Origin of the sequence: Lentzea flaviverrucosa (genome assembly GCF_003350445.1) — a bacterium.
GTDB lineage: Bacteria > Actinomycetota > Actinomycetes > Mycobacteriales > Pseudonocardiaceae > Lentzea > Lentzea californiensis.
Window position 1 is genome coordinate 1 of sequence record NZ_QQAU01000020.1, and the last position, 57671, is coordinate 57671.

Consider the following 57671-nt stretch of genomic DNA (forward strand, 5'->3'; position numbering starts at 1 on the left):
GTTCGCCTGGCCTGCAACTCGGTGCGCACGCGGGCGTGCCAGCGCCGGTAGCGGCCCAGCCTGCGGCCCTGGAAGTCGTCCGCGTCGCTGGTGGTGGCGAGGTTCACGATGCCCCCGGTCCACGCCGAGCCAGTCGACCGGCTCGAACAGTGGCTCCTCGGGCACCTCACAGGTCGCGATCAGCAACCACATGCCGTCGCGGTGCACCAGATCACTCTCGCCCTCGCGGTACTCACGCAAGGTCTTGAGCTGATCCGGAGAACCCGCGAACCGCACGTCCTTCATCCGGCCCCCGTGGTCCAGATCGACACCGTGCCCGCGTCGTGGTTCCACGACACCTCAATGGGCCCGAAACCAGACATTCGCAGGGTCGTAGCGCAATCCAAGCCCACACGCGCAGCGTGTGTCGGCTTCGGCGGAGAGCTGCGCGAGTTCAACCGCGAAACCGACCACGTTCATCGCTAATCGCAGGCAACACTGCTGATCACCCTTCTATTTCGCGCCTCCTGCGGCGGAGCCCCAGCAGAGATCATCAAGCAGTACATCGAGAACCAGCAACGCACAACATGATCTCCCGGCGCCAATACGCCGCAGAACCACAGAGCTCAGGGACCCCAGTTCTGAAAGGCCTGGGTACCTGAGGTTGGATTGCTGAATGTCCTGGCAGGAAAAAGCCGTGATCGGTACCGATCGCCTGCTGTACAAGCTGACCGGCGGCAAGTTCACCCTCGTCTCGCTGTCGAGGCAGACAGGCCTGACGCTGATCACCGTCGGCGCCAAGTCCGGTGAGCGGCGCGAGAACCAGGTCCAGTACGTGGCCGACGGCGACTCGATGCTGGTCGTGGGTTCCAACTGGGGCAAGCCCCACCACCCCGCGTGGACCACGAACCTGCTGAAGAACCCGGACATCCAAGTGAACGTGCGCGGTGACGTCCGCGACGTGCGCGGCACGATGCTCGAAGGGGCCGAGCGCGAGGCCGCCTGGACCCGCATGGTGGCGGCCTGGCCCGCGTTCCAGGACTACGTGGAGCGCTCAGGCGGCCGCGAACTGCGGGTCTTCCGCCTCACTGCGCGCTGAGTCCCACGCCAGCCACACGCAGCCCACGATCATCAGCACGCCGTGGGCGATTCGTGCCACCGGCGGCGTGAAGAACTGCGGCAGGAACAACGCGAACCCTGCGGCGAACACGATCGCCGCCGTGGTGCGGAGCTTCAGCGCGACCATGACCGCCGCGACCCCCGTGGTGATGAGGCCGAGCCCGAACATCGTGACGGCGAAGGGGTTGTAGCGCACGGACTCGGCCAGTTCGAGGATGTTCGGCTGCTGTGCGACGGCGTGCAGGCCGAAGTCCTCGGCGCCGTAGTACGGCAGTGTGAGGCCCGCGCCGACCCAGAACGTGATCGCGGCCGTGCGGTGGATCCGCAGCAACGCGATCGGCACGAGGATGAAGCCGATCATGGCGAACAGGTGCGACAGCACCCACGCGGTCGACCCCATCGAGGCCGCGGCGCCCGTCGCCGTCGTCTCGTCGTGCCACGGTCTCACCGCGGGATACAGCAGGAAGAGCAGGCCTGCGGCCGAAAGCGTCCACTTCACGATTGCCCCCTGAGATCGTCGAGGTACATCCGGACGAGCTGGTCGTAGGTGTCGTCGAGGCCTTCCGGCAGGCCGAACCCGCCGCTGGACTCGATCGACGCGAAGCCGTGCACGATCACCCGCAGCCTCCGTGCGGCGTGGATGGCGTCCGAGCCCTCCAGGCCGTAGCTCCGCAGCGTGGCGAGGATGAGTTCCATGAACTTCAGGCCGGCCGCCCGCTGCAGTTCGTCGTGCAGCGGGTCCATCGGCGCGGCCGCATAGCGCTTCGGGTGCTCCTGGACGTACGCGCGGTACGCGTGCATCAGCGCCCTGACCGCCTCATCGCCCGACCGGCCCACCACCGTCTCGGTGAACCGCCGGGTCATGTCCTCCATGACCCTCAGGCCGATGAGGCCCCGGAGGTCACCGAGGCTCCCGATGTGCTTGTACAGCGAGGGCGTCGCGACCCCGGTCCGCGCGGCGACGGCAGCGAGCGTCAGCGCCTCGACGCCCTGCTCGTCGACCAGTTCCAGTGCGGCGTCCACGACCTTGGCGGTGGTGAGACCTGCTCGAACAGCCATAGCCATAAAGCTAATGCCATTAGCCACCTACGTCAAGCGGGGAGATTTCGTGAAGATCTTGCGGATCCCCGGCGGGGAAGGCCGCCACGCCGATATGAATGGCGGGTCACCGCATCGACAAGGAGAAACCATTGCGATTAGCCAAGATCCTGGGGGCGGTCACCGCGAGCCTGCTTCTCGCGTCGACCGTCACGGCTACCACGGCCACGGCCGGACCGACCACGATCGACCCGAGCTCCGTGAAGGAGTCGATCGACTACCTGGTGCAGACGTACCGCGTCAGCGAACGCGAAGCGCTGCGGAGACTCGAGCTCCAGAACGACGCGGCGAAGCTCGAAGCGACGCTGCGGAAAGAGGCCGCCGGTGAGTACGGCGGCATGTGGCTCGACCAGCAGGCAGGCGAGCTCGTCGTCGCGATGACGAAGCCCGCCGCCGCCCAGCGGCAGATCGCCGCGATGCCCGACCGCGCCAAGGTCGAGGTCCGCACGGTCAAGCACTCCCTGGCCTCGCTGCAGTCGGCGCACGACCGCATCAGCAGGCAGGTCGGCGCCGGCGCCGAGTCGGTGTACCTGCCCGCCGTCAGCACGACCGAGAACCGCGTCGTCGTCTGGGAACGCGCGTGGCTGCGGGAGAACAAGGTCGGAGCGGCCGCGCAGGCGGAGATCCGCACCTTCGACGCCGACCCCGCCATGGTCTCGGCCCGTGTCCTTCAAAAGCCGACCCCGTACTCGGCCGACCCGGTCGACTGGGGCTTCTGCCACCCGCTCTACTGCACGAACTACGGCCCCATGCGCGGCGGCCTGCGCCTGGACATGAGGCGTGACAACGGCACCACCGGCGGCTGCACGAGCGCCTTCAACCTGCGCACGTCCGGCGGCGCGTTCCCCGGTGTGCCGTGGGTGCTGACGGCGGGCCACTGCATGGCCACCAAGACGAACCAGGTGCCGACCGAGCACAACCGCCAGGTGGTCCTGAACCAGCACGGCATCGAGAAGAACTCCTACCCGTACGACTACGCCGCCGTGCGGTACGTCGACGCGGCCGCCGCCACCAAGTGGCTGGAGGGCCAGACCAACCGCAACACGGTGCTCAAGTACTGCCGCAACGGCGGTCTGGACAGCAACGGCGACACCCCGTGCGGTCCGCAGGTGACGTCGCAGAACCAGGAGATCACCTCGGTCACCCCGCTGTCGGGGATCCTGACCGGCGCGGTCGTCTGCGCCAGCGGGTCCGGGTCGAGCGCGGTGAACTACCCGGACTCCTACGACAGCGGCGCCGGTGAGGGCTACCTCGTCGGCACGCGCTGCGGCCGGGTCCTCTCCACCGACGTCGGCATCAACACCGACCTGTGCGCCCGCAACGGCGACAGCGGCAGCCCGTTGTTCAGCCAGGTCACCAAGGCGGGACTGGGCATCCTCAACGGCAGCCAGCAGGCCCGCAGCGGCGCCTGCCAGCTGGGCGAGCTGAACAACTACTCGCCGCTCTCGACGATCCTCGAGGACCTCAGCGCCCGCCAGGCGAGCGGCGGGTCGGTCTTCAACGTCATCACCACTCCGCAGGGCTGATCCCGTTCGCCTGGAAGACCGGTTTTCCGGTCTTCCAGGCGGCTGCGCCGCTGGCAGAGAGCCCGCTTCCCTGAGAGCGCTCTCATCTGACAAATTCGTGAAAACCTTTACACGTTGACCGAGGGTCACGGCGCGACAACACTTCCGAACCACTGGGCGCACAACTCAACACCCGGAAAGGTCGGTTCGATGCAGCGACGCATCGGGACGGCCCTCGCCGCCGCCTTGATGGTGGCCGCAGGGATCACCGTCGCCACCACCAGCCAAGCTCCCCCTGCCAACGCGGCGGTGACCTGGGCCGACGAGTTCAACGCTCCCGCCGGCACAGGTGTCGACGGTGGCAAGTGGAACATGGAAGTGGGCAACAACAACGGCAACAACAGGGAACACCAGTGGTACCAGTCGGGTACCTCGAACGCGGCGCACGACGGCCAGGGCAACCTGGTCATCACGGCCAAGCGCGAGAACCCCGGCAACTACAACTGCTGGTACGGACGGTGTCAGTACACGTCCGCGCGCATCAACTCCGCGAACAAGTTCACCCAGACCTACGGCCGGTTCGAAGCGCGCATGAAGATGCCGCGCGGCCAGGGAATCTGGCCCGCGTTCTGGATGCTGGGCGCGGACATCAACACCGGTAACCCGTGGCCCGGCTCGGGCGAGATCGACATCATGGAGTTCCTGGGACATCAGACGAGCACCGTGTACGGCACGATCCACGGCCCCGGTTACTCCGGCGCGGGTGGCAAGTCCCACGCCTACAACGGCCCGAACTTCTCCGACGGCTTCCACAACTTCGCGGTTGACTGGAAGCCCGGCGAGATCACGTGGTCGGTGGACGGCAACGTCTACGCCCGCAACACGCCGACCGACGTCAACGGCAACCCGTGGGTGTTCAACAAGCCCTTCTTCCTCATCTTCAACCTCGCGGTCGGCGGTGAGTGGCCGGGCTACCCGGACGCCAGCACGACGTTCCCGCAGCAGCTCGTGATCGACTGGGTCCGCGTCTCCAACGACAACCCGCCCACCAGCGGTGGCTCGGAGATCCGCGGCATCGGCGGCAAGTGCCTCGACGTGCCCTGGGCGAACACCGCCAACGGCACGCCCATCCAGATCGTCGGCTGCAACGGCAACGCCGCCCAGAAGTGGAGCCGTCCCGGTGACGGCACGATCCGCGCGCTGGGCAAGTGCCTCGACGTCAGCGGTGGCGGTACCGCGAACGGCACAGTGGTCCAGCTCTGGGACTGCAACGGCTCGGCTGCCCAGAAATGGGCCGTCAGCGGGGCACAGGACATCGTGAACCCGCAGGCCAACAAGTGCCTGGATGCCATCGGCGGTTCCTCGGCCGACGGCACGAGAACCCACATCTGGGACTGCCTCGGCGTCGCCAGCCAGAAGTGGGCGGTCTGAGATCTCTCCCTGACAGGGCGCGCATGGCCTGACAGGGAGAACAACGGCGCTGGACGTGAACCCCCGCGGCGGATGGGTTCACGTCCAGCGCTTTTCTACGCCAGAAGCCTTGCCACAGCCCAGTCCTGCACCGCGACGCCGACCGACTTGAACACGGTCCGGCCCTCGCGCAGCGGCGGGTTCCCCAGCGCCGCACCGAGTTCGACCAGCGACTCCAGCCTGAGCACACCGCTCCGCACCGCGCGGATGATCTCGCCGGCCTCGCTCAGCGCCGCCTCGGCCTGGTCCACCACCACGACCCCGGCGGTCGCCAGCAGTTCTTCAGGCAGCTCGCGCATCACCGGCCGGTACGAGCCGATGGCGTTGACGTGCACGCGTTCCTTGAGCGAGTCGCAACGGAACAGCGGCACGGTCGACGCCGTCGCGCAGCACACGACGTCCGCGTCCCGCACGGCTTCGTCCGCGTCGGCCGCCACGTCCATGACCGTGTCCGGCAGCTCGTCCTTCAAGCTTTCCAGCAACGCCTCGGCTTTCTCGGCGTTCCGGTTGAACACGACGAGCTTCTTCAACGGCCGCACCGCGTGCACGGCCCTGATCTGGTCCGCGGCCTGCGCCCCGGCCCCCAGCAACGCCAGGTGCGACGCGTCCTCGTCGGCCAGCAGATCCGTTGCCACACCGACGACAGCGCCCGTGCGCAGGGTCGTGAGCGACACCGCGTCCGTGACGAACTGACCGTCCGGATGCGAGTACACGACCGTGCCCGTGATCATCGGATCCCGTTCGACCTCGATGCTGATCACCTTGACCGCCGTCGACCCCGTGGGCCGGTGGTGCACGGCCATGACGAGCGACCTGCTGTCGCCGAACGCCTGCCGGGGCGGCAGGTCGAACTCCTCCGCCGCGAGCCCGACGAACGCTTCTCGCACGGCCTCGATCGCTGCGGGCATCGTCATGGTTCGGATGGTAACGACCTGCCGGTCAGCGATCCCGCGTGACGCCCGCGAGGAACGCGGTCCACGCGGCGGCGCCCACCTCGACGTGGGCGGCGGGCGCCTTGCTGTCCCGGATGCCGATGCCGATGGCGACCTCGACGCAGGCACTTGCGTTCGCACTGCGGGTGCTCTTGCGCCACTCAGCCATCGGAGTCTCCTCATGTCAGCAACTTCTTGATCAGCTCCCTCGATTGTTCCGCATCCAAGGCGGCGGCTTCGAGCCCTTCGACGATCCGCCCGTAGGCCTTGACGGCCTCCGGTGCCTCGATGATCAGGCTGGAGTTCTCGCTCTCCAGGAAGACGGCGTCCTCGTACTTGTCGAACGTGAGCAGGTCGAACGACCCGGCCATGCCCGCGTGCGCACCGGCACCGAGCGGCACGACCCGGAACACGACGCTCGGCCGCGCGGCCAGCTCGTCCAGGTGGCGCAACTGCTCCTGCATGACCTCAGGCCCGCCGACCTGGGTCAGCAACACCGGTTCGGGAACGAAGAAGACCGCTTTCAGCCCGCGCAACGACTCCTGCCGCAGCACCCGCGCCTCGACCCGGACCTCGATCTCGTCGTCGGGCACGTTCGCGCAGGCGGTGATCACGGCACGCGTGTAGTCCGGAACCTGCAGGGTGCCGTGCAGCAGCATCGTCTGCCAGCTGAACAACTTCTTCGCCAGGCGCTCGTGTTCGACCAGCGTGCGCGGACTGATCGGCGCGCAGGCGCCGTGCTCCTGCCACCACCCCTTCACGCCCGTGCCGGTGAACAGCGAGAGCAGGTGGTCCCGCTCCTGCGCCGGCGTCCGGCACACGCCCAGCAGCAGCGCCAGCTCCAGTTCGGTGGCACCTCCTTTGCCGTTGACCAGGTCGGAGATCTTGGCTTCCTGCCAGCCGATGAGTTCGGCGATCTGACGCGACGTCATTCCCGTGGCGGCGATGGCCGCACGAAGGCCCTCCCCGAACTCACGGCCTCTCACAGTGGAGAATCTTTTCGGCATGAAGAGGACCGTATCCCCATTCTTGGGGCCTCCAGAACATTCGAAGCCAACACAACCCAAAAGGGCGTTAGCTTGGAGCTCATCCAAGCTGCAGAATAATCCTGTGAGATTTCGATGGACGCCCCACGAAGGGCGGCGACATGCCATACACGACGAGCCGGCCAGGGGGCGGCTCGTCGAGACGTTGTGCGGTAGTCCCTTCGCATCACAGGAGCTTGACCTGTGGTCGAACAAGAACGTCTGGCCGACGTGCTGGGACTGCGACGGCATCTGGCGAGAGAGCGAGGGGATCCTGCCATGGCCGCGGAAATCCTGACCGAAGACCTGCTGCGCATATCTCTTCAGCGCCTCTCGCGTGAGGTGGTGAAGACTTATCCACAGTTCGGCGAGTTGCTCGCGCAGAACATGTTGCGCACGTGCGGCCTGATTCCCGATCTGGAACGCGCGGAGCACTATCGTGAGCTCGGCACGTTGCTCACCGACCTCGGCCGCCTTTATCTGGCCGAGGCCGACCTGCTCTCCACCGTGGAATCTCCGCCCAGCTGATCGCGACGGCGCGGCCGCTGGTGTCGAACTCGTGCGCCAGCGTCCTGAGCGGCTGCCCGCCCGCGGCCCACGCGGCGGTCCACGTCAGGCACTCGGCGGCGCCGTTGCCACCGCGCTCGACCAGGTCGGCGCCGATCGAGTCCAGCCACTCCCACGCCGTCCCGCCGACTCCGGTGAGGAAGGCCTCGTCCCAGGTGCGCACGAGTTCCCGGATCGTGCCTTCGGACCGGGCCTTCTCGTTGACCGACCGGATCCACGCCTGCCGCTCCTCCTCCGTCAGCACCGCGCCCGTCTCGGGCTCGCGGAACCCCGGCAGGTCGTGCGCCAGCCCGCCCGAGCCGACGTACAGGACGCGCCGGCCGGCGAAGAACTCCCCCACGCGACGGCCCAGCGAGGCGGCGCGGCGGAAGGTCGCGTGCGGCGGGGAGGCGCAGTTGATGAAGACCGGCAGCACCGGTGTGGCGTCGACCGCCCCCAGCAGGTCGCGGGCCGTGTGGCCGAACGCGTGGTCCAGCGCGGCCTCGTAAGCCGTGGCGACGTCGAACTCACCGGCCACGAGGTCGGCCACGAGCGAGCGGCCCAGAGCCGAGGGGACGTCGTAGGAGCCGACCGGGCCGGCGACGTCGCCCAGGGCGGTGGCCTCCAGGACGACGGCGAAGGTCGGCACCACCGAGCGGAAGGCGCGGCGGTGGTCGGTGCCGAAGAAGACGACGAGCTCCGGGTCGGACGCCGCGACGGCGTCCCTCGCCGTCGCGATCGCCTCGCGGACCGGGCCGAAAGGCGCGCTGGGCAGGGTGATCAGGTGCGAGGAGCAGACCGTTAGGCGGTTCTTCACCGGGCCAGTCTAGGTTCCAGGGCGTGACGAGACGTGCACTTGCGGTGATCATCGCCGCCGCGCTCCTTGCGCCCGTTCCTCCCGCTCAGGCCGACTCCCCCGGACGCATCGAGACCGAGCGGGTCGAGAGACCCGTGGCTCCCGGGGTCACGCTCAGCTCGTTCGACTGGTACCGGCCCGACGGCTGGGTTCGCGGGGACGCGCTGGCCGTCGACCTCACGAAGGCGCAGGTCGGGTACGTCGATCCCGGCACCGTCTCCCAGGCGGTCCCCCTGTCGCAGCAGACCGGACGCGCGGTCGCGGCGGTCAACGGCGACTTCTTCGACATCGACAACAGCAACGCGCCGGAGGGCGTCGGCGTCCAGGACGGGCAGCTGCGGAAGTCGGGCGGCGGCAGAGCGGCCGGCATCGACGCGGCCGGCGTCGGGAGCGTCATGGAGACGTTCTTCGAGGGCACGCTCAACGGCACGCACGAGCTGACGCAGCTCAACAGCGCGCGGATCGACGTCGACGGCATCGGTGTCTTCAACTCGTTGTGGGGCACGTACAGCAGAGCGCGCGCCACACAAGGTGCGGCCAACACGGCCGAAGTGATCGTCAAGGACGACGTCGTGCAGTCCGTCGGCACCCCGAGCGACCGGCCGGTCCAGGGGTACGCGCTGGTCGGGCGAGACAAGGGCGCCGACGTCCTCAAGGCGCTGAAGCCAGGTGACAGGGCGGAGATCAGCTACCAGAGCCGCACCAGCGACGGCAGCAAGCCGAAGACGGCCATCGGCGGGCGTCAGCTGCTGGTCGAGAACGGCAGGAACGTCGCCCCGGCGGACCCTCTGCACCCGCGCACCGCGGTCGGGTTCTCGCAGGACGGCAGGAAGATGTACATGCTCACCGTCGACGGACGGCAGAGCGCCTACCTGCAGGGCCTGGAGCTGGACGACCTCGCCGACGCGATGATCGAGCTCGGCGCCCACAACGCGCTCAACCTCGACGGCGGCGGGTCGTCGACCATGCTCGCCCGCGAACCCGGCACCACCGAGCTGAAAGTCGTCAACACGCCCTCCGACGGCGGCGAGAGGCCGGTCGCGAACGGCCTCGCGCTCTACGCCCCCACCGGCACCGGCAAGCTCACCGGCTTCGACGTCCAGACCGCGAGCGCCCGCGTCTTCCCCGGCATGACCCGCCGGCTGACGGTGCGCGGCCACGACGAGACGTACGGACCGGCGAGCGACGGACACCGGTCCCGCGCGACAGGCGGATGGGCCGTCGGCGACACCTTCCACGCCGCGCCGCGCTCAGGGCCCGCGAGCTTCACCGCCTTCCAGGGCCTCACGACCAGGACCACGCCGCTCACAGTGCTGGGCAGGCTCGCGAGGACCGCCCCGGCCGAACCCCGGATCAGCCTGGCCGAGCACGAGCGCAAGCCGTTGCGGATCAACGGTTTCGACGCCAAGGGCTTCAGCGCGCCGATCGAACGCGCCGACCTCGACCTCAGCTACGACCGCAGGATCATCGAGGTCACTCCTGACCTCCAGATCAAGGCCCTGAGCGCCGGCGCGACCACGATCAGGGCACGCGCCCAGGGAAAGGAGACGCACGTGGCGGTCACGGTCGGGGCGACCGACCAGCCGCTCGCCACGTTCGACGACGCTCCACAGTGGACGTTCGGTTCCGCCCGCGCGACCGGGAGGGCGGAAGCGGAACCGGACGGCCACACCGGTGCGGGCCTGAGGCTCAGCTACGACTTCACCCAGTCGACCGGTACCCGCACCGCCTACGCCGTGCCGCCGCGGCCGATCCAGGTGGGCGGGCGACCCCTGTCGCTCACCGCCTGGGTCGACGGCCACGGCCAGGGCGAGTGGACGGCGTTCACCGTCACCGACTCGGCGGGACAGTCGCGGTCGCTCTACGGTCCCCACGTCACCTGGCACGGCTGGCAGCGGATCGAGGTCGCGGTGCCGCCGGAGCTGCAGTTCCCGGTCCAGGTCACCAGGTTCACCGCGATCGAGACCAGGGCCGACCGCTCCTACCGGGGCGAGGTGGTCGTGGACGACGTCGTCGCGAGGGTGCCGCCGGCGGTCGCCCTGCCGCCCGCACCGGACCTGCGCGAGGACGTCATCGGCCCGGCGCGGGGCTGGACGTTCGCGGTCATGTCCGACGCCCAGTTCGTGGCCCGCGCCCCGGACAGCGAACTGGTGAGGTCCGCCCGCCGCACCCTGCGGGAGATCAGGGCGTCCGGCGCCGAGTTCGTCGTGGTCAACGGGGACTTCGTGGACGAGGCCTCTCCGGAGGACCTGGCGCTCGCCCGCAGGGTCCTGACCGACGAGCTCGGCGACTTCCCCTGGTACTACGTGCCGGGCAACCACGAGATCATGGGTCCGGGCACGATCGACGCCTTCCGCCGCGAGTTCGGCGCCACGCACCGCACGTTCGACCACAGGGGCACCAGGTTCGTGCTGCTCGACTCGTCGACCGGCACGCTCCGGGGCGGCGGCTTCGAGCAGATGGAGATGCTCCGCACCGCGTTGCGCACCGCCGAAGGCCAAGCCATCGTGCTGATGCACCACCCACCGCGCGATCCGACGCCCGCGCGCACGAGCCAGCTCGCCGACCGCTTGGAGGCGTCCTACTTCGAGCGGCTCCTGTCCGAACGGGACGAACCGACGGCGTTCATCGGCGGGCACGTCGGCGGGTTCTTCGCGTCCACTGTGGACGGGGTCCCGCACGTGATCAACGGCAACTCCGGCAAGGCACCCGCGGAGCCCGGCGGGTTCACCGGCTGGACGCTGGTCGGGGTCGGCGAGAAGGGCGTCGAAGCCGAGATCCGGCCGCACGTGGACGCGCTCCGGATCCAGGTTCCGGCGACGCTGGAAGCCGGCAAGGCGGAAACGGTTGCGGCGACGGTGAAACAGGGCTCCCGGTCCGTGCCGGTCCGTTATCCGATGGCCGCGGTGTGGGAAGGGTCACGTGGTCTGCACGTCGGCGGCCCGAGTGGAGTCCGGCCGTGGCACGTCGCCCGGCTCGATCCGGACACCGGCGTCCTCACGGGCATAAGGCCTGGTCAGGTCGAGATCACGGTCACCGTGAACGGCGTCACGAGCAGCGCGGTCGTGCGCGTGAGCCGGTGAAAGGCGTCTTGACCTGGTCTGAGTGAGTGCGGTGTGAGGCGGTGGGGGAAGATACTCGTCATGACCACCGCCGACAACGGTTCCGCCGACAACGGTTTCGCCGACCTGGGCCTGCGCCCCGACCTCCTCAACGCCCTCAACGCTCTGGGCTACGAGGAGCCGACGCCGATCCAGAGCGAAGCGATCCCGCCGTTGCTCGCGGGCAACGACCTGCTGGGCCAGGCGGCCACGGGCACGGGCAAGACGGCGGCGTTCGCGCTGCCGCTGCTCGAGCGCATCGCCGACAGGATCGGCAAGGGCGAGAAGCCGCTGGCTCTCGTGCTCGCGCCGACCCGTGAGCTGGCCGTGCAGGTGTCGGAGGCGGTCCACCGCTACGGCCGCCACATGGGCGCCCGCGTCCTCCCCATCTACGGCGGCCAGCCCATCGGCCGCCAGCTCCGCGAGCTGTCCCGCGGCGTCGACGTGGTCGTCGCCACCCCGGGCCGCGCGATCGACCACCTCCAGCGCGGCACGTTGCAGCTGGGCGACCTGCAGGTCGTCGTGCTCGACGAGGCCGACGAGATGCTCGACATGGGCTTCGCGGAGGACATCGACGCGATCCTCAGCGAGACGCCCGCCGAGCGGCAGACCGTGCTGTTCTCGGCCACGATGCCGCCGCGCATCGACCGCATGGCCAAGAGCCACCTGCGCGAGCCGGTGCTGATCCAGATCGAGCGCGAGAAGACCGAGCCGGGCGAGGCCCCGCGCGTCCGGCAGACCGCGTACCTGGTGCGCCGCGAGCACAAGCCCGCCGCACTCGGCCGCGTGCTCGACGTCGAGTCGCCGACCGCGGCCGTCGTCTTCTGCCGCACCCGCGACGAGGTCGACCAGCTCACCGAGACGCTCAACGGCCGCGGCTACCGCGCCGAGTCGCTGCACGGCGGCATCAGCCAGGAGCAGCGCGACCGCGTCATGGCGCGCCTGCGTTCCGGCACTGCCGACCTGCTGGTGGCCACCGACGTCGCCGCCCGCGGCCTCGACATCGAGCAGCTCACGCACGTCGTGAACTACAACGTGCCGTCCGCCCCCGAGGCGTACACGCACCGCATCGGCCGCGTGGGCCGCGCCGGCCGTGAGGGCGTCGCGATCACCCTGGTCGAGCCGCGCGAGAACTCGATGCTCAAGACGATCGAACGCGTCTCCAAGACCAAGATCCCGGTCGAGAAGGTGCCGACGGTCGCCGACCTGCGCGCCCGCCAGCTGGAGCTGACCCGCTCGTCGCTGCACGAGTCGCTGCTCGAGGACGACCTGTCGAGGTTCCGCGTCGTGGTCGAGACGCTGGCCGACGAGTTCGACGTCATGGAGATCGCGCTCGCCGCGGTCAAGCTCGCGCACGAGGCCTCCGGTGCCGCCGCCGACGAGGAGGAGATCCCGGAGGTGCGCCCGCGTGAGGACCGCCCGCGCCGCGACGGTGTCCCCGCCGGTCCGCGCCGCGAGCGTCGTGGCCCGTCCGAGGGCATGACCAGGCTGTTCCTGGGTGCCGGCCGTTCCTCGGGCATCCGCCCGCAGGACATCGTCGGCGCGATCACCGGCGAGACGGGCCTGAAGGGCCGCGACATCGGCGCGATCGAGATCGCCGACAGGTTCTCGCTGGTCGAGGTGCCCGGCACGTCCGCGAACGACGTGATCGAGCAGCTGCGCGACGCCACGATCAAGGGCAAGCGCGTGACGATCCGCCGCGAGCGCCAGCCCCGCTAGTCCACCGGCTCCGAACACGACGAGGCCCCCTCCGGAAGTTCCGGAGGGGGCCTCGTCGTTTCTCAGACCGCCTGTGGATCAGGCCGGCTGGGGAACCAGCGTCCACCGCTGGTTCGCGAAGCCGGTGTAGTCCCACGTCTGGACCAGGGCGCCGTTGCCGCTGGCACTTCCGACCGCGTCCGCGTACCCGAAGGTCAGCGCGCTCTGCAGGCCGTAGGTGCTGTCACCCTCCTGCGTGAAGACGAACTGCTGGGTACCGCCGTGGTGGCAGGTGAACTGGACGAGCGAGGTACCGCGCTGCCAGTCGCCGTACCTGACGTCGAGGCACTTCCCGGACTGCGCGTTCTGCAGCGCGTACTTGTTCTCGCCGAGCGCGATGATGTTCCACTTCATCTTGCCGCCACCGACGCAGTCCCACAGCTCCTGGCCGGCCAGGTCGCCGTTGGCGCCCTGGTTGGGCACGTCCCAGAAGCCGGCGGTCTGCATGCAACGGCCGGAGTGGACGCCCTTGACGTGGGTCCAGCCGGTCTGCACGGGCACCACGGCCTCGCGGTGCGTCGGGTCGATGACGCGCCAGAGCTGGTCGGCCGCCTTGGTGTTGGTGTGCTGGACGATCAGGGCCGCGTTCGCGGTGCCGCCCTCCTTCACCGTGGCGAACCGGCCGGTGGCGACGTTCTGGATCTGGAACGAACCGTCGGCGGGGTTCTCGATGAACTTCCAGCGCAGAGTCGCCTGCCCGCTTTCACAGGAGTTCTGCAGGACGAGGTCGCCGACGGCATCCAAGCACATCTTGGAGTGCAGGTTCCGGATCATGTACTGGTCGTCGTCGTACTTGTAGAGCTCGTACACCTGCTTGGGTGCGACGAGGCAGTCCCACAGTTCCTGGTACATGCCGGGGTCGTCCGCCTGGTCGTACGCGCCGACGACCTGGATGCAGCGCTTGGAGGCCTTGCCCTGCAGCTCGATCACGCGACCGTTCGACGGCTTGATCTGGTCGCGCTTGAGAGCCGCGTCCCGGCCGACGTTGAGGAACGCGTGGCGGGCGGCCAGGTCCGAGGTGAGCGCCGTGCGGGCCGCGACGACGACGTTCGGCATGAAGCCGTCGCGCACGGCGGCGTCGAGGATCTCCTTGATGCGCGCCTCGGTCTCGATCGCGTCCACGCGGTTCTGCTCTTCGAGGTCCTTCTGGTACGCGGCGTGCACGCCGGTGAAGATGAAGGCCTTCCACACAGCGGGGTCGGTGCTGTCGGCCGCGGCCTGGGCGTCGGCCTTCCGCCACTTGCTGTTGGGCATGGTGGTGGCCTTGCTGGCGAGCCCGTAGACGAACTCGCGGTCGGTGACGAGCTTCAGGTCGTCGGTCATCACCGTCCTCGCGACGATGTTCCACGCGCTGGCCCTGGCCTGCTCGTTGGCGAGCCGCTCCTGCCGCTCGCGCTCGATGCGCTGTGCCTCTTCCAACGCCCGCTGCTGGTCGATGTCCGCTGCGGCGCGGACGCCCGTGGCGATGTAGGTGGTGCGCTCGGCGTCCGTCGACGTCGGGGTCAGGACGGCCGCGGCCTTCGCCTTCACCTCGCTGCCGGTCGCGGCACGCGACCAGATGCGGAACACGAAGTCCTTGAGCGAGCAGTTGAGGTCGTCCTGGGTGAGGTTGCTCCAGCTGATCACCGCGGCGGCGGCGACGCGCTGCCTGTCACGCTCCGCCTTCCTGAGTCGCTCGACCACGTCGGCCTCGTGCGCGGTGAAGACGGTGTCGGTGATGAACCGGTAGCACGACTCCGGGTCGGTGTCGTTGGTGCTGAAGGCCGTCGCGGCCGCTTCGGCCACCTTGCTGTTGGCGTCGATCCTGGACTGGTCGGAAGCCCAGTTCCACACGTAGATGGTGAAGGAGCAGTCCCTCATCGACCACTGGGTGGGGCCGACGGGGACGCCGAGTTCCTGACCCACCGCGAGCTTGTGGTCGGTGGTCGACACGCGCGTCTCGGCCTGAGAGGCGTTGGCGGACAAGGGTTCTGCCGTGGCGACGGTCGCGAGTGGACCGGCTGCGAACGTGGAGGCGACCGCGAGCACGCCGATTGCGCGCATGCAGCGACCGCCCAGACTGGATCTGGACAAAGTGCGAATCCCCCAGGACTCATGGCATCAACAACGGTTTGTGGCCAGACCCCCCAGCCTGCCGGATGCCGAGCGGAACTTTCGCACGGCGAGCGCATCAACCGCAACGGATGTGACCTGCGTCACCTTTGATGGCGGAGCGGGGCCGTGCTAGAAAACCCCTGGGCAACTCTGCCCATCGCCTTGACCTTTTTCTGGGGGGAAATGTATGGGGCGTCATACTTTGCTGCGCTCAATTCTGGTGGCAGCACTGGCTTTCGGTGCGGTGGTGGCCACTTCGGCCACGCCGGCGACGGCCGAGACGACGATCACGAACAGCAGCACCGCCCTGGCCGCGCTGGCGCCGTGGAGACGTGATGCCGTCAGGCGGACGGCCACGTCCACCGACGTGTCGGCCGAGCTACGCGCCGAGGCGTTGCACGCGTTGCTCAACCCTCGCGGCGACGAGGCCATCGACGAGTACTTCGCGACCGGCAGGGACAAGGCCATGGCCCGGGCCCTGGAGCGGGAGGGGAACAACCTCCGGTACATCCAGGAGATCAACAGGTACGCGCCGACCGCGAGCGCGGTCAAGTTCACCTCCGGCAAGGCGCTCACCGGTTCGGCGAACGCCCAGGACGAGTACGTCCAAAGTGGATACCAGCTCGCCCTGGAAGCCGACGAGGCGACGAACAACCAGCACCAGGAACACCTCGCGCGCCTGGCGGGTGAAGACCGCGCCTACGTGACCTACCTCGCCACCAACGACCCCGGCGTGCAGGTCCGCGCCGCGGCCAAGCGCGCACTCGAGAGCGGCGACGACGTCCAGATCGGCCTGTTCTTCAAGTACTACTGGGGCATGGGGGCCGACGTCGACAGGGAGACGTTCCGCCGCACCACGCTGCACCAGAACGAGATCTGGCACAGCAAGATCTACGCCCTCACCCAGGCCGCCCTGGCCGCGGAGAAGGCCGAACGCGAGTCGAGCGGCGAACTCGCCCGCAAGGCCCGCCTCGACGCGATCGCCTACTGGGACCAGATCGACCAGCAGTCCGGACAGTCCTCTGTGGACTGGAACGCCGAGAAGGGCAAGGCCGACGCGCAGGCGGCGATGTGGGCGCTGGTCGCGCAGCACGCCCGCGCGGCGCAGGGCGAACAGGACTGGGCCGCCATCCTCGAGCGTGCCAACAGCTCCAACGCGTCCTGGGCGGACGAAGCGGCCTGGGCCGTCGCCCAGGCGAAGTTCTGGCAGGACACCGCCGCCGCCGCGAAGAAGAACGCGGACGACGCACGCGGCCGGGGTGACCGCTAAAGATGAACACGACACCTACCAGCGCCGCCTCGCTGCGGCGCCGCTCCGTCGCGGCCTTGATCCTCTCGCTGGTGCTGGCGCTGCTGAGCAGCACCACTCCGGCCATCGCCGCACCGACCCCGGTTCCCGTTCTGCAACAACGATCAGCGACCAGCGACGACCCGGTGGACGAGGAGCTCGAGTACTACAAGCTCCTCGTCGGCGACATCGCCGAGCACGCCGAGGACGTGGAGGTGAGAGACGCCGCCGCGGCCGCTCTCACCGTCGGCACCAAGGAGAAGCTGCTCTGGTTCCTGGACCACGGTCAGGCCGAGGCCCAGGCTCGCGCCGACCAGCGCAAGGCAGCCGAGAACGCGGAGAACCGCAGGAAGGTCACGGAATGGGCCAGTACGGGCGGCCCGAACGTCAAGGCGGGGGCGCAGGCCGCACTGGCCGCCGGTGACCGCGCCATCGCGGACTTCGTGGCGTACGGCTACGAGATCGCGCTGAAGCGCGACGAGCAGCAGGCCGAGGACGACAAGGCCGAGCAGGACCGGATCACCGCCCGTGTCCGCGACATGGTCGCGCACGGCGGCCCGCAGGTGCAGCTCGAAGGCGGGGCGATCCTCGACTCCAGGGACTACGCGAAGATCCGCGAGTTCTACCTGACCGGCTACCACGAGGCGAACAAGCGCGACCACGACCTCCAGCTGGTCATCGAGAAGGCCCTGGAGGACCGCAACCGCGCGATCACCGAGCTCGACAGGATCGCCCGCGTCAGCACCGAGGCCGCGAAGGCGCGGGCCGAGATCGTGCGGGCGAACATGGAGGCGGTCAAGCACCTGGACGACGTCCTGTTCGCCATGCAGATGGCGGTCAAGGCGGCGCACAGGTCCGACAAGATCTTCCAGGAGGACAAGGCGGGCCGCCCCAACGGCGGCAGGGGGCGGGACGGCGAACTCGCCGCCCTGCTCGCCGAGGCCGCCGAATACGCCGCACGCGCCGGCCGGGTGCTGGACCGGTCCGCGGTGACCACCCAGGCCGCCCGCAACGCCGCGGAGCGCCTGGTCGACCTCGAGGTGAGCAACGGCCTGGACTGGGCGAAGGTCACCATCGGCATCGGTGAGGCCGTGAAGGCGGCGGCAGCCGCGGCGACGACGTCGCAGCACGCGGCCGAGGCCACGCTGGCCGACAGCCGGGCGCTCGACGCGGACCGCAACGCCCAGGAGCACGCCAAGAACGCGGCCAAGTACCGCGCGGAGGCGGAACGTCAGGCGCAGCGGGCGGCCGAGCTCGCCGAGGCAGCGAAGAAGCAGCAGGAGATCGCGATCGCGGCGCGGGACCGTGCCGCGCAGCAGAAGCAGATCGCCCAGCAGAAGGCGGAGCAGGCTCGCGGCCACGCCGCGAACGCCCGCAACGCCAGGGCGAGCGCTCAGAACGCCGCCGCGAACGCCGCCGCCAGGGCGAAGGCCGCGTTCGCGGCACGGGCCACGGCCGGCGAGCTGGGCGCGAACCACGACGCGGCCATGGCGAAGGTGCGGCAGACCTCGAAGGAGGTCGAGCTCTCCAACACGCTGTTCTCGATGCGCCTCATCGGCGCGAACACCCTGCAGCTCCAGTTGGAGGCCGCCGAGCAGCGTGCCAGGGAGCAGGGCCAGAACGTCGAAGAGGCCACCCGCGGCATCCGTGCGCAGGCCACCGCAGCTCGTGCGGAGGCGAACGCGGCCGAGGCGTGGGCAGGGCGGGCGAGAGCGGCCGCGGCGACGGCGCAGTCCGAGGCCGGTCTGGCCGAACGGGCCGCCAGGGACGCACGCGCCGCGGCCGACCGGGCGACCGGTGAGGCGGTGACCGCCCGCCGGGCTGCCGACGAGGCGTACCGGCTCACGCTGGAGGCGACGAACGCGGCACTGGCGTCCAAGGCGTCGGCCGAGATGACCCAGGCGGAGGCCGAGGGTGCCGTCCGTGAGGCGAACCAGTCGGTCTTCCAGTCCGTGATCGCGGACAGGGCGGCCGAGGCGGCGAGCGCGTCCGCATCGGTGGTCGTCGACTCGGTCCGCGTGGCCGAGGCGATCCTGCGGCAGTTCGCGGGGATCAACGCCGACGCGCGCAAGGCGCTGGAGATCACCTCGCAGTCGCTGGTCGTCAGCGAGGAGCAGTCCAGGTCCGCCCGCGAGAAGGCGGACGAGGCCGGCCAGGCGGCCGTCAGTGCGCGCAAGGCGGCCGACGACGCCATCCTGGAGGTGAAGCCGGCCTACGAGGCAGCCGCCCGTGCGGCCGACTCGGCGAACGAGGCGGCGCAACACGCACTGACCGCCAACACCGCGGCGAACGATGCCGCGAAGCACGCGGCGGATGCTCACGGCGCGGCCACCACCGCGACCCAATGGGCGACCACGGCACGTCAGGACGCGATGCTCGCGAAGAGCGCCGCGGCGAACGCCGGCGCGTCGGCCGCGAGCGCGAACCAGGCCGCTGCCTCGACCGAACGCATCGCGGACATGGCCGAGGAGAGCTACGCCGGGGTCCAGGCGTTCCTGGAGAGCGTCGCGGAGCAGATCCAGGACGTCCACCAGTACCGGCAGCGCCTCGACATGGCCGAGCAGATCGCCCGCGAGGAGGCGGAACGCAAGCGGGTCGAGATCAACAACAAGTTCGCCATCGGCGTGGCGTGGCTGGCGATCTGCTCTGAGGGGTGGCCCACCGGCAACGAGCTGACCGACAAGTTCTGCCGCGAAGGCATGAACAGGATCAAGGACTACGCGAACCGCGCGATCGACGAGCTGGAGCAGGGCACCCGCGAGCTGCTCATGCAGGCCGGGCGGTGCGCGGGTGGCGACGAACACGCGTGCCAGGTCCTCCGGGACGGCCAGACCAAACTGCAGCAGTTCTACCGCGGCATCCAGGAAGGCTTCGTGGAAGGCGCGAAGGGCACCCTGGACGGGTTCATCGCGGTGGCCGACTGCGTGACCGGCGCGTTCGGCACGTGCAAGCAGATCCTCGAGGGAATGTGGTACACGCTGCAGAACCCCCACGTGCTGATCCACCTGGAGGAGTGGCTCGACAACCCGGCCAAGGCAATCGGTCTGACCTACTTCGACCTCTCCATGTTCGCGGTCACGGTAGGTGCCGGCTCCGGCGGCAGCGCGATCACCAAGGGCGTCAGCGGCGCGCTCAAGGGCCTCGGCCGCGGCGCGGGCAGGGTCGTCAAGGACGCAGCGCACCTCGACGGCCTGCTGGCGAAGATCGCCGACAACGTCCCGACGAGACTGCCCAACTCGCTGGCCGAGATCCTCAACATCAACGTCCGCTTCGACGGCGACCTGGCCAAGATCGACGGGGCGATCGCCGACATCGACGGTCAGCTCTACCGCGTCGAGAAGATCGAGATCCGGCCGGAGGGCAACACCTCCAGCCTCGACGGGGCGATCGTCCGGCTCGAGGTCGGCAAGGTGCGGATCGAGGACGGCCTCGTCAAGGTCGACGACCCGAAGCTCAAGGTCGAGCCGCCCAAGCCCTGTGCCGCCGGCCTCATGGCCGCGGCCGCCGGCACCGGCTGCCCCGACTTCGAACAATACGACGACAAAACCGGCATCTACACCGCTCGCGAGAACGGTGTGGAAATGAGGCTGGAACCGAACGAGTACAACGGAGGGGATGCCCTGCGGAAACAGGCGCAGGGCGCCGAAAGCGACGTCACCGGCCTGATCGACGAACTCGACAGGAGCATCCCCGGTTCCGCGCGCGTCGGACAGGGCCTCGAGGTGAAGTCGAGCAAGTCGCTCCTGCGGAAGCTCTACCAGGTTCTCCACCCGGTGGACGCCAAGGGCAATGCCCTACCTCCGCCCACTCTCGACGGGGCGCTGCGCAAGATCAACGACTCGCTTCGCTACACCCTCGTGTTCGCGAAGGAGACCTACACCGAGAACGTGCTCGACGCGCTCCGCAAGCTCGACGCGAACCCCGACTACGAGGTGACCGTCGTGAAGAACTTCTGGGCCGACCGAATGGCCCAGGAAGGCAATTCCTACCGGGGCATCAACGTCACCCTGGAGACGAAGAACGGTCTGCAGTTCGAGTTGCAGTTCCACACCAGGGAAAGCTTCGACGCCAAGGAGGCCGAGCACGGCCTGTACGACCAGATCCGGCTGGCCACTGAGGATGACGTGCTCGAAAGGCTCAGGATCCAGTCCGACAAGATCTTCGGCAAGATGCAGACCCCGGTAGGCGCACCGGGAATCCCGGGTCGCAAGCCCGGCCAGTAGGGTCGTCACCGAATCGGGCCCCGGCCACCCGGCCGGGGCCCGCCTTCATTCTCGCTGAACGAGGCACCATGACCATCGGCTACAGCTACTTCGCCCACGTCACGCCGTCCCACCCCGCGCTCGACGACCCGTCCGTCGTCTGTCGCCAGTGGACGGACGAGCAGGGCGACCTGCACGAGGAGCAGTACACGGCCGCCCTGCGCTGGCAACGCGGCTACACCGTCAGCAACGTCCGCAACGGCAAGCTGGCCGGCGAGATCCACCCGATCACCGAGGAAGCCGCCCTGCGGTTCGAGGAGATCCAGGCGGCCCGCGTCCGCGACAACGACCCCGGTGCCGGCCAGTACGGCTACTCCTTGGTCGTGACGAGCCTCAACCCGGTGGACAGTCCTCGCGCGATCCTGCGGTCCTGGCACAGCTCCCAGGGGAGTGTGGGCGAGCAGGCCTGGACTCCGACGCATGGCTGGGTGACGAGCAACTACTCGTACGAACTCGCGAACGACCACCTCGACGGCGACGCCGTGGGCATCACGGAAGAGCAGGTCGAGCACTACCAGGAACTCGCCTACCGGAACTACCTCGACGCCACCCGCTTCATCGACTACCACTACTTCGCGATCATCACCGAAGGACACCCGCTGAACGACCCGCAGGCGGTCGTGCGGCAGTGGAAGGAGAACGGTGCGTTCAAGGAGGAGCAGTACGCCGTCGACCTGAAGTGGGAACCGTCGGACCTCCTGCGGCAGCAGGAGGTCCAGGCCGTTCCCATCGACGCCTACGCCGTGGACGTGTTCAAGTTCGCCCAGTTGAAGCGGTCGCAGAACGACTAGGGCCTCATGGTCTGCGTGTGGCCGAGCTCCGTGACCTCGCCACGATCGAGAACGGCGAGTAGCAGGCGGAGGCGCACCCGGTCTCGATGGAGGCCGCCGCGGCGTACGAAGCGGCGGAGTACGCGCGTGTCCACGCCGACGATCCCGCAGACGGGAAGTACTCCTACTTCGCGCAGGTGAAAAGCGGCACCTCGGTGGACAACCCGGCGTCGGTGGTCCGCACGTGGATCGCCCCCGAACGGCCATCACGAGGAGCAGCAGCACGTAGGTGGACCTGGCTACGCCTGGCAGGCCGGTCACATCCAGAGCGACGTGTTCGACGGCCGCGAACGCGGTCAACTCGTGCCGATCAGCGAGGAGACCGCCCTCCGGCTCATCGGGTGAGTCAGGGCCTCCGGGCCTCGACCAGGAACCGCGTCGAGGTGCAGACGAACTCCCCGTGCTCCTGGATGTGCGCATGCATGTCCAGGAGCCGATCCCGATACCCCTCCACGGTGAACCCGGGAACGGTCCACAGCACCTTCCGCAGAAAATGCACAACCGCGGCAACGTCGAAGAAAGCCACCCGCAACGCGACAGGCTCCAGCCGCAGCACCTCCAACCCGGCAGCCTCGGCCGCAGCACGGGCCACAGCGACTCCCCGGGCCTCGCTCACCGGCTGCGGCCCCATCATGAAGTCGGTCAGCTCCCGGTTCGTCCCGGCACCGATCTGCTGCGACAAGTAGATCCCGCCGGCCCGGAGCACCCGCGCGATCTCGCCCCACGGCGTCACGACGGGATGCCGCGAGATCACCAGGTCGAACGAGGAGTCGCGGAACGGCAGCGGCCCGGAGTCCGGAGCCCGCACCACGAACGGCAGGTTCTTCGCGGCGACCAGGGCGTTGGGCGGCCACGACTCGGTGGCTGCCATCAGGGGCGGCAACACCGGAGCCGACGCGGTGACCTCTCCCCCGCCGGTCTGCAGGTCGAGGGCCGATGAGACCGCTCCCAGCCGCGCGGCGATCAGGGAGGCGTAGCCCCACGGTGGGCGTTCCTCGGTGGCGCGGCCCTCGAACCAGGCGAAGTCCCACCCCTCCAGCGGCACGGCCGCGCCCTCGGCCACCAGTTCCTCGAATGTCCCCATGAGCAGGAATGTGACCACAGGCGCGCCGAACCGGCCACCGAGAACGGCGGCACCTGCCCCGGGCGCTGAGACGCCGCGTCCCTGGTTCGTCTCGCGCTCGGCGGGGCAGGTGCCGCAGGGGATTACAACGACCGAACGGCCGTGTGGTTACGCCCTAGGACGTAACAGAAGCACGGCCGTTCGGCCCAACACAGCAACATCACTCAGTGGGGGGAACGATCAGCGCAGGCGGTAGGCCCTCAGCACCGTCTGGTCGACCGTGTTGCCGTTCGCGTCCGCGGCCACCACGCGCAGCGACACGAACCCGCCCGCCTTGCCGCCGGGAGGGACGACCGACTTCACCGGAGCCCAGGTGACGCCGTCGTCGAACGACGCGTAGGCCTGCAGTGAGCGCACCGTCGCCTTGCCCGCCTGACGCGTCGCGGTGAACTTCACCGGCATCGGCGCCCCGGCCTTCCCGCTGTTGCGCAGGTCGACCGGCACCGAGTAGCCGACCTCCAGCAACGGCAGCTTGCCGTCGGCGGAAGCTGAGAACTCCCACGTGGTTTTCACGTTGGTGGACAGCGCGAGCGACTCGCGGGACGCGTCCAGCACCAGCTTGTACCGGCCGTCGCGGGCAGGTGCGTGGAACGAGCCCCGCCTCACGTCGGAGAAGCCCAGCGACGCCCCGTCGCGGAACAGCTCCACGTAACCGCCTCCGGTCTGCCGCCAGTTCTCCACCCATCCCGCCCCGCCGAACGGCGAGATACGCGTGGTGATCAGATCGCCCGCCCGTTCGACGCCACCGCCGTCGGCCCACGGCACGAGCGACGCGCCGCCGAGCCGGGGTGAGGTGACGGCACGCAGGTTGGTGCGTTCGTAGTTCCCGCCTGCCTGGAAGGTCACCGGGTCGACGTGGGCCCACGAGGTCGTGATCGGGTCGTCGCCGCCTCCGAACGCGCGCCCGTCGAAGCCCTCCTGGAACCAGGTGCCCGGGGTGAAGTACTCGGTGCGCTCCGCCGGAGCGGCGAGCCGTTCGTCCAGCGTCACGCCGATGGCGCCGCCGACGACCGGGTTGTTCCGCTGGTTGACCGAGCCGTCCGCGCCGGACGTGTGGTAGCGCGCCTTGACCCGGGCGAGCTCCGAGTGCCGGAACTTCTTGACACCGAACGGAAGCGAACCCTTGTGCGGCAGGAACAGGGTGTACGAGACCGGCGACCCGGCGATGGCCCGCAGCGTCAGCTTCGCCGGCGTGACGGCCACCTGGTGCTCCGCCGCGGCGATCACCGGGATCGCCGTCTGCTCGTCGTACCCGAACGGCACCGGGCCCGCCCACAGCACCGCGACCGCACCGGCGTCCTTCATCGCCTGCGCGACCGGGTAGACGTCCTCGCCGGCGGTCCTGACGAGAGCGAGCTTGCCGCGCACGTCGGAACCGCGTTCGGCCACGTCGAGCCGGTGCTCACCGGGCGGCAGGTACTTGCTGCTCTCGTAGTACCGCACCGGGAACCCGCCTGGGACCGAGACCAGCGGCTGCCCGCCCTTGAGGCCGGAGTCGTAGGTCAGCTCCGGCAGCGGCCCGCCGAACGACAGGCCGTACAACGGAACGCGGCCGTCGATGATGCTCGCGACACCGCTGATCTTGCCGGGCGCGAACGGCACGCGCAGTTGCGCGTCGCGGTACCAGACCACCGAGTCGCGCTCGGGCAGTTCGGCACCGATCTGCTTGCCCTGCCTGGCGTCCAGCGTCACGGACACGTCCGCCGCCAGCGAGACGCGACCGGCGACCTCGGTCGCGGCGACCGGCACGAACCAGTCGTAGTTCGGCGTCAGCTCGTCGATGCGGCTCAGCACCGCGTAGTCCGCGACGGGCAGCCGCGCCGATCCGGTGCCGTCCGGACGGATGCTGAGCACCGATGCCTCCCTCGTGGTCATGTTGACCACGACGGCGAACTCGTTCGGGACGGGCTTGCCGTCACGGCCGATCATCGACAGCGTCAGCGCGTGCCGTTCCTCCTGCACGTAGGCGCCGACGGAGGTGGTCAGCTCGATGCCTGCCCCGGATGCCTTGACGTGCCCGAAGAACGTGCCGTTGCCCTTGCGCGGGTCCAGGACGACGTCGACCGCCGCGCTGCCCCGCGCCGGCACGGTCACCGACGACGGCACGGCGAAGTCCGTGCCGAGGTTGTGCTGCAACGACAGGGAAACCGGGTCGGCGCCCGAGTTCGAGTAGGTGATGGTCTTCGTGAACGTCTTGGTGTGCGGCCACTCCAGCAGCCCGAACGACAGGCTTCCGGTGGAGGCCCGCACCTGCTGCGTCACCGCGCGGCCGACGTCGAGCAGGCCGGTGCCGACGCTCGGGGGAGAGTCCGCGACCGGTTTCACCGTCGCCATCAGGTGGGCCTTGAGCTCGGCCGCGGTCCAGGACGGGTTGCGCTGCGCCAGCACCGCCGCCGCTCCCGCGACGTGCGGCGTGGCCATCGACGTGCCGGTCAGCCGCGCGTGCAGGTCGTCGACGGCGTGCTCCCACAACGTGTTCTCGGCGCGGGCGGCCACGATGTCCGTGCCCGGCGCCGCGATGTCCGGCTTGACCGCGTAGTCGCCCAGCCTCGGGCCGCGCGACGACATCTCCTCCACGGCGCCCTGTTTGGTCAGGTTGGCCACGGCCAGCGCCGAGTCCGCCACGGCCGGCGAGGACACCTTGCGGAACGTCCCCGAGTTGCCCGCCGCGACGACGAACAGCGCGCCGGTCTCGGCGGTGAGCTCCTCGACCTTGCGGGACAACGGGTCCGTGCCGTCGGACTGGTCGCCGCCCAGCGACATGTTGACGACCTCGGCCCCGACCTCGCGCGCCGCCCACTCCATGCCGGCGATCACCGCGCTGTCGAAGCAGTACGAGGCCTCGCAGACCCGGCCCACGGCAAGGGAAGCGCCCTTCGCGACGCCGGCGTACTGGCCGCCGCGGCCGGCGATCGTGGCCGCGACGTGCGTGCCGTGACCGATGTCGTCCTGGATGCCGGACGGCGTGAAGTCCTTCGACACGGAGACGACGCCCGCGAGTTCCGGATGCTTCTGGTCGTACCCGGTGTCGAGCACGGCGACCGTGACGCCGGTGCCGTCGAACCCGGACTGCCACGCGGCCGGCGCGCCCACCATCGGCACGCTCTCGGTCAGCGAGATCTGCGACTTGCCGTCGAGCCACAGCTTCCCGGCACGCAACGCGCCCGTGCGCCGCGCGGTCCACTGCTGGGCCGCGTCCTCCTTGGGCACCGCACCCGCCGCCCGGAGACCATTGTCCAGCAATGGAATCCGGTCGATCTTGTCGTCGGTGTACCCGTAGGCGTGCAACGAGGTGATGTCGAAGAAGCGCTTGTCGACGCGGTCCTGGCCCACCGCGTCGACGGCGTCGGCCGGCACCACGTACTGGTGGTCGTCCTGCACGTACTGGGCGAACTGCATTCCGGGCCGCCCCTCGACCCGGACGAGCTCCCCGCGTTCGCCGACGACGACCTTGTCACCGCTGATCAGCGTGATGGCCGAAGTCTTCTGCGTCGTTCTCGACGGTTCCGCCTGCGCCGCCGCCGGACTGAGCAGTCCGGCGGCGAGAGCGGCGATCACCAAACATCGTGCTGGGCGCACGTGTCCTCCCCTGGGTGTGAACCTCTCCACCCAGGAAGACTCCAAACGGTCCGCGCGGGTTGCCTCACGCTCCGCGATAGGTGCCGAAGCTCCAGCGGTTGCCCTCGGGGTCGGCCACCGTGAAGCCGCGCGAGCCGTAGTCCTCGTCGCGCAGGCCGCGGATCTCGGTCGCCCCGCGGGCCAGCGCCAGCCCGTGGACCTCGTCCGGGCGGTCGGTCACCACGTAGACGGATCCGGCACCGGCCCTGGTCGCCTCGACCTCGCCGACCGACCGCACGACGGACCCCAGCATGACGCCGCCGCCCTCGGGCCAGACCATCTCGCAGTGCACGACCTCGCCGTCGGCCTCCCCCGGCACGACGAGGTGCTCGGAGAACCCGAACGCCTCCACGAGGAAGCGGATCGCGGCGGGAGCGTCCTGATAGGACAGGGTGGGCCAGCAGGTAGGTGGTGGTGTGCTCATGACGGCAACTCTGCGCCCTGACCGTGCTCGCTGCCTTGTACGAATGGAAGCTCGGCCGCGATCCACTCGGTCGGGGTCGCCCCGCACAACGCGCGCCAGTCGCGGTTGAAGTGCGCCTGGTCGGTGTAACCGCAGGCCGCGGCCACCTCGGTCAGCGTGGGCCGGCGCTCGCCGCGCAGCATCCGGTTCGCCCGCTCGAACCGCATCACGCGGCCCACGACCTTGGGCGTGAGCCCGTACTCCGCCGCGAACCGCGCGCTCAGGTGCTGCCTGCTCCACCCGACCTCGGCGGCGATCTCGGCCACCGGCGCGCCCGCCGCGAGCCGCTGCCACGCCCACGCCACCTCGACCTGCTGCCGCACCGGCCTGACCAGCCCGCCCAGCACCTCGTCCAGGCGGGCGAACCGGTCCGTCCACGTCGGCGCTTCCCGCAGCCGTTCGCGCAGTTCGGCGGCGGGAGCGTCCAGGCAGTCGAGCCCCACGGTGGTCGCCGCCAGCTCACCCGCGGGCACGCCGAAGAACGCCCGCATCCCCAGCGGCGTGAGGTCGCACTGGACGCCGTGCTGGAACCCGTCGTGGGTGATGATCACGGCCTCGTCGTGCAGCCCGCCGCACAGCGTGGCGAACCGGCCCTCGGAGAGGTCGACCGTGCCGTCCATCGTGACCACGAGGGTGAGCGAGCGCGACGGCAGGCCGCGGTGGATGCCGGGCTCGGTGCGCATCCGATACCCGGAGTACCGCGTCACGAACGGCCGCAGCCGCGGGTGCGGCAGGCCGACGACGTGCTCGACGTCCACAGCTGATGCTAGAACAATTCGCCCAGAACGAGCAGCCCGGCGCCGACGGGCACCAGATCGGGACCGTACGACGTGACGCTGACGTCCACGTCCGGCATCGCCCGCAGGTAGAGCTCGGGCGACTCCAGCACCTTCCGTCCACTCAGGACGATCTGGTCGAGGTCCAGCAGCTGCACCAGGTTCGTCACCGCGGCGGCGAGCACCCGTGCGGCCTCGACGCCCGTGCTGGCCGCGTGCACGGCCTCGACGCACCCGCGCCGTCCGCACACGCACAGCGGCCCGTCGAGCTGGATCGTCGTGTGCCCGAACTCCCCCGCGCCTGACCGCGCACCGCGATGCACCTCTCCTCCGAGGAGCAGCCCCACTCCCAGACCGGTGCCCACGAACACGAGCGCCGCGTCTCGGAGCGGTCGTCGCCACGCCTCGGCGAGAACGGCGGCGTTGGTGTCCTTGTCCACGACGACCGGCAGCCCGAGCCGTTCCTCGGCCAGCGCCTTCAACGGGACCGACGACCAGCCCGGAAGCCCGTTCGGGGACACCACCCCGCCGGGGTGCTCCAGCGGGCCGGCGATGCCGATGCCGAGCCCCAGCACCTCGTCCCCGGCCTCGACCAGCGGCGCCAGGGCGTCCAGCACGGTGCCTGGCGAGAACATCGGGGGCAGCGGCACGACCGACGACGACACCACCTCGCCGGTCAGGTCCAGCTTCACCACCCGCAGTTCGTCCCGGTCGACGTAGGCGCCGTACGCGTACGCACCGCCGGGCGCGAGCCGCAACGACATCCGGGGCTTGCCGCGACCTCCGTCGCGCACGGCACCGGTCTCCTCCAGCAGTCCGGCCGACATGAGCCGCGCCACGATCTTCGAGATCGCCTGCGGGGTCAGCCCGGCCTCCGCGGCGAGGGAAGCCCTGCTCAGCGCCCCTGAACGGACGAGCCGGAGCACTGTCCTGTCGTTGTGCGAACGCAGCGAGGTGAGGTCCACGGTCGCAATTATTCAACAGCGTTGCTTTAATCGGAAGCATGACTCGAGTCGGACTTCTGGGCTACGGCATCGCGGGGCGGGTCTTCCACGCCCCGCTGATCTCCTCCACCGAGGGCATGGACCTCGCCGCGATCGTCACGGCGAACCCGGAGCGGCAGGCGCAGGCCCGTGCCGCGCACCCGGACGCGAAGATCGTCACCGCCGGCGAGCTGTTCGAGCTGGACCTCGACCTGATCGTCGTGGCCACTCCCAACAGGACGCACGTCGAGTACGCGAAGCGCGCCATCGCCCAGAGCATCGCGGTCGTCGTCGACAAGCCGTTCGCACCGACCTCCGCCGAAGCCGAGGAGCTCGTGGCCGCCGCGCAGGCCGCGCGAGTACCTCTCACCGTCTTCCAGAACCGCCGCTGGGACAGCGACTTCCTCACCGTCCGCGAGGTCCTCGGCCGGCTGGGCGAGGTGCGGCGGTTCGAGTCCCGCTTCGAGCGCTGGGTGCCGGAGATCTGGGACAACTGGCGCGAGTTCGGTGCCGCCGAGGAGGCGGGCGGTCTGCTCTACGACCTCGGCGCGCACCTCGTCGACCAGGCGCTGCAGCTGTTCGGGCCGGTCGGCAGCGTCTACGCGGAACTCGACCGGCGCCGCCCCGGCGCACAGGTGGACGACGACGTGTTCGTGGCGCTGACGCACGAGAACGGCGTGCGCTCCCACCTGTGGGCCAACGCGCACGCGGCGAACACCGGACCGCGCTTCCGCCTGCTCGGCAGCGAGGGCGCGTTCGAGATCAGCGGCCTCGACGAGCAGGAGGACGCGCTCGGCGCCGGCCGCCGCCCGACGGATCCGGGCTGGGGACACGAGGACCGCACCGGGCGACTCGGCATCCTCGGCGAGACCACCGAGGTCGCCGTCGAACGCGGCGCGTACCAGCACTTCTACACCGAACTGCAGGCCGGCCGGATCCCCGTCGACCCGGCGGGCGCCGTGCACGCGCTGAAGGTCATCGAGGCCGCTTTCCTGTCCGCACACGAGAACAAGGTGGTAGCACTGTGAAGTCCGAAGAGCTCCTCGACCAGGAACGGCGGCTGCAGTTCAGCCGGTTCGGCAACGACGTCGCGATCGAGCTCGGCCTGCACCTGCTCGACGCCGCCCGCGAACAGGGCCTGCCGATCGCGATCTCGGTGCAGCGCAACGGACACCGGCTCTTCCACGCGTCGCTGCCCGGCACGGCGCCGGACAACGACAGGTGGCTCGAACGCAAGGCCCGGGTCGTCGAGCTGTTCGGCCACAGCTCGTTCTACGTCGGCACGACGTTCCGCGAGAAGGGGTCGACGTTCGAGGAGCAGCCCGGCCTCGACCCCGCCCGCTACGCGGCGCACGGAGGCGTCTTCCCCGTCATCCTGCGCGGGACGGGCCCGGTCGGCACCGTCGGCGTCTCCGGACTGCCCCAGGCGGAGGACCACGCGTTCGTCGTCACGCAGCTGGAATCGTTTCTGAACTCACGCGACGCGTAATCACGAATAGTCGTCGGCACAAATTGATACACACCACTTCGAGTGGATTCCAGCCACTCGGAGTGGTGCCGTATAACATCCATACAACACGGCCCAGCGCACACCAAAGGGTGATCCTATTGGGCCAAACGAGTGTCTTATTCCATGCTCCCATGAATAAGACCCCATCACCCACCTGCGGATACAAAGATCGTTGCGTAGGGCGAGAGTTGTACGCTCCGTAGCATCATCAGGCGTAAGCCACCCACCCGAATGTCGCCTTCTTGGCCCCTTCACAGCCGTCAGCAGTGCGAACTAACGTCCATTCCGGCTTATCGGTTTGGTCCAATTAGCGCATTGAGATAGGTGGGTACCGGTTGTGACTGTGACGGATTCTGACCTCAATGAGGGCCGTCAGCAGCTGAGTTTGGGCACGGCCGCCGCACGAAATCTGGCCACTACCACCAAGTCCGTTCCGCAGATGCAGGGAATCACTTCCCGCTGGCTGCTCAAGGTGCTCCCCTGGGTGCAGGCGGCAGGTGGTGCGTACCGCGTCAACCGGCGCCTCACCTACACGCTGGGGGACGGCCGCGTCTCGTTCACGAACATCGGCGCGGAGATCCGCGTGGTGCCGATGGAGCTCACCGAACTGGCGCTGCTCAAGGGCTTCGACGACGAGGAGGTCCTCGCGGCGCTCGCCGGCCGCTTCACGCAGCAGGAGTTCGGCGTCGGCGACGTCATCGTCGAGAAGGGCCGTCCGAAGGACAGCGTCGTGCTGATCGCGCACGGCAAGGTCGACAAGATCGGCACCGGTGAGTACGGCGGCGACACCGTGCTCGGCAACCTCGCCGACGGCCAGTACTTCGGCGAGACCGTGCTGGCCGGTCCGCAGGGCGAGTGGGAGTACACCGCCAAGGCCGTCACCCCGGTCACGGTGCTCACGCTGTCGTGGACCGACTTCCAGGCGCTCAACGGGGAAGCGGGCGGCCTGCGCGCACACATCCAGCAGACGTTCAACAGCCGCAACAAACCGCAGGACGAGTACGGCGAGGCCGAGATCGGCATGGCGTCCGGTCACGACGGCGAGCCCGTCCTGCCCGGCACGTTCGTCGACTACGAGGTCTCGCCGCGCGAGTACGAGCTGAGCGTCGCCCAGACCGTGCTGCGGGTCCACAGCCGGGTCGCGGACCTCTACAACAAGCCGATGGACCAGGTCGAGCAGCAGCTGCGGCTCACGATCGAGGCCCTGCGCGAACGCCAGGAGCACGAGATCGTCAACAACAGGTCGTTCGGCCTGCTGCACAACGCGGACCTCAAGCAGCGCATCCACACGCGCACCGGCCCGCCCACCCCGGACGACTTCGACGAGCTGCTGTCGATCGTGTGGAAGGACCCCGGGTACTTCCTCGCCCACCCGCGCACGATCGCCGCGTTCGGCCGTGAGCTCAACAAGCGGGGCCTCTACCCGCAGCACATCGACTTCAACGGCCAGCAGGTGCCGGCCTGGCGCGGCATCCCCGTGCTGCCGTGCAACAAGATCCCGGTCTCCGACACCCGCACGTCGTCGGTGATGCTGATCCGCACCGGCGAGCAGAACCAGGGCGTCATCGGCCTGCACCAGACCGGCATCCCGGACGAGTACCAGCCGGGCCTGTCGGTGCGGTTCATGGGCATCAACGACCAGGCGATCATCAACTACCTGGTCAGCGCGTACTACTCGGCCGCCATCATGGTGCCGGACGCGATCGGTGTGCTGGAGCACGTCGAGCTCGGCCGCGAGGGATAGGTCTTGGCCTCCTTCACCATGCCGGAGTTCTACGTGCCGCACCCGGCGCGGATGAACCCGCACCTCGAACGCGCCCGCGCCCACTCGACGCAGTGGGCGCGGGACATGGGGATGCTCGACACCGGGGTGTGGACCGACGAGGTGCTCGCGGGCGACGACTACGGGCACATGTGCGCGTGGACCCACCCCGACGCGCCCGCGGAGATCCTCGACCTCATCACGGACTGGTACGTCTGGGTCTTCTACTTCGACGACGAGTTCTTCGCGGAGTTCAAGCAGAGCAAGGACGTGGCGGGAGCCAAGGCGTATCTCGACCGGCTCCCGGCGTTCATGCCGCTCAACGGCACGGACCCGTGGCCGGAGCCGCAGAACCCGACCGAACGCGGCCTCGTCGACCTGTGGCAGCGCACGATTCCGCTGATGTCGCAGGACTGGCGGCGCCGGTTCACCACGAGCACCCACAACCTGCTGCTCGAGTGCATGTGGGAGATCAAGAACATCGAGAGCGGGACGGTCGCCAACCCGATCGAGTACATCGAGATGCGCCGCAAGGTCGGCGGCGCACCGTGGTCGGCGAACCTGGTGGAGGTCTCCGAGGCAGCCGAAGTGCCCGCGTCCGTCGCGGGCACCCGGCCGCTGCGGGTCCTGTCCGACACGTTCTCCGACGCGATCCACCTGCGCAACGACATCTTCTCGTACGAGCGGGAAGTGCTGCGGGAAGGAGAGAACTCCAACGGGGTGCTCGTGTTCGAGAAGTTCTTCGGCCACGACACGCAGACCGCGGTCGAGGCGGTGAACACCTTGCTGACCTCACGGCTGCACCAGTTCGAGAACACGGTCTTCACCGAGCTGCCGCAGCTGTTCGCCGAGAACGCCCTGGGCCCGGAGGACCAGGCGCGCGTGCTCAAGTACGTGAAGGGCCTGCAGGACTGGCAGTCCGGCGGGCACGAGTGGCACCTGCACGCGGGCCGCTACACCAATGTCGAAGGAGGGGCCGGGAACTCGGCGTTCTTCCGCACGGTCCTGCGCGGCCCGACCGGCCTGGGCACGTCCGCGGCGTGGCTGGGGGTGCCCCGTGGTTGAGGTCCCCTCGTTCGACATGCCCTTCGCGGCGAGGCTTTCCCCGCACGTGGACCGCGTCCGCCAGCACACCAGGACGTGGGTGCGCGACATGGGCATGCTCGGCGGCGCACCGTGGACCGAGGCGTTCTACGACGCCGCGGACTACGGTGGCTTCGCCCCGCTGACCCACCCGACGGCGTCCCTGGACGACCTCAAGCACATCAACGACTGGCACACGTGGGGCTTCCACGTCACCGACGCGTTCCAGTCCGGCTTCCTCCGGCCGCGCAACGTCGCGGGCGGCAGGGCGTTCGTGGCGGCGCTGAAGTCGGTGCTCAGCGGCTCGCCGCCCTCGTCGAACCCGGCGGAGAGGGGCCTGGCCGACCTGGTCTCGCGGTCCACCCTGGACGACGAGGACCGCGAACACCTGACCGAGTTCTTCGACGCGTTGCTGTGGGAGCTGCACAACACGGCACAGGGTCGCGTACCCGACCCGATCGACCTCGTGGAGATGCGGCGCCGGTCGATCGCCACGGAGCTGTCCGCGAAGCTCGCCCGCAAGTCGGTCGGCGCCGAACTGCCGGCGGAGTTGTTGCGCAAAAGCACGATGCGGGCGCTCGTCGACTCGTTCGGCGACGTTCCCGCGCTGCGGCGGGAGATCGTCGGCTTCGACCACGCCTACGCCACCGGCGGCAGCACCACCAGCGCGGTGCTCGCCGTGCAGCAGTTCTTCGAGTGCGAGCTCCAGCAGGCCGTCTCGGTCGTGGCCGACCTGATCGCCGCACGGCTGCGGCAGATCGGCTCGATCATCGGCGAGCTGCCGTCCATCGCCGACGAGTACGGCCTCGACGCGGAGGCCAGGGCCGGGCTGCACCGGTACGTCGAGGCACTGAAGTCCTGGCTGGCCGGGGAACTGCTGTGGACGCAGAGATCCGGCCGGTACAGCCCTCCCCCGGTCCCCACCCGGAAGTCGTTCCACAGACCGTCAGGGCTTGGCACGGCAGCAGCAGCACTCGTTCGCTAGTTCCATCACAGCACCAAACAGATTGGCAGGACTTCCAGTGACTGTTACCGATCCGGGCCTTGGGGTCGAGGGCGGGCAGCTGAGCCTTTCGACGCAGGCGGCCCGCAACCTCTCGACGACGACCAAGTCCGCACCGCAGATGCAGGGGATCTCCCCCCGGTGGCTGCTGCGCATGTTGCCCTGGGTCGAGGCCAAGGGTGGTGCGTACCGCGTCAACCGCCGGCTCACCTTCGCGATCGGCGACGGCCGGGTCACCTTCACCTCCGTGGGCTCCGAGGTGCGGATCGTGCCGCAGGAGCTGGCGGAGTTCGTGCTGCTGCGCGGGTTCGAGGACGAGGCGGCGCTCACCGCCGTCGCGAACCGCTTCGAGCAGCGCGAGTACCTGCCTGGTGAGGTGATCGCGCACCGCGGCGAGTCCGTCGACGAGATCATCGTCATCGCGCACGGCAAGGTCACCAAGACCGGTCGCGGCGAGTACGGCGACGACGTGGCGCTGGGCACGATCGCGGACGGCGAGTACCTCGGTGACGAGCCGGTGCTGTCCGGTTCCGGCAAGAACTGGAGCTTCACCGCGCGTGCGTTGACGCCGACGACGGCCGTGGTGCTGACGCGGGCCGCCTTCGCGCAGCTCAACGGTCAGATCGAGCCGTTGCGGGAGCACATCGCGCAGCAGCTGGCGAACCCGACGAACGCGTCGAACAAGCACGGCGAGGCCGAGATCGACATCTCGTCCGGCCACGACGGCGAGCCGACGCTGCCCGGCACGTTCGTCGACTACGAGCTACGGCCCCGCGAGTACGAGCTCTCGGTGGCGCAGACGATCGTGCGCGTCCACACGCGTGTGGCGGACCTCTACAGCCAGCCGATGGACCAGGTCGAGCACCAGTTGCGGCTGACCATCGAGGCCCTGCGCGAGCGCCAGGAGCACGAGCTCATCAACAACAAGGAGTTCGGCCTGCTCGCCAACGCCGACCTCAAGCAGCGGGTCAGCACCAACTCCGGCCCGGTCACGCCGGACGACATGGACGAGCTGATCTCGCGGCGCCGCAACACCAAGCTGATCCTGGCGCACCCCAAGGCGATCGCGGCGTTCGGCCGGCAGCTCAACAACCGCGGCCTGTACGTGCCGACCGTCGAGGTCGAGGGCAAGTCGCTGCAGTCGTGGCGGGGCGTCCCGATCGCGCCGTGCGACAAGATCCCGGTCAACAAGAACGGCACCACGTCGATCATCGCGATGCGGCTCGGCGAGGAGAAGCAGGGCGTCGTCGGCCTGCGCCAGACCGGCATCCCCGACGAGTACGAGCCCGGCCTGAACGTGCGGTTCATGGGCATCGACGAGCACGCGATGCTCAAGTACCTCGTGTCGACGTACTACTCGGCCGCAGTGCTGGTGCCGGACGCCCTGGGCGTGCTGGAGAACGTGGAGATCGGGCTCTAGCGATGACAGCCGAGATGACCGAACCTCTCGCCGCCGGGCGACCGTCCGGCGAGGTGCTCGCGTGGAGCCGGAGCTTCGTGCTCCCGGCTCTGCGCAAGGCAGTCGACCAGCTGCCGCCGTCGATGCGCACGATCGCGGAGTACCACCACGGGTGGCGCGACGAGTACGGCAACCCGGTGCTGGAGAACGGCGGCAAGGCGATCCGTCCCGCGCTGGTGCTGCTGGCGGCCGAGGCCGTCGGAGGCACCGCCGCCGACGCGGTGCCGGCGGCGGTCGCGGTGGAGCTGATCCACAACTTCTCGCTGCTGCACGACGACGTGATGGACCGCGACACGACCCGGCGCCACCGGGCGACGGCGTGGACCGTGTTCGGCGTCAACGCGGCGATCCTGGCCGGAGACGCGTTGCAGGCGCTGGCCGTGGACGTCCTCGCCGCATCGGGACATCCGCGGGCGATCGAGGCGATCCGGACGCTGGGTGACGCCACCGTGGCGTTGCTCGAAGGGCAGGCCTACGACCTGGACTTCGAGACGCGGTCCGACGTCGAGGTGTTCGAGGTCGAACGGATGGCACGCGGCAAGACGGGTGCGCTCCTGGGCGCCTCCACTGCCTTGGGCGCGCTGTACGGCGGCGGGTCCGACGAGCAGGTCGAGGCGATGCGCGGGTACGGAACGGAGCTGGGTCTGGCGTTCCAGCACGTGGACGACCTGCTCGGCATCTGGGGCGACCCGGCGGTGACGGGCAAGGCCGGGCACTCGGACCTGGTCAACCGCAAGAAGTCGTTGCCCGTCGTGCGTGCCCTGACCGCCGGGGTTCCCGCCTCCGCCGAGCTGGCGTCGTTGTACTCCGGCTCTCACGAGATGAACGCGGAAACGCTTGCGCGGGCCGCACACCTGGTCGACGAGGCCGGTGGACGTGCCTGGAGCCAGACGCAGGCCGACGAGTTGCACACGCAGGCGCTGGTCCACCTCGGCGAGGCCTCCCCGGCCGCGCGTGCGGCGGTGGAACTCGGCACGCTCGCCCAGCTCGTCACCCACCGAGATCACTGATTCCGCTTTGGGAAGGCGCTCGATGACGGAACATCCGCCGCGTTCGGTGCTGCTCGCCTCACCCCGGTCGTTCTGCGCCGGGGTGGAGCGTGCCATCGAGATCGTGGAACGACTGCTCGACCAACGCGGCGGCCCCATCTACGTGCGCAAGCAGATCGTGCACAACGTCCACGTCGTGCGCGCGCTGGAAGCTCGTGGCGCCGTGTTCGTGGAGGAGCTGTCCGAGGTGCCTTTCGGTGCCACGGCGGTCTTCTCCGCGCACGGTGTCTCCCCCGCCGTGCGGGCCGAGGCCCGGGCACGGTCGTTGGACGTGCTCGACGCGACATGTCCTCTGGTGACGAAGGTGCACGCCGAGGCACGGCGCTTCGCCGAACGCGGCGACACCATCGTGCTGATCGGGCACGCCGGGCACGAGGAGGTCGAGGGCACGCTCGGCGAGGCGCCCGGCCAGATGGTGCTGGTGGAGACGGTGGCGGACGTCGAGTCGCTGGAGATCACCGGCCCGGTGTCCTACCTGACGCAGACGACGCTGGCCGTCGACGAGACGGCCGAGGTGGTCGCGGCGCTGGAGCGGAAGTTCCCGCAGGTGCGCGGTCCCGGTTCCGACGACATCTGTTACGCCACCACGAATCGTCAGGTCGCCATCCGCGAGGTCGCGGCGCGGTCGGACCTGGTGCTGGTGGTGGGGTCGAAGAACTCGTCCAACTCGGTGCGGATGGTGGAGCTCGCGGCCCGCGGCGGCACGCCCGCCCACCTGATCGACGACGCCTCGGAGATCGACCCGGCGTGGCTCGACGGAGTGACGTCGGTGGGCCTGTCCGCGGGCGCGTCGGCACCTCCCGAACTGGTGGACGAGGTGGTGGCGGCGTTGGAGGCGCTGGGCACCGTGTCGGTGTCCACGCACACGACCGCGACGGAAACGATCGCCTTCACCCTCCCGCCGGCGGTGCGCAGTGCTGGCTGACATCGCCTCGCCCGCGGACGTCCGGGCGCTCTCGTCCTCCGAACTCTCCTCTCTGGCCGGGGAGATCCGGTCGTTCCTGATCTCCAAGGTGCACCGGACCGGCGGCCACCTCGGCCCGAACCTGGGTGCCGTCGAGCTGACGATCGGCGTGCACCGGGTCTTCAACTCCCCGGTCGACGTGGTGCTGTTCGACACCGGGCACCAGTCGTACGTGCACAAGATGCTGACCGGCCGTTGCTCGGAATTCGACTCGTTGCGGCAGGCCGGCGGCATGTCCGGCTACCCGTCCGCGGCCGAGTCGGCGCACGACGTCATCGAGAACTCGCACGCCTCCACGGCACTGTCCTATGCGGACGGTCTGGCCAAGGCGTTCGAACTCGGCGGCGCGGATCGCCGGGTCGTCGCCATCGTCGGTGACGGTGCGCTGACCGGCGGGATGTGCTGGGAGGCGCTGAACAACATCGGCGGCTCGTCGCGCCCGGTCGTGGTGCTGCTCAACGACAACGGCCGCTCCTACGACCCGACGGCGGGTGGCTTCGCCGCGTCGTTGCTGAACGGCTCGGCCCGCGGGCTGTTCGAGGCGCTGGGTCTCGCGTACATCGGCGAGGTCGACGGGCACGACGTGCACGCCGTCGAGAACGCCCTGTGGGAGGCCAAGTCACTCGGCCGCCCGGTGGTCGTGCACTGCAAGACCGTGAAGGGCAAGGGGTACACCGCCGCCGAGACCGACGAGGCGGACCGCATGCACGCGGTCGGCGCGTCCGGTGCCGCGGGAGGGCGGACGTGGACCGACGCGTTCTCCGACGAGATCGTGTCCATCGGAGCGGAACGCCCGGACGTCGTCTGCCTCACCGCCGCCATGCTGGAACCGGTGGGGCTGCGGCCCTTCTCCGAGCGCTTCCCGGCGCGCGTGTTCGACGTCGGCATCGCCGAGCAGCACGCCGTGACGTCCGCCGCCGGCATGGCGATGGGCGGCCTGCACCCGGTCGTCGCCGTCTACGCGACGTTCCTGTCCCGTGCCTTCGACCAGTTGCTGATGGACGTGGCCCTGCACCGGCTGCCGGTCACGTTCGTGCTGGACCGGGCCGGCGTGACCGGGCCGGACGGCGCGTCGCACCACGGCATGTGGGACGCCTCCGTGCTGCCCGTGGTGCCGGGTCTGAGGCTCGCCGCCCCCCGCGATCCGGCCTCCCTGGCCGCTCTGCTGCGCGAGGCCGTCGAGGTCTCGGACGGCCCCACCGTGGTCCGGTACCCGAAGGCATCCATCGGACCGGACGTGCCCGCGGTGCGCCGCGTGAGCCATTTCGACGTGCTGCGCGAGGACCCGGACGCCGAGGTGCTCCTGATCTCGGTGGGCCCGCTGGCCGGCCCCTGCCTGGCGGCGGCGGCGGAACTCGCCTCGCACGACGTCCGCGTCAACGTCGTGGACCCGCGCTGGACGGCTCCCCTGGACCCGCACCTCGTCAAGTACAGCGGCCAGCACCGCCTGGTGCTCGCCGTGGAGGACACGACGTCCACCGGAGCCCTGGGCGCACGTCTGGGTCAGGCCCTGGCCGGTTCCCCGACCTGCGTGGCGACTTTCGCGCTGCCGCCGCGTTTCCTGCCGCACGACTCACGCGCCCGCATCCTGCGCGCACACGGCCTGGACGCGGCCGGCATCACGACGAGCGTGCTGAAGCGCCTCGGCGTGAAGTGACGTACCAGCCGATCCCGAACGACAACGCGATCGCCCCCGCGCCCACCAGCGGGGCCTTCACCTCCGCGGGGAGGTCCAGCGGGCGCAGGCCGGTCGCGAGTGCGAGCAGGATCGGCCCCTGCACGACGAACGCGATGTAGGCGGACCGCGCCAGCCCCTCCGCGAAGGGTCCCCGGCGCGTCAGCCTCCGCTGCGCCAGCCCGATGAGCCACAGACTTCCCGCCACCACGAGGATTCCCTCGATCAGTGCGAGGGCGGCGGCCTGCCACCTCCAGCCGCCGAGGAACGGTTCCGCGTTCTCCGCCAGGTCCAGCACGCCCATGAGCGCCGCCGCCACGGGCAGCACGGCGATCGTGCCGATGACGACGTTGCGGGTCATGCGGTAGATCTCGTCCGGCACCCGTTCCGCGAGCTTGCGCCCGCCGATCGCCCCGAGCAGCAACATCCCGAGGCACTGCGGCCACCACCACAGGTGCAGGTCCCCGACCTGCCCGCTGCGCGCCGGGAACACCAGCCGTGTCAGGAAGGTCGTCCCCGCCACGATCATCGTCATGCCTGCCACGGTCTGCGGCGTGATGGCGCGTTCCCTGATCGGCGGCGCCAGGGCGATCGCGATGCTGAAGATCAGCAGCACCCCGACGAACCACAGCGACCCGCTGTCCAGGAACGGCCGCCGGTCCGTGAACGCCTGCCACCACGAGACGTCCCGACCGGCCCCGTTGTAGGCGATCCACACGAACGTCGGCCAGACGACGACGGCACTGACCACCCACGGCGTACCGAGGCGGACGAGCCGATCGGCGATGAACCGCCGCCGGCCTTTGCGCTCGACGGAGCCGGGCGTGAAGATCCCGGCCATGAAGTAGAAGGTGCCCATGAAGAACAGGCCGGACGGCCCGACCAACGCCGCCAGCACCGTCTCGGTGCCGGGGTGGAACGTGACCTCGTTGACCTCGTCGTACGGCCAGCCGCCGATCGCGGCGTAGCCCAGCAGCGCGTGGCCGCCGATGACCCACGCCACCAGGACGACCTTCAGGTTGTCCACTGCGGACAATCTCATGGTTCCGATGGTCCGCTTCCGGATGCGATCACGCCAGCAGCCAAGCGGGGGCGACGGCACGGCCCGCTGGACCGGTTACGGCCTGTCGCCCGTGTACACACCCATCGTCCGGAACCGCAGACCCGGCTCCTTGTACTCCTCCATCGCGTGCGCGATCCACCCCGCGATCCGCGCGATCGAGAAGATGGCCTCCCCCGCGGTCGGCGGCATCGAGAACGTCAGTCCGAACTGCGCCAGCGCCAGGTCCATGTTCGGGAACGTCTTGGGCTGGGTGGCGATCACCTTGTCCACCACCAGGTCGCCGCTGCCGCGCAGCAGCGCCAGGAAGTGGTCGGCGCGCGGGTCGCGGGACTGGTAGATGCGGTGGCCGAAGCCGGGGATCGGCTGGCCGGCCCGCAGGTGTTCGGCGACGATGCCCATCGGGTCGGACGCGGCCTGGGTGAGGAAGCGGTGCGCGATCGTCGCGGCGGCGCCGTGGCGCTGGCCCTCCATCGCGCCCAGGCCCGCGGAGACGACGGCGTACGGGTGGGCGTGCGCCGACGCGGCCACTCGGGCGGCCATGGTCGAGATGGCCAGGTCGTGGTCCGCCAGGAGGATCAGGGCGGCGTTGAGCAGGTCCGTCCGCGGGGGTTCCGGGGAGAGGCGGGCCCAGAGGCGGTCGGCGATGTCGGTGCCCGCGGGCCTGCCCAGCAGCGGCAGGGACTCGACGACGTCGGCGATCAGCGACATGGCGGTGGTGATCGCCCGGTCGAGGTCGAACCTCAGCGGGTCGCCCGCGCTCGCGAGGACCACGGCCACCCGGATCCGGTCGGTCAGGGTGGCGCTCTCCGGAAGGGCCATCCAGATCTCCTGGCCCTCGGGGAACTGCACGCCCTCCGAGTCGATCCCCGTCCACAGCCAGTGCGCGACGTCCTCGAAGCGCTTGGTGCTCGCGAGGCCGGGAACGGAGCGGCCCCGGTAGTGGAGGCGGTCCTTCTCCAGCAGGGAGATGCGGGTGCGGATGCGATCCGTCACAGCGGCCACTGCGCCACGGGCACCAGTGCGTTGCGCCAGGGCCTCGACCTCGGCGACGTCGAACAGGCTCTGGCGGTTGACCTTCTTGCTGGTCAGGAGTTTGCGGCTGACGTACGAGTAGACCGTCGCCGGCTTCACCCCGAGTCGGCGCGCGGCTTGAGTCGTCGTCAACATTGATTCCATCAACGTTGACTGTACAAGACATGTTGACGGAGCCTTTCATCCATGTTGATTGATGCACCCAAAGGGCTTAAAGACGTCGTCGTCACCACGACCCTGATCGGGGACGTGAACGGTGCCGCGGGCTACTACCACTACCGCGAGCACGACGCGATCGAACTGGCCACGACGCGCTCGTTCGAGGACGTGTGGTTCCTGTTCACCGAGGGCCGGCTGCCGAGCCAGGACGAGGCCGCGCTCTTCGCGGCGGAGACCGCCGCGCTGCGTCCGCTCCCGGAGGTGGTCAGCGAGGTGCTGCCCGCGATCGCGCGGTCGGGCTGCACGGCACTGGCGGGACTGCGGACCGCGCTCTCGATGCTGCCGTCGCAGCCGATGTGGGACGCGCCGATGAGCACGCGCAAGGCGGACGCGCTCAGGGTCAGCGCGATGACGCCGACGATCCTGGCGGCACTGCACCGGCTCAAGCTCGGACTTGATCCCGTCGACCCCAGGGTTGATCTGTCCATGTCGGCGAACTGGCTGTACATGTTGACTGGACAGGAGCCGTCAACATGGGCCGGTCGTGCTGTCGAGCAGTACCTGATCGCCACGATCGACCACGGCTTCAACGCGTCGACGTTCACCGCGCGCGTGGTCGCGAGCGCCGGAGCGGACGTCGTGTCCGCGGTGACGGCGGCGATCGGGACGTTCTCCGGGCCGCTGCACGGCGGTGCGCCGGACCGGGCGCTGGAGGCGCTCGACCTCATCGGGACACCGGACAACATCGACGCCTGGGTGCGGGAACGCATCGAGCGCGGTGAACGGATCATGGGTTTCGGCCATGCCGTCTACAAGACCGAGGACCCGCGGGCGCGCCTGCTCAAGGGCATCGCCCAGGAGCAGCCGACCCGCCTCACCGAGTTCGCGGTCACCGTCGAGCGCAGGGTCACGGAGCTGCTGGCCGAGCTCAAGCCCGGCCGGCAGCTGTACGCGAACGTGGAGTTCTACGCCGGCGTGCTGATGGAGCAGTGCGGCATCCCGCGCGAGATGTTCACGCCGACGTTCGCGTGCAGCCGGGTGGTCGGATGGTGTGCCAACGCGCTCGAGCAGTCCGAGGACACGAAGATCATCCGCCCGGTCGCCCGCTACACGGGACCCGCACCGCTCATCAGGTGAGGTACCGGAGGTCGTCGCGCACCCGGACGCGGTCGCGGTCGGGGACGTCGGAGGAACCGGCCAGACCGGCGGTGCGGTCGCGGTGCCGGTCGAGCCAGACGGAGAGGGCGGCTACTGCGAGGACGATCGCTGCAAGAGTCATGTCAGTAAGTTTGCGACCGTCCATATCCCGCCAACAGTGGCAGATCTGACGATGCGCGCTAATATCCTGCCATGCTGCGATCGGTGGCGGTCCCCCTCATCGACGGCGTCGCGCCGTTCGAGTTCGGGCTGCTCTGCGAGGTGTTCGGCATCGACCGGACCGAAGAGGGTGTACCGCTGGTCGACTTCCGGGTGTGCGGGGAGATCCCGAACGAGCCGGTGCCGACGAGCATCCGCGGCGTGAGCATCACGCCGGAGCACGGGTTCGACGCGCTGCAGAGCGTCGACCTCGTCGCACTGCCCGCCGCGCGGGTTCGCGACGAGTACCCGGAGAAGCTGGTCAAGGCGCTCCGCGAGACCGACGCGACGCTGCTCAGCGTGTGCAGCGGGGCGTTCATCCTCGGGGCGGCCGGCCTGCTCGACGACCGGCACTGCACCACGCACTGGCGTGAGGCGGGGCAGTTCCAGGAGCGGTTCCCGAAGGCGCGGCTCGACGCCAGCGTGCTGTTCGTGGACGACGGGAACATCATCACGAGCGCCGGCACGGCGGCGGGCATCGACGCCTGCCTGCACCTGGTCCGGCGGGAGCTCGGCACCAAGATCGCCAACACGATCGCGCGCCGGATGGTCGTGGCGCCGCAGCGCGACGGCGGTCAGCGGCAGTTCGTGGAGCTGCCGATCCCGGAGTGCAGCTCGGACAGCCTCGAACCGGTGCTGGAGCAGGTGCTCGACACGATCGCGGACAACCACACGGTGTCGACGATGGCGAAGCTCGCCGTCATGTCCGAGCGGACTTTCGCGCGCAGGTTCGCCGCGGAGACCGGCACCACTCCCAACAAGTGGCTGTCACTCCAACGGGTACTTCACGCGCGCAGGCTGCTCGAGGAGACCGACCTGGACGTCGACACGGTCGCGACCAGGTCAGGCTTCGGGACAGCCGCTCTCCTGCGGCACCACTTCCATCGGGTCGTCGGCATCGCACCGAGCGACTACCGCCGCACATTCTCCTGTCGTTAGGCGCGTGAAGATCTTCTCGGAGATCGACCCCAGCGCCTCGACCTCGGCCTCGGTGAGCAGGTCGAACACCAGCTTGTGCACCGTCTCGGCGTGCGCCGGCGCGGCCTCCTCGATCGCGGAGCGGCCCTGGTCCGTCAGCACGACGAACGACCCGCGCCCGTCACTGCTGCAGTTCTCCCGGCGCACCAGGCCGCGCTTCTCCATCCTTGCTACATGATGTGAGATGCGGCTCTTCTCCCAGTGCAAAGACCGTGCGAGCTCCAACACGCGCACGCGTTCATCACGCGTGTCGGTGAGCTGCACCAGCACGGCGAAGTCAGCCATCGAGATGTCCGAATCGACCGACATCTGCCTGCTCAGATGCGCATTGAGCTCCCCCTGCATGCGGACGTACGCGCGCCACGCCCGCTGCTGCTCAGGTTCCAACCATCGTGTCACCGCTTCAGCATACGGGAATAGTTGACACATCATCCAGGTTCAGGCAGGGTGAGTGACACTTCAACCAAATCGAGCAACCGAAGGACTTGACACCATGACCACCGCCACCAACCTCTCCGAACTGACCGGCGACTACGTCATCGACGCCTCGCACTCCCGCATCGGCTTCGTCGCGCGCCACGCGATGGTCACCAAGGTTCGCGGTGCGTTCAACGAGTTCGACGGCAAGATCTCCATCGACGGTGACAAGCCGGAGAACACCACCGCCGAGGTGACCCTCAAGGTCGCGAGCATCGACACCCGCAACGCTCAGCGCGACGGCCACCTGACGACGAACGACTTCCTCGCCGTCGAGGAGTACCCGGAGATCAAGTTCGTCTCGACCTCCGCGAACAAGGTCGACGACGACAACTTCGAGATCACCGGTGACCTCACCATCAAGGACGTCACCAAGAGCATCACCATCCCGTTCGCCTTCGAGGGCGTGGCCGTCGACCCGTTCGGCAACACCCGCGTCGGCTTCGAGGGCTCGCACACCATCAACCGCAAGGACTACGGCGTCACCTGGAACGCCGCCCTGGAGACCGGTGGCGTGCTGGTGAGCGAGAAGGTCGTCCTCGAGTTCGAGATCTCCGCGATCAAGCAGGCCTGACGACGGCCACCGGGCACGGGGCGTGGTAGATCTGGGCCTGCGAGGTAGACCCGAGCAGCATCCCGGCGAATCCGCCACGCCCCCGCGACCCGACCACGAGCAGCCCGTCCCGTTGCCCCAGCTCCAGCAGCACCGGGATCGGCCGCTCCCCCACCACGAGTTGGTCCACCGCGACGTCCGGGTACTTCTCCAGCCACCCGGACATTCGCGTGTTCAGGGACTGCTCGTCGTCGTGGGCCATCGCCGCCACCAGCGGCATGCCGGATGCCGCCTCCTCGAACCCGAAGCCGATGGCCGGGTCCGATTCGGGCGAGAGGTCGACACCCACCACTACGGGCCCTTGCTGCTGGTTTCCACGGACCACCACCACGGGACACTCGCCGTGGATCGACAGCGCCACAGCCGTTGAGCCGACCAACGCTCCGGTGAACCCGCCCACCCCGTGCGACACCACCACCACCTCTCGTGCGCGTGCAGACTCCGCGAGCAAGACGGGCGTGAGGTGTTCCATCCGCAGGTCGCGACCCCCAGGTTGAGCCGTTTGGCGGAGCGGCTGGCACGGTTGTCGCGCCCGGTCGGCGATGACCAAGTCGGCCGGGTCCACCGCCGGGCTGGTGGGATGTCAGGTCTGTGGAGCTTGTGTAAGACCGTGGGCGGTACACCGTCCCTGTGCTCGTGACCCAGGCGGCAACGGGCTGCGAAGCAGAAAGCTCGACCCGCGAGGGAAGGATCTCCCTGCTTCAGCCGGGAGAGAGGTCAAGATCCCGAAGTAGGCCCGATCGGCGCAGGGGGCCGCGTGTCATTGGTCCCCTCATCCCAAGGACTTTGGGCTACCGTGAGGCAATGGCGACGCGCGTTTTCCTCGTCGACGACCACGAGATCGTCCGGCGCGGCATAGCGGACCTGCTCGGCGAGGAGTCCGATCTCGAGGTGGTCGGTGATGCGGCATCGGTGACGGAGGCCCTCGCCAAGGTGCCGGGCGCACACGCCGACGTGGCGGTGCTCGACATCAGGCTGCCCGACGGCAACGGCATCGAGCTGTGCCGTGAGCTGCGCAGCCGCGTCCCGGGCCTGCAGTGCCTGATGCTGACGAGCTTCGCGGACGACGAGGCGTTGTTCGACGCGATCATGGCGGGCGCCTCCGGCTTCGTGCTGAAGCAGATCCTCGGCGCGGACCTGGTCAACGCCGTCCGCACCGTCGCAGCAGGACAGTCCCTTCTGGACGCGCGCACGACTTCCGCGCTGCTCAGCAGGATCCGCCGCGAGCGCGAGGAGGGCGACCCGCTGCGCATGCTCAGCGAGCAGGAGCGCACGGTGCTCGACCTGATCGGCGAGGGCCTGACCAACAGGCAGATCGCCGAGCGCATGTTCCTCGCCGAGAAGACCGTCAAGAACTACGTCTCGCACCTGCTGGCGAAGCTCGGCATGCAGCGCCGCACGCAGGCCGCCGTGTTCGCGTCGCAGTTCCGCAAGGACGGCGACAAGCTCCGTTAGCTCAGCGGCACGCGCCACACCAGGCAGGCGCCGCCGCCGTCCGGCGCCGTCACCTCCAGCGACCCGCCGAACTTCACCGCGCGGTGTGCGAGGTTGCGCAGGCCGCTGCGCGAGGCGTCCGCCGAGATGCCGACGCCGTTGTCCTGCACGGTGATCACGACGTCCTCGCCGGCGTCGATCAGCACCGTCAACTCGGTCGCGGAGGCGTGCCGCACGCAGTTCGTGACGGCCTCGCGCACGACGGCCTCGACGTGCTCGGCGAGTTCGGGCGGCACCGAGTTGTCCACGGTGCCGGACATGCGGATGGACGGCTTGAGGTGCGTCGACTCGGTCAGGCCCGCGACGAGGTCGAGCAGGCGGCGGCGCAGTGAGGTGTTGTCGTTCGAGTGCAGGTCGAAGATGGACGTGCGGATCTCGCGGACCGTCTCGTCTAGCTGCTCGACGGCGGTCCGCAGGCGGGCGGCCACCTCGGGTTCGGTGATGCGGCGCAGGGTGGCCTGCAGGGTGAGGCCGGTGACGAACAGGCGCTGGATGACGTGGTCGTGCAGGTCGCGGGCGATGCGGTCGCGGTCCTCCAGCACGTCGAGCAGGCGCTGGGAGCGTTGCTGCTCGGCGAACTCCAGGGCGACGGCCGCCTGGTCGGCGAACGAGGCGAGCATCGGGACCTGGTCGGGCAGGAAACGGGTCTCGCCGGTGCGGCGCAGCACGACCAGGGCGCCCGTCACTCCCATCTCCGACCGCAGCGGGACGGCCAGGACCGGGCCGAAGACCGGACCCAGGTCGTCCGCCAGGAGCGGGACACCGGAGTGGATCACCTCGTCGACGGCGTGGTCCGCGGCGTCGAAGTCGTCGATCTTCATGCCCGCGCTCGCGGCGACGGAGAGCGGGGTGTGCCGGCCGTCGCCGAGGACGACCAGGGCCGAGTCGGCGCCGGCGAGCTCGACGGTGCGCTGGGTGATGAGGCGCAGCGCGTACTCGCCGGAGGCACCGCCCAGCAGTTCGGAGTTGACCTCGCCGATCGCCTCCAGCCACCGCTCGCGCATGCGGGAGCGTTCGAACAGGCGGGCGTTCTCGATCGCGATGCCCGCGGCGGCGGCCAGGGCCAGCAGAACGGCCTCGTCGTCGGCGGTGAACTCGGCCGCGTCGATCTTCTCGGTCATGTAGAGGTTGCCGAACACCTCGTCGCGCACGCGCACGGGCACGCCCAGGAAGCTGTGCATCGGCGGGTGGTTGGGCGGGAAGCCGACCGACATCTCGTGCTGGGCGAGGTCGCGCAGGCGCAGCGGCGTCGGGTCCTTGATGAGCAGCCCGAGCAGGCCCTTGCCCTCGGGCAGGTGGCCCATGGACCCTCGGGTCACCTCGTCCACGCCGACGTGGAGGAACTGCGAGAGGTCGTCGCGGGTGCCGAGCACGCCCAGCGCGCCGTAGCGGGCACCGACCAGGTCCACGGCCGCCTGGACGATGCGCAGCAGGGTCGGCTCGAGTTCCAGACCGGAAGCGACGGCGAGCACCGCGCCCAGCAGTTCCTGCATGTGGTCGCGGGTGGTCACGATCTCGTCCATGCGGTCGCGGACCTCGTCGAGCAGCTCGTCGAGGTCGCGGCGACCAGGCACGTCAGGCACGCCGCCTACATTCGCACATTTTCGACCAACTCACGGCCCTAGGAAGTGGGGACCTTCGACCGTGGTTCGGCCGTCGCTCCGACCGGACAGTATGACCATGACCGTCACCGTCCCCGGCTCACTCGGACTCGCGAGTGAGGAAGTGCGCGGCGTCCTCTCCCATGCCAGAGCCTCCGCTCCCGGCGTGCGGTTCGAGGTGCGTCCCGAGCAGATCGAACTGCACACCACCGGGCCGCACAGCCGCGAGACGCGACTGGCCTGCGGGGCGGCTCTGCTCAACGCCCGGCTGGCACTGCAGGGACACGGCATCCGTCCACTGGTGACGCTGCTGCCCGGCCAGAGCGCGCACGACGCGGCGGCGGCCATCAGGCTCGGCGGCCACCAGGAACCGGGCTCGGACGTGCTGGCGTTGCTCCGGTCGCTGCACGCGAACCGTCGCACGTGGACGACGTTCCCCGAACCCGCCGCCTGGCGCGGGTTGCTGTCGCGGGCGGCCGAAGTGGAGCGTGCCTGGCTGCACGTGCGCAGCGCCACCGAGCTGGTGCTGTGCACGTTCACCCAGGGTGCCGCGGCCGAGATCCGTGCGGGACAGGCGATGCAGCGCGTCGTGCTGACCGCGGGAACGGCCGGGTTCGCCGTCTCCCCCGCGCACGACGCGGTGATCCTGTCCGCGTTGCGCGCGGAGCTGCGTTCCTGCCTCGGCGACACGCTGGTACCCCAGATCGTGTTGCGCCTGGGCACGCTTTAGCGGGCCATCACCGCCTTCCACAGCAGCCGCGCCAGCTCCGGGTGGCAGATGTCGTTGTGAGCGCCCGCGATCCCGTCGATCCGGCGGATCACGGCCGTGCAGTCGACGTTGTGCACCTGCCCGCGCTGGAGCTCGCCCGGTGCGCCGATCTTGTGGCCGTGCGCGTAGGTGCCCTGCACGCCGTGCGAGCCGAGCCCGCCGTACTTCGGGTACTCGTCGAGGTCGACCTGCCGGCCCGACCGCGCGGCCAGCGGGTAGAAGCGGCCGATGGCGTAGTCGTTCGACGACGTGGTGACGATGATCGGGCCGGGCACGCGGCCGAGCACGCCGCGGAAGTAGCCGGAGCCGGGTTCGCCGGGCAGCCGTTCCGCGAACGACCACAGCGACATCGCGCCCTGCACCAGGGTCAGCGTCGCGGCCGGCACCACGTTCGCCATCGCGGTGGCGGTGATGCAGCCGAAGCTGTGGCCCATCAGGTGGATGCGCGCGTTCGGGGCGGCCTGGGCGACCTCGCGGGCGATCCTGGCCGCGCCGCTCTCGCCGAACACCTTGGCGCGCCGCTTCATCTTCCAGAACGTCAGGATCCGCAACGGCGACAGGATGCCGCCCAGCGCCGGGTCCTCCAGGCACGCCCGGTAGAGCTGCTCGGCGTCGAACGCCATCCCGTCCTCGCCCGGCAGGTCGGGAACCGAGCTCTCCAGGTAGTCGTAGGCCTGTTTGACCGCCGGCGACATGCGGCACGGGTGCTGCCGCGCGGCCTGGACGATCGTGCGCACGGCGGCCGTGCGCCCGGCGCCACCGCCGAGGCGGTTCGCCTGTGCCTTGATGAACTCGTCCGACCGCACGTCCTCGTCGCCCCACGCCTTCGACGGCCAGTGCAACCCGACGAGCAGGGACTTGAAGCCGCCCGGAAGCCGGTGTGCCGCTTCACGTTCGGCACGGCAGCCGGCCATCGTCGCGACCCACCGCCCGTACTGCTCACGGGCGGCCGGCACGTCGCCGTTCCAGCCGTGGATGAAGAAGAAGACGTCCGTGACGCCTTGGCGGGCGTCGTACAGCACGTCCGCGCTGTCCCGCCCCCGCTCGTCACCTGTCTCGTCGAAGCAGACGAGGTGATAGCTGATGTCGTGACCTGGCACGGATTCTCGGGACATCGCGGATCACCACCACACACAGAACGCGCCCAACTGTTGTCCGTTTAATCGGAACCGGGACGGCCCATGTTTACCCCCGCTGATCAGGAAAACCCGTTCGGACCAGGGGATTCACCCCGATTGCGCCGGTAGTGGCGAGCCGCGCGGACCCTGTTGCCGCACGACGGCGAGCACCATTCACGGCGCGGATGGTCCTTCACGAAGTAGAGCACACAGCCCGGCGCATAACAGGCGCGCAACAGAACCCTGTTCTCACCGGTGAACAGGTCCACGGCCTCCGCGGCGATCGAGGCACGCTCACGATCCGCGAGCGATCCGTCGCTTTCGTTGTGCCGCAACAGTTCGCCGTCGCGCACGGTCAGCTGCGGCCACCGCTGCGCACTGCGCGCCGCACGGTTGACCTCGGCCACGGCCCGCTCCAGGTCACGATCCCGCGCGACCGGACGCGTGTCCTCGGTCAGCACGCCCGCGAGGTCGCGCAGTGCCTGCCGCAACGAGCGGAACGCGACGAGATCGGCCTCGTCCGCCGGAACGCCCAGGAACTCGCGGAGTCCACCGACAGTCGTCAGGTCGTCGTGGACCTGCGACCGATTGGCCCAGATGGTGTTCATCAGCAGGACCGGACGGGGCTCGTCGGGCGTCAGCACGTCTAACGGTAACACAGGCTTGCATCCGTTAGAAACTCGTTCTAACGTTTGCAGCGTCGCCCAACCGTTGGAAGGACCGTCATGAAACTCGTGCCCCCGTTCGACGCCGAGACCGCCCGCCTCAAGGTGCAGGCGGCGCAGGACGCCTGGAACACCAGGGACCCGGTGCGCGTCGCCGGCGCGTACACGCCGGACTCGGTGTGGCGCAACAGGTCCGAGTTCGTCCACGGCACCGGCGAGATCGTCGCGTTCCTGACGAAGAAGTGGGAGCGCGAGCACGAGTACGTGCTGCGCAAGTCGCTGTGGGCGTTCGGCGACGACCGCATCGCCGTGCGCTTCCAGTACGAGTGGCACGACGACGAGGGTCAGTGGTGGCGCAGCTACGGCAACGAGAACTGGGAGTTCGCCGAGTCCGGCCTGATGCGCAGGCGCGAGGCGAGCATCAACGACGTGCAGATCGCCGAATCCGAGCGCCGCATCGACCCCAGCTCGACCTACGAGATCCCGGCGGAGTGACGACCATGCACGTCAAGGCGTTGTGGCGGTTCCCGGTGAAGTCACTGGGCGGCGAAGAACTCCAGCAGGCCACGTTCACCCCGGACGGCGTCGAGGGCGACCGGCTGGTACACGTGCAGGGCCCGCACGGCGTGCTGACCGGGCGCACCCGATACGGCCTGCTCACGATCCCCGCGACCACCGGCCCGGACGGCCCGCTGGTGGACGGGCACCCCTGGGACAGCTGGCAGGCCCACGAGCGGGTGCTGCCGTTCGGCGGCAGACTGACCCGCTACACCGGCCCGGAGCGCTTCGACGTGCTGAACGTCCTGGTGGCCACGGACGGCCAGGTCGAGGCCGCGGGCGTCGACGTGCGGCGGCTGCGGCCCAACATCCTCATCGGCGGCGTCGAGGCCGGCGAGGAGGACGGCTGGCCGGGGCACGCCCTGGTCGTCGGTGACGTGGTGATCGGGATGTACAAGAAGCGCGCCCGGTGCGTGGTCACGACCATCGATCCGGACACCGGCGCGCAGGACCTGGACGTGCACCGGCGCATCCGGCACGAGTTCGGTGGCGTGCTGTGCCTGGACAGCTGGGTGGTCCAGCCGGGTGTGGTGAACGTCGGCGACACCGTCGAGCTGGTGCCGACCGACGAGCTCCCCGCACACGTCGGCGGGTGGATCGTCGGCCGGCCCTACGCGGTCTAGATGTTGCGGCGGTACTGGCCGCCCACCTCGAAGAACGCCTCGGTGATCTGGCCGAGCGTGCAGACACGGGCCGCGTCCATCAGCACCGCGAACACGTTCTCGTTCGTCTGCGCCACCTCGCGCAGGCGGGCCAACGCCTTCTGGGCCTCGTCGCGGTGCGCGGCCTGGTAGGCGCGGGTGCGCTCGACCTGCGACTCCTTCTCCTCCTCGGTGGCGCGCGCGAGCTCGATCTTCACGACCTCGCGCGTGCCGTCCTCGGGCAGGAAGGTGTTGACGCCGATCAACGGCAGCGAGCCGTCGTGCTTGCGCTGTTCGTAGAGCATCGACTCGTCCTGGATGCGGCCGCGCTGGTAGCCGGTCTCCATCGCGCCGAGCACGCCGCCGCGTTCGGAGATGCGGTCGAACTCCATCAGCACGGCCTCTTCGACGAGGTCGGTCAGCTCGTCGATGACGAACGAGCCCTGCAGCGGGTTCTCGTTGGCGGAGAGGCCCCACTCCTTGTTGATGATCATCTGGATGGCCATCGCGCGGCGGACGGACGACTCCGTGGGAGTGGTGATCGCCTCGTCGTAAGCGTTGGTGTGCAGGGAGTTGCAGTTGTCGTACAGCGCGCAGAGGGCCTGCAGCGTCGTGCGGATGTCGTTGAAGTCCATCTCCTGCGCGTGCAGCGAACGGCCCGACGTCTGCACGTGGTACTTGAACTTCTGCGAACGCTCCGCGGCGCCGTAGCGGTCGCGCATGGCCACAGCCCAGATGCGGCGGGCCACGCGGCCGATGACGCTGTACTCGGCGTCCATGCCGTTGGAGAAGAAGAACGACAGGTTCGGCGCGAAGTCGTCGATGTTCATGCCGCGCGCGAGGTACGACTCGACGTAGGTGAAGCCGTTGGCCAGGGTGAAGGCGAGCTGGCTGATGGGGTTCGCCCCGGCCTCGGCGATGTGGTAGCCCGAGATCGACACCGAGTAGAAGTTGCGGACCTGCTGCTGGATGAACCACTCCTGGATGTCCGCCATCATGCGCAGCGAGAACTCCGTGGAGAAGATGCAGGTGTTCTGGCCCTGGTCCTCCTTGAGGATGTCGGCCTGAACGGTGCCGCGGACGTTGGCCAGCGCGTAGGCCCTGACCTTCTCGTACTCCTCGGCGTTCGGCTCACGGCCCTCCGCGTCCCTGAACTTCCCGACCTCCTGGTCGATCACCGTGTTCAGGAAGTAGGCGAGGATCGTCGGCGCCGGGCCGTTGATCGTCATCGACACCGACGTCGTCGGCGCGACGAGGTCGAAGCCGTCGTACAGGGCCTTCATGTCGTCCAGCGACGCGATCGAGACGCCGGAGGTGCCGATCTTGCCGTAGACGTCCGGCGGGGTGTCGGGGTCGCGGCCGTAGAGCGTCACCGAATCGAACGCCGTCGACAGGCGCGTGGCCGGGTTGCCCTTCGACAGGTACTTGAAGCGGCGGTTCGTGCGGAACGCGTCGCCCTCCCCCGCGAACATGCGCGCCGGGTCCTCGCCCTCGCGCTTGAACGGGAAGACCCCCGCGGTGTACGGGAAGAAGCCCGGCAGGTTCTCCTTGCGCAGGAACCGCAGCAGGGAGCCCTCGTCGTCGTAGCGGGGCAGGCTGACCCGGCGGACCTGGTTGCCGGACAACGTCTCGCGCGTCAACGACGTGCGGATCTCCTTGTCCCGCACCTTGAACACGAGCTCGTCGCCGGAGTACTGCTCGACGGTCGCAGGCCACGCGCGCAGCAGGTCCACCGTCTCGCGGTCGATCTTGCGCTCGGCCTCGGAGGCCAGCTCCGCGATGTCCGCGACGCCCTTGCCCGCCGCCTCCAACGCCTTCTGCGCGCCGGAGAGCTGGAGGTGCCTGCGGACCGCCTCGACCTGCTCGCCGGTCCTGCGGTGGTAGCCGCGCACGGTGTCCGAGATGTCGGACAGGTAGCGCGCCCGTGCGGCGGGAACGACCGTGGAGGCGCTCGTGGACGTCTTGCCGGCCACGGGGGCGAGTGCGCCCTCTTCGGCGTGCAGGCCGTGTTCGACCAGGCCGTCGCGCAGGAACTGGTAGAGCGCCGTCACGCCGTCGTCGTTGAACGTCGCGGCGGACGTGCCGTAGACCGGCATGTCCTCCCACTTGACGCCGAACGCCTCGCGGTTGCGCACCATCTGCCGTGCGACGTCGCGGCGCGCGTCCTCCGCACCGCGGCGCTCGAACTTGTTGATCGCCACGGCGTCCGCGTAGTCGAGCATGTCGATCTTCTCGAGCTGCGAAGCGGCACCGAACTCCGGCGTCATCACGTACAGCGAGAAGTCGACGAACGGCACGATGGCCGCGTCGCCCTGACCGATACCGGGCGTCTCGACGATGACCAGATCGACACCGGACGCCTTGCACGCCACGATGGCCTGCTCCAGGCCGTCCGGGATCTCGCTGCCCGCACGGCGCGTGGCCAGCGAACGGAAGAACACGCGGTCGCCGTCGAGGCAGTTCATCCGAATGCGGTCGCCGAGCAGCGCGCCACCACCACGCCGGCGCGTCGGGTCGACGGCGAGCACGGCGATGCGCAGCTTGTCCTGCTGGTCGAGCCGGAAGCGGCGCACCAGCTCGTCGGTGAGCGACGACTTGCCCGAGCCACCGGTGCCCGTGATGCCGAGGACCGGCACCTTGCGCGTGGTCTCCAGGGGTTCCGCGGCGCCGGCCTCGATGTGCGTGATCGCGCGCGCCAGGGCCTCGTCCGCCCCCGTCAGCAGCGCGTCGTGGCTGAACGGCTCCGTCAGCGCGTGGTCGCACTCCTCGATCATCAGGTTGATCATCCGGGCGAGGCCGAGCGTCTGCCCGTCCTGCGGCGAGAAGATCCGCGCGACCCCACGCGAGTGCAGCAGCTCGATCTCCTCGGGGACGATGACGCCGCCACCGCCGCCGTAGACCCGGATGTGCCCGGCGCCGCGCTCGTTCAGGAGCTCGACCAGGTACGAGAAGTACTCGACGTGCCCGCCCTGGTACGCGCTGATGGCGATGCCCTGGACGTCCTCCTGGATCGCCGCGTCGACGACCTCCGACACCGACCTGTTGTGGCCGAGGTGGATGACCTCCGCACCCTGCGACTGCAGGATCCTCCGCATGATGTTGATAGCCGCGTCGTGGCCGTCGAACAGGCTGGACGCGGTCACAAAGCGCACCGGGTTCGCCGGCTTGTGCAGAGTGGTCGCCATGAGAATAGTTTGACTTCCTACTATTGGACGTGCAACCGAGGGTGGTCCAGGTCTCTGTATCGAGAAGGAGAGGACATGGTCCCGCCGGGTGCCACAGGTTCGCTCGCGGAGCACTTCGCGCGAGTAGCGTGCCGCCATGGCCGACGTTGACGACTACTTCGCGGGCCTCGACGCCCCGGCGCGCGACGCGTTCGCCCACATCCGCGCCCTGGCCGAGGAACTGGCGCCGGCGGCCGAGCAGGGCCTGAGCTACGGAATGGCCGCGCTGAGGCTCAAGGGCAAGCCGCTGCTCGGGTTCAAGGCGGCGAAGGACCACCTGGCCGTGTTCCCGTTCAGTCCCGCGGCCGTGGACGTGGTGCGTGACCGGCTGGCCGGGTTCTCGCTCTCCAAGGGCACCGTGCGGTTCACGCCGGACGCGCCGCTGCCCGACGACGTGGTGCGTGACCTCGTGCGGCAGCGGATGGGCGAGATCGGCTAGGCGGCCGTGTCCTGTGAGTCCGTTCGATGAGAGTCACGGTCGAGAGACCCGGAGGACACGGCCTAACGCGCGGCGCCCCACTCGTGCGCCAGGGCAGCGGCCTCACCGCGTGAGCCGACGCCGAGCTTCTCCAGGATCTTAGCCACGTGGAACTTCACCGTGGACTCGCTGATGTGCAGCTCACCGGCGATGTCGCGGTTGCGCCGGCCACGGGCGACACGCCCCAACACCTCCAGCTCCCGCGCGCCCAGCACGGTGAGCGGGTCCTCGCGCGGACTCTCCCGCGGCCCGAGCGGCACCTCGATCGTCACGGTCGCGCCCCAGCCCGGCACCGCGTCGACCTCGACCTTCCCGCCGAGCGGCCCGAGGCGTTCCGGTACCCGGCGCCGGTCGAGGCTGCCGCAGGACAGGGTGCCGGGACCGTCGTCCCGCACGGTCGCCCTCAGCACGGCGCCGACGATCTTCCAGCCGATGTGGACGCGGCCGACCCCGCCCTGGTCGTCCAGCATCGCGTGCACGGCGGACCGGACCACCGCGGCGGCCGTGGCGGAGATTTCGGTCGGCACGATCCGGTCCGCGCCCTCCTCCGCGCCGGGCGTGCCCAGGTCCAGGCGCACGTCGCGGCCGCGCAGCACGCGGCGCAACGACTCGGCGAGCCGTTCGAAGGCCTCTCCCGCCCTTTCCTCGGTCTGCGCCCGGTCCAGGTCGGCCCGTGACCGCAGCTCGACCAGTGCGGTGACGGCGAGGTCGACGGACCGTGAGCGGGCGACGGCGTCGTCCACGCCGTGGTCGCGCAGCACGCCGAGCAGCGCGGTCAGCGAAGCGCCGTACGCGTCGCCGAGGTCGGAGATGGCGACGGCACGCGCCGCCGCGGCGGCCCGGGACACGGCGAGCGTCGCGGGCACCGCCTCGTTGCGCAGGCCCTCCATGTGCGCGGTGACCAAGTCCCACAACGCGACGGCGGGTGCCAGCACCTCGTCGGTCACGGGGGTGTCGTCGGCACGCAGGAGCACCAGCAGCGCGCTCGGCACGGACACGTCGCTCACCAGCACGACGACCGGCACGTCGTTCCCGGCCATGGCCGCGCGCCCCTGCCAGGCACCCCGGCCCGGCAGCAGGGGGCGCAACGCGGCGATGTCGGTGATCGTCACCGGCGTCTCGCCGCGGAGCTTGAACGGCGCGAACGAGCAGTTGGACAGCTCGGCGATGGCGTGGTGCGGAATGGCGCCGGCGATCGCGGCCGACAGCCGCGACAGCGTCTCGCTCAGGGGTGCCCGGATCACGTCGGCGGCGGCCAGCAGGTCCATGGTGACCAGCGTAGTCCGGCCGGACGTGCACCCGACTGGTCTTTCGGCTAGGTGGGACTAGCCGAAGTGCGGGGGCAGGCAGAGCACCGCCGTCGCTAGGGTTGACATGTCAACCAAACGACGAGCACCAGGAGTCAGAGATGAAGGCGATCACCTACACCACCTTCGGCGGCCCGGAAGTGCTGAGCCTGAACGAGGTCGAGGAGCCGCACGCCGGCCCGGGACAGGTGCGGTTGAAAGTGGTGGCCGCGGCGGTCAACCCGCTGGACCACAAGATCCGCAACGGGTGGATGCCACCGCAGATGACGCCCCCGTTCCCGGCGACCCCCGGCCTGGAGGCGGCCGGCATCGTCGACGAGGTCGGCGAGGGCGTCACCGGCGTCGCGGTGGGTGACTCGGTCCTGGGCTGGACGGTCACCGGCGCCTACGCCGAGTACGCGCTGGCCTCCGACTTCGCCCTCAAGCCCGCGGACCTCGACTGGGACACGGCCGCCGCGCTGCCCGTGGCCGTCGAGACGTCGGTCCGCGTGCTCGACGAGCTGGAGGTCGGCGAGGGCGACACGCTGCTCGTCCACGGCGCTTCGGGTGTGGTCGGCGCCGTCGGCGTCCAGCTCGCGGTGGCTCGCGGTGCCACGGTCATCGGCACCGCCTCCCCCGCCAACCACGACTACCTGCGGTCGCTCGGCGCCATCCCGGTCGCCTACGGCGAGGGTCTCGCCGACCGGGTTCGCGCCGCCGCGCCGCGGGGCGTCGACGCCGTGTACGACGCCGCCGGGCAGGGCGACCTGCCGCTGTCGGTCGAACTGCGCGGCGGCACCGACCGGATCATCACGATCGCCGATCCCC

Annotated in this window: 51 protein-coding genes (1 of these 51 running past the window's edge); 29 read left to right on the forward strand and 22 right to left on the reverse strand. The window is 69.5% G+C overall.

The genetic code is table 11. From position 1 onward, the window contains the following. The first annotated feature begins 108 nt into the window (after positions 1–108). Both DFR72_RS41200 and DFR72_RS41205 read left to right on the forward strand, forming a co-directional pair. Positions 109–465 carry a hypothetical protein gene (locus DFR72_RS41200; RefSeq protein WP_090065033.1) on the forward strand — a complete coding sequence of 119 codons (357 nt, stop codon included), beginning with the start codon at positions 109–111 and terminating at the stop codon, positions 463–465. A gap of 190 nt (positions 466–655) precedes the next feature. Then, positions 656–1078: a nitroreductase family deazaflavin-dependent oxidoreductase gene (locus DFR72_RS41205; protein WP_090065034.1), complete on the forward strand. Its 423-nt coding sequence runs from the start codon at positions 656–658 to the stop codon at positions 1076–1078. Here the strand turns inward: DFR72_RS41205 and DFR72_RS41210 are convergent. Both DFR72_RS41210 and DFR72_RS41215 read right to left on the reverse strand, forming a co-directional pair. Beyond that, positions 1034–1597, reverse strand: coding sequence for a hypothetical protein (locus DFR72_RS41210; RefSeq protein WP_090065035.1), 564 nt, complete (start codon positions 1595–1597; stop codon positions 1034–1036). The genes DFR72_RS41205 and DFR72_RS41210 overlap by 45 nt on opposite strands. After that, positions 1594–2157 carry a TetR/AcrR family transcriptional regulator gene (locus DFR72_RS41215; RefSeq protein ID WP_090065036.1) on the reverse strand — a complete coding sequence of 188 codons (564 nt, stop codon included), beginning with the start codon at positions 2155–2157 and terminating at the stop codon, positions 1594–1596. The genes DFR72_RS41210 and DFR72_RS41215 overlap by 4 nt, the downstream gene beginning before the upstream one ends. A 131-nt stretch (positions 2158–2288) precedes the next feature. Between DFR72_RS41215 and DFR72_RS41220 the strand changes: the two genes are divergently transcribed. Together DFR72_RS41220 and DFR72_RS41225 are read left to right on the forward strand one after the other, a co-directional pair. Continuing rightward, the gene (locus DFR72_RS41220) at positions 2289–3722 is read left to right on the forward strand and encodes a trypsin-like serine protease (protein ID WP_245983885.1); all 1434 of its coding nucleotides are present in this window, start codon (positions 2289–2291) and stop codon (positions 3720–3722) included. 189 nt (positions 3723–3911) lie between these two features. Next, positions 3912–5132, forward strand: coding sequence for a glycoside hydrolase family 16 protein (locus DFR72_RS41225; protein WP_090065038.1), 1221 nt, complete (start codon positions 3912–3914; stop codon positions 5130–5132). A gap of 95 nt (positions 5133–5227) precedes the next feature. On the opposite strand, the gene DFR72_RS41230 is transcribed toward DFR72_RS41225, so the two are convergent. The 3 genes from DFR72_RS41230 to DFR72_RS41240 are packed head-to-tail and all read right to left on the reverse strand — an operon-like array spanning position 5228 to position 7110. Then, a complete protein-coding gene (locus DFR72_RS41230; protein WP_090065039.1) occupies positions 5228–6085 on the reverse strand; it encodes an ornithine cyclodeaminase family protein in 858 nt (285 codons plus the stop codon). A gap of 25 nt (positions 6086–6110) precedes the next feature. Then, on the reverse strand, positions 6111–6272 hold the full coding sequence (locus DFR72_RS41235; RefSeq protein ID WP_090065040.1) for a DUF397 domain-containing protein: 162 nt from the start codon (positions 6270–6272) through the stop codon (positions 6111–6113). A 10-nt stretch (positions 6273–6282) separates the two neighbouring features. Continuing rightward, entirely contained in the window at positions 6283–7110 is an 828-nt protein-coding gene (locus tag DFR72_RS41240) for a helix-turn-helix domain-containing protein (protein WP_170176637.1), read from the reverse strand. On the opposite strand from DFR72_RS41240, the gene DFR72_RS48025 reads away from it, so the two are divergent. Together DFR72_RS48025 and DFR72_RS41250 are read left to right on the forward strand one after the other, a co-directional pair. Then, the gene (locus DFR72_RS48025) at positions 7109–7426 is read left to right on the forward strand and encodes an HC3 family zinc finger protein (protein ID WP_211335735.1); all 318 of its coding nucleotides are present in this window, start codon (positions 7109–7111) and stop codon (positions 7424–7426) included. The genes DFR72_RS41240 and DFR72_RS48025 overlap by 2 nt on opposite strands. Then, a complete protein-coding gene (locus DFR72_RS41250) occupies positions 7333–7656 on the forward strand; it encodes a hypothetical protein (protein WP_147290351.1) in 324 nt (107 codons plus the stop codon). The genes DFR72_RS48025 and DFR72_RS41250 overlap by 94 nt, the downstream gene beginning before the upstream one ends. On the opposite strand, the gene DFR72_RS41255 is transcribed toward DFR72_RS41250, so the two are convergent. Beyond that, positions 7586–8491, reverse strand: coding sequence for a DODA-type extradiol aromatic ring-opening family dioxygenase (locus tag DFR72_RS41255; RefSeq protein WP_090065043.1), 906 nt, complete (start codon positions 8489–8491; stop codon positions 7586–7588). The two genes, DFR72_RS41250 and DFR72_RS41255, sit on opposite strands and share 71 nt — an antisense overlap. Before the next feature lie 23 nt (positions 8492–8514). On the opposite strand from DFR72_RS41255, the gene DFR72_RS41260 reads away from it, so the two are divergent. Next, on the forward strand, positions 8515–11613 hold the full coding sequence (locus DFR72_RS41260; protein WP_090065044.1) for a phosphodiester glycosidase family protein: 3099 nt from the start codon (positions 8515–8517) through the stop codon (positions 11611–11613). A gap of 60 nt (positions 11614–11673) precedes the next feature. Then, a complete protein-coding gene (locus tag DFR72_RS41265) occupies positions 11674–13350 on the forward strand; it encodes a DEAD/DEAH box helicase (RefSeq protein WP_090065045.1) in 1677 nt (558 codons plus the stop codon). A 78-nt stretch (positions 13351–13428) separates the two neighbouring features. Here DFR72_RS41265 and DFR72_RS41270 read toward each other — a convergent pair whose 3' ends face one another. Further along, positions 13429–15432 (reverse strand): RICIN domain-containing protein, encoded by a 2004-nt coding sequence (locus DFR72_RS41270; protein ID WP_090065046.1) that lies wholly within the window; start codon positions 15430–15432, stop codon positions 13429–13431. A 271-nt stretch (positions 15433–15703) separates the two neighbouring features. On the opposite strand from DFR72_RS41270, the gene DFR72_RS41275 reads away from it, so the two are divergent. The 3 genes from DFR72_RS41275 (at position 15704) to DFR72_RS41285 (ending at position 21824) form a co-directional block, all read left to right on the forward strand. Next, positions 15704–16753 carry a hypothetical protein gene (locus tag DFR72_RS41275; RefSeq protein ID WP_090065047.1) on the forward strand — a complete coding sequence of 350 codons (1050 nt, stop codon included), beginning with the start codon at positions 15704–15706 and terminating at the stop codon, positions 16751–16753. A 2-nt stretch (positions 16754–16755) separates the two neighbouring features. Beyond that, a complete protein-coding gene (locus DFR72_RS41280; protein WP_090065048.1) occupies positions 16756–20994 on the forward strand; it encodes a hypothetical protein in 4239 nt (1412 codons plus the stop codon). Positions 20995–21062: 68 nt separating this feature from the next. Next, complete coding sequence (locus tag DFR72_RS41285; protein ID WP_090065049.1) at positions 21063–21824, forward strand: hypothetical protein; 762 nt, start codon at positions 21063–21065, stop codon at positions 21822–21824. 385 nt (positions 21825–22209) lie between these two features. Here DFR72_RS41285 and DFR72_RS41290 read toward each other — a convergent pair whose 3' ends face one another. From DFR72_RS41290 to DFR72_RS41310, 5 genes are all read right to left on the reverse strand, one after another. Beyond that, a complete protein-coding gene (locus DFR72_RS41290; protein ID WP_090065258.1) occupies positions 22210–22947 on the reverse strand; it encodes a methyltransferase domain-containing protein in 738 nt (245 codons plus the stop codon). Between the two features lie 219 nt (positions 22948–23166). After that, complete coding sequence (locus DFR72_RS41295; RefSeq protein ID WP_143086691.1) at positions 23167–26565, reverse strand: S8 family peptidase; 3399 nt, start codon at positions 26563–26565, stop codon at positions 23167–23169. Between the two features lie 64 nt (positions 26566–26629). Continuing rightward, positions 26630–27028 (reverse strand): VOC family protein, encoded by a 399-nt coding sequence (locus tag DFR72_RS41300; RefSeq protein ID WP_090065051.1) that lies wholly within the window; start codon positions 27026–27028, stop codon positions 26630–26632. Next, positions 27025–27825, reverse strand: coding sequence for a helix-turn-helix domain-containing protein (locus DFR72_RS41305; protein WP_245983886.1), 801 nt, complete (start codon positions 27823–27825; stop codon positions 27025–27027). Before DFR72_RS41305 ends, DFR72_RS41300 begins: the two co-directional genes overlap by 4 nt. An 8-nt stretch (positions 27826–27833) precedes the next feature. Continuing rightward, the gene (locus DFR72_RS41310) at positions 27834–28808 is read right to left on the reverse strand and encodes an ROK family transcriptional regulator (RefSeq protein ID WP_090065052.1); all 975 of its coding nucleotides are present in this window, start codon (positions 28806–28808) and stop codon (positions 27834–27836) included. A gap of 38 nt (positions 28809–28846) precedes the next feature. Between DFR72_RS41310 and DFR72_RS41315 the strand changes: the two genes are divergently transcribed. The 9 genes from DFR72_RS41315 (at position 28847) to DFR72_RS41350 (ending at position 39313) form a co-directional block, all read left to right on the forward strand. After that, positions 28847–29854 (forward strand): Gfo/Idh/MocA family protein, encoded by a 1008-nt coding sequence (locus DFR72_RS41315; protein ID WP_090065053.1) that lies wholly within the window; start codon positions 28847–28849, stop codon positions 29852–29854. Continuing rightward, positions 29851–30315, forward strand: coding sequence for a heme-degrading domain-containing protein (locus DFR72_RS41320; protein ID WP_090065054.1), 465 nt, complete (start codon positions 29851–29853; stop codon positions 30313–30315). Before DFR72_RS41315 ends, DFR72_RS41320 begins: the two co-directional genes overlap by 4 nt. A 358-nt stretch (positions 30316–30673) precedes the next feature. Continuing rightward, on the forward strand, positions 30674–32080 hold the full coding sequence (locus tag DFR72_RS41325; protein ID WP_211335737.1) for a family 2B encapsulin nanocompartment shell protein: 1407 nt from the start codon (positions 30674–30676) through the stop codon (positions 32078–32080). 3 nt (positions 32081–32083) lie between these two features. After that, positions 32084–33163, forward strand: coding sequence for a terpene synthase family protein (locus DFR72_RS46565; RefSeq protein ID WP_211335739.1), 1080 nt, complete (start codon positions 32084–32086; stop codon positions 33161–33163). Then, entirely contained in the window at positions 33156–34166 is a 1011-nt protein-coding gene (locus DFR72_RS46570) for a terpene synthase family protein (protein WP_211335741.1), read from the forward strand. The genes DFR72_RS46565 and DFR72_RS46570 overlap by 8 nt, the downstream gene beginning before the upstream one ends. Before the next feature lie 37 nt (positions 34167–34203). Next, complete coding sequence (locus DFR72_RS41335) at positions 34204–35604, forward strand: family 2B encapsulin nanocompartment shell protein (protein WP_245983887.1); 1401 nt, start codon at positions 34204–34206, stop codon at positions 35602–35604. A gap of 2 nt (positions 35605–35606) precedes the next feature. Further along, complete coding sequence (locus DFR72_RS41340; protein ID WP_090065057.1) at positions 35607–36653, forward strand: family 2 encapsulin nanocompartment cargo protein polyprenyl transferase; 1047 nt, start codon at positions 35607–35609, stop codon at positions 36651–36653. A gap of 22 nt (positions 36654–36675) precedes the next feature. Beyond that, complete coding sequence (ispH, locus tag DFR72_RS41345; RefSeq protein ID WP_090065058.1) at positions 36676–37617, forward strand: 4-hydroxy-3-methylbut-2-enyl diphosphate reductase; 942 nt, start codon at positions 36676–36678, stop codon at positions 37615–37617. After that, the gene (locus tag DFR72_RS41350; RefSeq protein ID WP_090065059.1) at positions 37607–39313 is read left to right on the forward strand and encodes a 1-deoxy-D-xylulose-5-phosphate synthase; all 1707 of its coding nucleotides are present in this window, start codon (positions 37607–37609) and stop codon (positions 39311–39313) included. Before ispH ends, DFR72_RS41350 begins: the two co-directional genes overlap by 11 nt. Here DFR72_RS41350 and DFR72_RS41355 read toward each other — a convergent pair. Both DFR72_RS41355 and DFR72_RS41360 read right to left on the reverse strand, forming a co-directional pair. Further along, positions 39276–40373 carry an acyltransferase family protein gene (locus tag DFR72_RS41355; RefSeq protein WP_090065060.1) on the reverse strand — a complete coding sequence of 366 codons (1098 nt, stop codon included), beginning with the start codon at positions 40371–40373 and terminating at the stop codon, positions 39276–39278. The two genes, DFR72_RS41350 and DFR72_RS41355, sit on opposite strands and share 38 nt — an antisense overlap. Before the next feature lie 75 nt (positions 40374–40448). Then, positions 40449–41570, reverse strand: coding sequence for a citrate synthase (locus DFR72_RS41360; RefSeq protein ID WP_090065061.1), 1122 nt, complete (start codon positions 41568–41570; stop codon positions 40449–40451). A gap of 42 nt (positions 41571–41612) precedes the next feature. On the opposite strand from DFR72_RS41360, the gene DFR72_RS41365 reads away from it, so the two are divergent. Further along, complete coding sequence (locus DFR72_RS41365) at positions 41613–42722, forward strand: citrate/2-methylcitrate synthase (RefSeq protein WP_090065062.1); 1110 nt, start codon at positions 41613–41615, stop codon at positions 42720–42722. Here DFR72_RS41365 and DFR72_RS46070 read toward each other — a convergent pair. Continuing rightward, a complete protein-coding gene (locus DFR72_RS46070) occupies positions 42715–42864 on the reverse strand; it encodes a hypothetical protein (RefSeq protein WP_170176639.1) in 150 nt (49 codons plus the stop codon). The genes DFR72_RS41365 and DFR72_RS46070 overlap by 8 nt on opposite strands. Positions 42865–42935: 71 nt before the next feature. Here DFR72_RS46070 and DFR72_RS41370 point away from each other — a divergent pair, with 71 nt between their 5' ends. Beyond that, positions 42936–43880, forward strand: a complete 945-nt coding sequence (locus DFR72_RS41370) for a helix-turn-helix domain-containing protein (RefSeq protein ID WP_090065063.1) — start codon at positions 42936–42938, stop codon at positions 43878–43880. Here the strand turns inward: DFR72_RS41370 and DFR72_RS41375 are convergent. Continuing rightward, on the reverse strand, positions 43785–44318 hold the full coding sequence (locus DFR72_RS41375) for a MarR family winged helix-turn-helix transcriptional regulator (protein ID WP_090065260.1): 534 nt from the start codon (positions 44316–44318) through the stop codon (positions 43785–43787). The genes DFR72_RS41370 and DFR72_RS41375 overlap by 96 nt on opposite strands. A 94-nt stretch (positions 44319–44412) precedes the next feature. Here DFR72_RS41375 and DFR72_RS41380 point away from each other — a divergent pair, with 94 nt between their 5' ends. Beyond that, complete coding sequence (locus DFR72_RS41380; RefSeq protein WP_090065064.1) at positions 44413–44970, forward strand: YceI family protein; 558 nt, start codon at positions 44413–44415, stop codon at positions 44968–44970. On the opposite strand, the gene DFR72_RS41385 is transcribed toward DFR72_RS41380, so the two are convergent. Beyond that, positions 44957–45481 (reverse strand): universal stress protein, encoded by a 525-nt coding sequence (locus DFR72_RS41385; protein ID WP_090065261.1) that lies wholly within the window; start codon positions 45479–45481, stop codon positions 44957–44959. The two genes, DFR72_RS41380 and DFR72_RS41385, sit on opposite strands and share 14 nt — an antisense overlap. Before the next feature lie 332 nt (positions 45482–45813). On the opposite strand from DFR72_RS41385, the gene DFR72_RS41390 reads away from it, so the two are divergent. Continuing rightward, entirely contained in the window at positions 45814–46464 is a 651-nt protein-coding gene (locus DFR72_RS41390; RefSeq protein WP_090065065.1) for a response regulator, read from the forward strand. On the opposite strand, the gene DFR72_RS41395 is transcribed toward DFR72_RS41390, so the two are convergent. After that, positions 46461–48026: a sensor histidine kinase gene (locus DFR72_RS41395; RefSeq protein ID WP_090065262.1), complete on the reverse strand. Its 1566-nt coding sequence runs from the start codon at positions 48024–48026 to the stop codon at positions 46461–46463. The two genes, DFR72_RS41390 and DFR72_RS41395, sit on opposite strands and share 4 nt — an antisense overlap. Before the next feature lie 157 nt (positions 48027–48183). Here DFR72_RS41395 and DFR72_RS41400 point away from each other — a divergent pair, with 157 nt between their 5' ends. Next, a complete protein-coding gene (locus DFR72_RS41400) occupies positions 48184–48834 on the forward strand; it encodes a hypothetical protein (protein ID WP_143086692.1) in 651 nt (216 codons plus the stop codon). Here DFR72_RS41400 and DFR72_RS41405 read toward each other — a convergent pair. After that, complete coding sequence (locus tag DFR72_RS41405) at positions 48831–49988, reverse strand: hypothetical protein (protein ID WP_090065067.1); 1158 nt, start codon at positions 49986–49988, stop codon at positions 48831–48833. The two genes, DFR72_RS41400 and DFR72_RS41405, sit on opposite strands and share 4 nt — an antisense overlap. A gap of 83 nt (positions 49989–50071) precedes the next feature. After that, positions 50072–50599, reverse strand: a complete 528-nt coding sequence (locus DFR72_RS41410) for a CGNR zinc finger domain-containing protein (protein WP_090065263.1) — start codon at positions 50597–50599, stop codon at positions 50072–50074. A 117-nt stretch (positions 50600–50716) separates the two neighbouring features. Between DFR72_RS41410 and DFR72_RS41415 the strand changes: the two genes are divergently transcribed. Beyond that, positions 50717–51151, forward strand: a complete 435-nt coding sequence (locus DFR72_RS41415; RefSeq protein ID WP_090065068.1) for a nuclear transport factor 2 family protein — start codon at positions 50717–50719, stop codon at positions 51149–51151. Between the two features lie 5 nt (positions 51152–51156). Beyond that, on the forward strand, positions 51157–51837 hold the full coding sequence (locus DFR72_RS41420; RefSeq protein ID WP_090065264.1) for an MOSC domain-containing protein: 681 nt from the start codon (positions 51157–51159) through the stop codon (positions 51835–51837). Here DFR72_RS41420 and icmF read toward each other — a convergent pair. Next, complete coding sequence (gene icmF / locus DFR72_RS41425) at positions 51834–55040, reverse strand: fused isobutyryl-CoA mutase/GTPase IcmF (protein ID WP_090065069.1); 3207 nt, start codon at positions 55038–55040, stop codon at positions 51834–51836. The genes DFR72_RS41420 and icmF overlap by 4 nt on opposite strands. Positions 55041–55176: 136 nt before the next feature. Here icmF and DFR72_RS41430 point away from each other — a divergent pair, with 136 nt between their 5' ends. Continuing rightward, positions 55177–55518, forward strand: a complete 342-nt coding sequence (locus tag DFR72_RS41430) for an iron chaperone (RefSeq protein WP_090065070.1) — start codon at positions 55177–55179, stop codon at positions 55516–55518. A gap of 62 nt (positions 55519–55580) precedes the next feature. Here the strand turns inward: DFR72_RS41430 and DFR72_RS47630 are convergent, their stop codons facing one another. Next, positions 55581–56825: a helix-turn-helix transcriptional regulator gene (locus DFR72_RS47630; RefSeq protein WP_090065071.1), complete on the reverse strand. Its 1245-nt coding sequence runs from the start codon at positions 56823–56825 to the stop codon at positions 55581–55583. 140 nt (positions 56826–56965) lie between these two features. On the opposite strand from DFR72_RS47630, the gene DFR72_RS41440 reads away from it, so the two are divergent. Continuing rightward, positions 56966–57671: the 5' portion of an NADP-dependent oxidoreductase gene (locus DFR72_RS41440; protein ID WP_090065072.1), read on the forward strand. 203 nt of this gene lie beyond the right edge of the window; only the first 706 of its 909 coding nucleotides appear in the window; the start codon lies at positions 56966–56968; the stop codon falls past the right edge of the window.

What these genes read in the sequence shown, in the direction of transcription:
- DFR72_RS41230 (WP_090065039.1), bottom strand. Translation starts at nt 6,085, where the DNA reads ATGACGATGCCCGCAGCGATCGAGGCCGTGCGAGAAGCGTTCGTCGGG.
- DFR72_RS41415 (WP_090065068.1), top strand. Translation starts at nt 50,717, where the DNA reads ATGAAACTCGTGCCCCCGTTCGACGCCGAGACCGCCCGCCTCAAGGTG.
- DFR72_RS41340 (WP_090065057.1), top strand. Translation starts at nt 35,607, where the DNA reads ATGACAGCCGAGATGACCGAACCTCTCGCCGCCGGGCGACCGTCCGGC.
- DFR72_RS41290 (WP_090065258.1), bottom strand. Translation starts at nt 22,947, where the DNA reads ATGGGGACATTCGAGGAACTGGTGGCCGAGGGCGCGGCCGTGCCGCTG.
- DFR72_RS41395 (WP_090065262.1), bottom strand. Translation starts at nt 48,026, where the DNA reads ATGGACGAGATCGTGACCACCCGCGACCACATGCAGGAACTGCTGGGC.
- DFR72_RS41385 (WP_090065261.1), bottom strand. Translation starts at nt 45,481, where the DNA reads ATGGAACACCTCACGCCCGTCTTGCTCGCGGAGTCTGCACGCGCACGA.
- DFR72_RS41265 (WP_090065045.1), top strand. Translation starts at nt 11,674, where the DNA reads ATGACCACCGCCGACAACGGTTCCGCCGACAACGGTTTCGCCGACCTG.
- DFR72_RS41240 (WP_170176637.1), bottom strand. Translation starts at nt 7,110, where the DNA reads ATGCCGAAAAGATTCTCCACTGTGAGAGGCCGTGAGTTCGGGGAGGGC.
- DFR72_RS41365 (WP_090065062.1), top strand. Translation starts at nt 41,613, where the DNA reads ATGTTGATTGATGCACCCAAAGGGCTTAAAGACGTCGTCGTCACCACG.
- DFR72_RS41235 (WP_090065040.1), bottom strand. Translation starts at nt 6,272, where the DNA reads ATGGCTGAGTGGCGCAAGAGCACCCGCAGTGCGAACGCAAGTGCCTGC.
- DFR72_RS41420 (WP_090065264.1), top strand. Translation starts at nt 51,157, where the DNA reads ATGCACGTCAAGGCGTTGTGGCGGTTCCCGGTGAAGTCACTGGGCGGC.
- DFR72_RS41355 (WP_090065060.1), bottom strand. Translation starts at nt 40,373, where the DNA reads ATGAGATTGTCCGCAGTGGACAACCTGAAGGTCGTCCTGGTGGCGTGG.
- DFR72_RS41270 (WP_090065046.1), bottom strand. Translation starts at nt 15,432, where the DNA reads ATGCGCGCAATCGGCGTGCTCGCGGTCGCCTCCACGTTCGCAGCCGGT.
- DFR72_RS41390 (WP_090065065.1), top strand. Translation starts at nt 45,814, where the DNA reads ATGGCGACGCGCGTTTTCCTCGTCGACGACCACGAGATCGTCCGGCGC.
- DFR72_RS41200 (WP_090065033.1), top strand. Translation starts at nt 109, where the DNA reads ATGCCCCCGGTCCACGCCGAGCCAGTCGACCGGCTCGAACAGTGGCTC.
- DFR72_RS41410 (WP_090065263.1), bottom strand. Translation starts at nt 50,599, where the DNA reads ATGAACACCATCTGGGCCAATCGGTCGCAGGTCCACGACGACCTGACG.
- DFR72_RS41225 (WP_090065038.1), top strand. Translation starts at nt 3,912, where the DNA reads ATGCAGCGACGCATCGGGACGGCCCTCGCCGCCGCCTTGATGGTGGCC.
- ispH (WP_090065058.1), top strand. Translation starts at nt 36,676, where the DNA reads ATGACGGAACATCCGCCGCGTTCGGTGCTGCTCGCCTCACCCCGGTCG.
- DFR72_RS48025 (WP_211335735.1), top strand. Translation starts at nt 7,109, where the DNA reads ATGAAGAGGACCGTATCCCCATTCTTGGGGCCTCCAGAACATTCGAAG.
- DFR72_RS41215 (WP_090065036.1), bottom strand. Translation starts at nt 2,157, where the DNA reads ATGGCTGTTCGAGCAGGTCTCACCACCGCCAAGGTCGTGGACGCCGCA.
- DFR72_RS41285 (WP_090065049.1), top strand. Translation starts at nt 21,063, where the DNA reads ATGACCATCGGCTACAGCTACTTCGCCCACGTCACGCCGTCCCACCCC.
- DFR72_RS41400 (WP_143086692.1), top strand. Translation starts at nt 48,184, where the DNA reads ATGACCGTCACCGTCCCCGGCTCACTCGGACTCGCGAGTGAGGAAGTG.
- DFR72_RS41430 (WP_090065070.1), top strand. Translation starts at nt 55,177, where the DNA reads ATGGCCGACGTTGACGACTACTTCGCGGGCCTCGACGCCCCGGCGCGC.
- DFR72_RS46070 (WP_170176639.1), bottom strand. Translation starts at nt 42,864, where the DNA reads ATGACTCTTGCAGCGATCGTCCTCGCAGTAGCCGCCCTCTCCGTCTGG.
- DFR72_RS41370 (WP_090065063.1), top strand. Translation starts at nt 42,936, where the DNA reads ATGCTGCGATCGGTGGCGGTCCCCCTCATCGACGGCGTCGCGCCGTTC.
- DFR72_RS41300 (WP_090065051.1), bottom strand. Translation starts at nt 27,028, where the DNA reads ATGAGCACACCACCACCTACCTGCTGGCCCACCCTGTCCTATCAGGAC.
- DFR72_RS41205 (WP_090065034.1), top strand. Translation starts at nt 656, where the DNA reads ATGTCCTGGCAGGAAAAAGCCGTGATCGGTACCGATCGCCTGCTGTAC.
- DFR72_RS41405 (WP_090065067.1), bottom strand. Translation starts at nt 49,988, where the DNA reads ATGTCCCGAGAATCCGTGCCAGGTCACGACATCAGCTATCACCTCGTC.
- DFR72_RS41380 (WP_090065064.1), top strand. Translation starts at nt 44,413, where the DNA reads ATGACCACCGCCACCAACCTCTCCGAACTGACCGGCGACTACGTCATC.
- DFR72_RS41280 (WP_090065048.1), top strand. Translation starts at nt 16,756, where the DNA reads ATGAACACGACACCTACCAGCGCCGCCTCGCTGCGGCGCCGCTCCGTC.
- icmF (WP_090065069.1), bottom strand. Translation starts at nt 55,040, where the DNA reads ATGGCGACCACTCTGCACAAGCCGGCGAACCCGGTGCGCTTTGTGACC.
- DFR72_RS41315 (WP_090065053.1), top strand. Translation starts at nt 28,847, where the DNA reads ATGACTCGAGTCGGACTTCTGGGCTACGGCATCGCGGGGCGGGTCTTC.
- DFR72_RS41360 (WP_090065061.1), bottom strand. Translation starts at nt 41,570, where the DNA reads ATGGAATCAATGTTGACGACGACTCAAGCCGCGCGCCGACTCGGGGTG.
- DFR72_RS47630 (WP_090065071.1), bottom strand. Translation starts at nt 56,825, where the DNA reads ATGGACCTGCTGGCCGCCGCCGACGTGATCCGGGCACCCCTGAGCGAG.